Source organism: Barrientosiimonas humi (assembly GCF_006716095.1).
GTDB classification, from domain to species: domain Bacteria; phylum Actinomycetota; class Actinomycetes; order Actinomycetales; family Dermatophilaceae; genus Barrientosiimonas; species Barrientosiimonas humi.
Map to the genome: position 1 here is coordinate 2661456 of NZ_VFOK01000001.1, position 57062 is coordinate 2718517.

The window sequence follows — 57062 nt, forward strand, 5'->3', positions numbered from 1 at the left end:
GGCGTGGTGGCGGCACTGTTCGTGGTGGCCGCGCTCGGCGGTGGGGCGTTCTGGCTGATCAAGCGTGAGCGCGACGCCCAGCAGGCCGCCGCCGGCAACGTGACGGTCGGTGAGGTGAAGACGTACAACAACCTCTCGCGCGAGCACATCACCAGCGGCTACAACTACCCGCAGACCCCGCCCGTCGGCGGCAACCACAACGCGGTGTGGGCCAACTGCGGGGTGTACGACCGCGAGGTCCCCCCGCAGTACGCCGTCCACTCCCTCGAGCACGGCGCCGTCTGGATCACCTACAAGGACTCGCTGCCCGAGGGCCAGGTCAACCTGCTGCGCGGCAAGGCCGGCCAGCAGCAGGGCTACATGCTCGTGTCGCAGCAGAACGACCAGGCCACGCCGATCGTGCTCACCGCCTGGGGCAAGCAGCTGCACCTCAACAGCGCGAGCGACCCCAAGATCGACACCTTCATCCGCGACTTCCTGCAGGGTCCGCAGACGCCTGAGAAGGGCGCGTCGTGCTCGGGCGGCTACGACCCGAACACCGGCCAGATCGCGGGCGGCATGTGAGTCGGGACGACCTGACCCACGAACCGACCGACCCGACCGTCGACGACCGCAGCGCCGACGCGGACGAGCCCGCCGACGACACCGTCCGGGCCGAGCGCAGCAGCGGACCCGGCCTGCGCCGGGTGCTCCTCGGGGTCGGCGCGCTGCTCGCCGCCGCGCTGCTGTTCGTCGCCGGCTGGTTCGTCGGCCGCCCGTCGTGGCCCGACGACACCAGCGCCGACGCCGGGTTCGCCCGCGACATGCAGGTGCACCACGCGCAGGCGGTCAACATGTCCCTGACCGTGCGCTCGGCCGGCGTGGGCTCCGACGTCCAGACGCTGGCGTACGACATCGCCACCACCCAGGAGAACCAGCGCGGCCAGATGCGTGGCTGGCTGGAGACCTGGGGGCTGCCCGTGGCGCGCAGCGAGGCCCCGATGGCCTGGATGGAGCGCGCGGGTCACGGGCACAGCAACGACGAGCCGATGCTGATGCCCGACGGGCGGATGCCCGGCATGGCCAGCAAGGCCCAGCTGGACCGGCTGAGCTCGCTGCGCGGCGACCCCGCCGAGGTGCTGTTCCTGCAGCTGATGATCACCCACCACCGCTCCGGCGTCACGATGGCGCAGGCCTGCGTGAGCTCCTGCCAGCAGCCCGACGTGGTCGCGCTCGCGCGCACCATGGTCGAGGGGCAGCAGTCGGAGATCCGGCTGATGACCGGCATGCTCCGCGAGCGCGACGCGCCGGTGCCGTCGGCCTGATTCCGGGCATGAGACAACCCGTGGGTTCCGCTGGCGGGGCCAACGGGCGCACGATGGACGAGTCGTGCTCCCACGGGTTGCGGTGACCGGCTGGGATTGCCGGCGCCGTCCTAGGTCGGGCACCGGAGGTGCCGACGGATGGTCAGCGCTAGCGCGCGGCCACCTCACGCGTCCTTGAAGAATTCACTCCTGGACCACCTCCTCTCTCGTGTGCCTGCACGGTAAGTCGCGCGCCCCCGCCGACTCAAGAGGTTTAGCCGCCCCACACCGACGACCACCCGCGACACGAACTTTTTTCCACCCCTGAAGCGGTCGAAGGAACACCCCGGGTGGCGCTAGCGTTGTGCAGGTAGCGGCGGTTTCCTCCCCCCTGAGATCCGCCGCCCGCCCCAAACCCCCTGTTGGGGCGCAGCGCCTTCGGGCGCAGGCCGGTTGGCGCGTTCCCCCCTGTCCGCGCCAACCGGCCGTCTCATGTCCTCTTGTTCGGCTCCTCGCCGGTTCCACCTCGCGAGCTCGGTGGTCCCGGGTCGTCGCCGAACTTCCGTCCACGTTCCGGTGCTCCACCGTCGAGACGGGACCACCGCCGCGCTATGGCTGGAGGCGGGAGAGCTCCCAGCTGGTGGGGTCGGCGAGGTCGCCGTCGCCGACGCGGACGTAGCGGAAGCGGTCGTGCAGGCGGCTGCGGCGCCCGCCCCACAGCTCCACCTCGTCGCAGTGGATGAGGTAGCCGCCCCAGAAGTCCGGCACCGGCACGTCGTCGGGGCTGCCGTGGTCGGACCACTTCTCGGCGTACGCCGCGTAGGCCTGCTCCAGCGCCGCCCGGTCCTCGACCGGCTGGGACTGCGCCGAGGTCCACGCGCTGATCCGCGACCCCCACGGCCGGCTGCGGAAGTACGCCTCGACCGTCTCGCGCGGCAGCTGCTCGGCGCGCCCGAACACCCGGATCGCCCGGAACATCGCGGGCCAGGTGAGCGAGGCGGCCACCGCGGCGTTCTCCGCGAGGTCGCGCCCCTTGCGCGAGCTGAGGTTGGTGAAGAAACCGAACCCGTCGGGCCCCAGGTGGCGCAGCAGCACGGTGCGCACCCGCGGCCGCCCCGACGCATCGGCCGTCGCCACCGAGAGCGCGTCCGGCTCGGGCACGTCCGCGCGCTCGCGCGCGGCGTCGCGCGCCTCGGTGACCCACTCCTCGACGAACGGCCAGGGCGCGGGCGGCATCACCCCGTCCTCGAGCCCGTGTCCGTCGTAGTCGGTGCGCAGGACCTCGTTCACGAGCGCCAGCGTACGTCGGCCCCGGCCCCGCCGGGCCGGTCACCGGACCTCTTGCCCGGCTCGATCTATATTGCTAGCATTCCGGCATGGTCGAACCCGCGAGCAGCACCAAGGCGCAGTTCAACGTCTATCTGCCGAAGCCGCTGATCACCCGCATCAAGCACCTCGCGATCGACGAGGAGCACAGCCTCAGCGCGCTGGTCGAGAAGGCGCTGACCGAGTACGCCGACCGACAGGAGCAGAAGAAGTGACCTCCGCACTCACGATCGCAGGCATCCGGTTCTCCGACGACGTGCCGGCCATGCGGCGCTACCTCGAGGCGATCGGCCTGGCGACCACGACCACCCGCGGCGAGGACTGGGCGGTGCTGCGCGCCGGCGCCGGACAGGTCTGGCTGCACTCGGCCGCGTCCAGCGACATCGGCGCCCCGCCCGGGTCGACCGGGTTCAGCGGCCAGATCGACGACGTCGAGGCGCTGGCCGCCGCCGCGGTCGCAGCCGGCTTCCCCGCGAGCGTCGTCGACGAGGCATTCGGCCGGTCGGTCGAGATCACCGACCCGCTCGGGGCGCGAGTGACCGTGCACGACCACTCCGACGACTACGGCTACCAGCAGCACGACGCCCGGCCCGACCCCGGCATCACCGTCTCGCTGTGCCGGTTCACCGACCCGCGGGGGGCGTACGCCGGTTTCGCCGAGGCGCTCGGGCTGCGGCGCGAGGGCGAGCCGAACGAGTTCTACGTCCCCTACTCCGCGGGCGCCGGCATCCTCGGCCTGCACCACGACGACGGGTCGGCGCGGCTGGCCCCGACGCCGGAGGCCGAGGTGACGCTCGGGCTCACCGCGACCACCCCGCTGGAGCAGGTCCAGCAGCGGCTGCGCGACGCCGGCTTCGCGCCCGGCGAGATCGTCACCGAGGAGCACGGCACCCACCTGCCGACCACCGACCCCGACGGCGTCGAGCTGATCGTCCACGCGGCCTGACAGACTCGGTCGGGTGAGCGACCCAGGCACCCTGCGCATCCCGGCCGAGCTGCTGCCCCGCGACGGACGGTTCGGCAGCGGGCCCTCGAAGATCCGCCCCGAGCAGCTGGAGCACCTGGCCGGCCTCGGCCGCAGCGTGCTCGGCACCAGCCACCGGCAGGCGCCGGTGAAGGGCCTCGTCGGCGAGGTGCGCGAGGGGATCGCGCAGCTGTTCGGGCTGCCCGACGGCTACGAGGTCGTCCTCGGCGTCGGGGGCGCCTCGGCGTTCTGGGACATCGCGACGTTCGGCCTGATCGAGCAGCGCGCCCAGCACCTGGTCTTCGGCGAGTTCTCCGCGAAGTTCGCCGCGGCCACCCGCAAGGCGCCCTTCCTCGACGAGCCGCACCTGGTCGACGCCCAGCCCGGCTCGGTCGCGACCCTGTCGGCGCGGGTCGAGGTCGACACCTACGCCTGGCCGCACAACGAGACGTCCACGGGGGCGATGGCCCCGGTGCAGCGGGTGCAGGGGGCCGACCCCGACGCGCTGATGCTCGTCGACGCGACCTCGGGCGCGGGCGGCCTGCCGGTCGACCTGACCGAGACCGACGTCTACTACTTCGCCCCGCAGAAGGGCTTCGCCAGCGACGGCGGTCTGTGGCTGGCCACCTTCTCCCCCGCCGCCGTCGAGCGCGCGCTGCGCCTTGCCGACAAGCGCTGGGTCCCGGCGTTCTTCGACCTGCGCACCGCGATCGAGAACTCGCGCAAGGACCAGACGGTCAACACCCCCGCGGTCGCGACCCTCGCGCTGATGGCCGACCAGCTGCGCTGGCTGGAGTCGCTGGGCGGGCTCGAGGGGGCCGTACGCCGGACGACGGACAGCAGCAACCGCCTCTACTCCTGGGCCGAGAAGTCTTCGTTCGCAACGCCGTTCGTCACCGAACCGCGGCACCGCTCGCTCGTGGTCGGCACCATCGACCTCGACGACGCGATCGACTCCACCGCGGTGACCGCCGCGCTGCGGGCCAACGGGGTGGTCGACCTCGAGCCCTACCGCAGCCTCGGTCGCAACCAGCTGCGCGTCGGGATGTACCCCGCGGTCGACCCCGACGACATCGAGGCCCTTACTCGCTGCGTCGATTTCGTCGTCGAGCGCCTCGCCTGACGATCCGCGCGCGAGGCACCCGGGCCGGGTGGTTGACTGGCTCACCGTGACCTCCACCGCGAACCTGACCCGTGAGGAGTGCGCCCAGCGCGCCGCCGCCGTCGAGCCCGAGGCCTACCGGCTGCACCTCAACCTGAGCACCGCGCCCGACGCCACCGCCGAGACGTTCACCAGCACGAGCACCATCGTGTTCGCCGCCACCGGGGACCAGACCTGGGTCGACGTGATCGCCGACGAGATCGAGCGCGCCACGCTCAACGGCGAGGACCTCGACGTCAGCACCTACGACGGCGCCCGGCTCCCCGTGCCCGGCCTCCAGGAGCGCAACGAGCTCGAGGTCGTCGCGCGCTGCCGCTTCAGCCGCACCGGCGAGGGACTGCACCGGTTCACCGACGCCGAAGACGAAAACACCTATCTCTACACGCATTTCGAGCCCACCGACGCGCGGCGCATGTTCGCCTGCTTCGAGCAGCCCGACCTCAAGGCCCGCTTCACCGTCCGGGTCACCGCGCCGGCCGAGTGGGTCGTGCGCTCCGGCCAGGCCGAGGTCGAGCGCGACGAGACCTACCTCGCCTCCGGCTCGACCGCGACGGTCACCTTCGGCCCCACCCCGCCCCAGTCGACCTACCTCGTCGCGCTGGCCGCCGGGCCGTACCACGTCGCCGAGGACGAGTGGAGCGTCAGCCGTGACGACGGCACCGAGCAGATCGTGCCGCTCACCCTGCTGTGCCGGCAGGCGATGGCCAAGCACCTCGACGCCGACGACATCTTCGAGGTCACCAAGCAGGGGCTGACGTTCTTCGACGAGACGTTCGGGTTCCCCTACCCGTGGGGCAAGTACGACCAGGTCTTCGTCCCGGAGTACAACCTCGGCGCGATGGAGAACCCGGGGCTGGTCACCTTCACCGAGGACTTCCTGCACCGCGGTCGCTCGACGGCGCAGCAGCGCGAGGCGCGGGCCGAGGTGATCATGCACGAGATGTCGCACATGTGGTTCGGCGACCTCGCGACGATGCGCTGGTGGGACGGGCTGTGGCTCAAGGAGTCCTTCGCCGACCTGATGGGCTACCACGTCGCGTCCGCCGCCACCCGCTACACCGACGCCTGGACCGCGTTCGTCGCGCGCAAGTCGTGGGCCTACCGCGCCGACCAGCTCCCGAGCACGCACCCGATCGTCGCCACCATCGACGACCTCGAGGCGGCGCGGCAGAACTTCGACGGGATCACCTATGCCAAGGGGGCGTCGGTGATCAAGCAGCTGATGGCGTATGCCGGTGCGGACGCGTTCTTCGCCGGCGCCCGGGAGTACTTCGCCCGGCACGCGTTCGGCAGCACCGAGCTGGACGACCTGCTGGTCTGCCTCGAGGAGGCCTCCGGCCGCGACCTGCAGACGTGGTCGCGGCTGTGGCTGCAGACCGCGGGCATCTCGACGCTGCGACCCGACGTGACCCGCGACGGGTCCGGGGCGATCACCCGGCTGGTCGTGCGCCAGGACTCGACCGACCCCACCACGGGCGAGCAGGTGCTGCGCCCGCACCGCATCCGCATCGGGCTCTACTCCCCCGCCGGCGACGGCCTGGAGCGCACCGGCCTGCTCGAGGTCGACGTCGACGGCGCCGAGACCGCGGTGCCCGAGGCGGTCGGGTCGACCGCCCCGCTCCTCGTGCTCAACGACGACGACCTGACCTTCGCCAAGGTGCAGCTCGACGAGGGGTCGCTGGCGGTGCTGCGCGAGCGGCTGTCGGCGCTGCCGGAGACGCTCACCCGCGCGCTGGTCTGGTCGGACGTCTGGAACGCCACGCGCGACGCCGCCCTGCCCGCCGCCGACTTCCTCGACCTGGTGATCGCCCAGGCGCCGCGCGAGCCCGAGGGTGCGCTGCTGCGCACGGTGCTCGAGCGGGCGCTGGTGGCGCTGCGCGACTACCTCCCGGCCGACCGTCGCCCGGCCGCCGCCGAGCGGCTGGTCACCGCGCTCGACGCCGGGATGCGCGCGGCCGAGCCGGGCTCGGACCTGCAGCTGATCTGGGCGCGGGCCCTCGCCGGCGCCGCCGGCGACACCCCGGCGGGGTCCCCGCTCGCGCGGGCGCTGCTCGACGGGGGCGCCCCGGAGGGGCTGGAGATCGACGACGACCTGCGCTGGGCGCTGTGGACCGCGCTGACCGCGCAGGACGCGGCGACCACGGACGAGCTCGAGGAGCAGCTGCGGCGCGACCGCTCGATGAGCGGGCGGACGGCGTACGTCCGGGCCACGGCCAGCCGCCCGACCGCCGAGGCCAAGCAGTGGGCCTGGCAACGGATCACCACCGACGAGAAGCTGACCAACGACGAGCTGCGCTCGCTGATCCTGGGGTTCATCGCCCCGTCCGGCGCCGCCGAGACCACCCGGTTCGCAGGCGACTACTACGCCTCGCTGGTCGACTGGTGGCGAGCGCGCACCCAGACGATGGCGCTGATCCTGGCCGTCGGGCTGTTCCCGAAGCAGCCGCTGCAGGCCGGCCAGGCGCCGGAGGACAACCCGGCCGCCGCGGCCGCGAGCGCCTGGCTGGAGGCCAACGCCGACGCGCCGGCCGGCCTGCGGCGCAGCGTGCTGGAGAGCCGCGACGACCTGCTGCGGGCGCTGCGCGCCCAGGAAGCAGGGGCGGCGACCACCGGCACCCCCCGGCGCTGAGGCGACCCTGCGCGGATCAGGGCAGGATCGAGGTCAGCGCACCCAGGACGCTCACGCCGACCAGGGCCACCAGGGCGACGATGACGATCCACCGCCGGAAGCGCGGCGACATCACGCGACCTGCTCCGGGGTGACGGCCTCGGCGGCCTCGCCGCGGCGCATCACCTGCAGGTGCGGCCGCTCGTGCAGGCGGTAGCGGACTCGAAGGTCGTCGGTGCGCATGACGTACATCGTCGCAGCCACCACCGCGACGGCCGTCGCCACACTGCCGATGCCGATGGTCCAGCGGGCGCCGTACTCCGCGCCGATCCAGCCGATCAGCGGCGCACCGATCGGGGTGCCGCCGAGGAAGATCGCCATGTAGAGCGCCATGACGCGCCCGCGCAGGTGCGGCGCGACGCTCAGCTGCACCATCGTGTTGGCGGTCGGCAGCACGGTGAGCGCGGTCAGCCCGACCGGGATGAGCCACAGCGCGAACAGCTCGTACGTCGGCGCGGTCGCCGCGCCCGCGCTCGCCACGACGAACCCGGCCAGCGCCCCGAGCAGCACCCGCAGCCGGGGCTGGCTGCGCCGGGCCGACAGCAGCGCCGCGCTCAGCGACCCGATCGCCATGATCGAGCCGAGCAGGCCGAACTCCGTCGCGCCCTTGTGGAACACGGTCGTGGCCATCAGCGCGGTGGTGATCTGGAAGTTCATCCCGAACGTGCCGAGCATGAAGACGATGGCCATGATCAGCATCAGGTCGGGCCGGTGCCGGACGTAGGCGAGGCCCTCGCGCAGGCCGCCGCGCCCCTTGCCGCGTGGCGCCGGGTGCAGCTCGTTGCCGCGCATCATCTGCAGCGCCACGAGCACGGCGACGAACGAGAACGTGTTGACCACCAGCGTCCACCCGGTGCCGACCCAGGCGATGAGCAGGCCGGCGACGGCGGGGCCGATCAGCCGCGCCGCGTTGAAGCTGGCGCTGTTCAGGCCGACGGCGTTGCCGAGCCGCTCGGGCGGCACCATCTCCGACACGAACGCCTGCCGCGCCGGGTTGTCGGCGGCGGTGAAGAAGCCCTGCAGCGCCGCGAGCAGGTAGACCTGCCACAGCTGCACGACACCGGTCAGCGTGAGCAGCGCGAGCAGGGCCGCCGTCACCGCGAGACCGGTCTGGGTGATCGCGAGCACGCGCCGCTTGCGGAAGCGGTCGGCCAGGGTGCCGGCGACCGGGGCGAGCAGCACGACGGGCGCGAACTGCAGCGCGGTGACGATGCCGAGCGCGGTGGAGTCGTGGTCGGTGAGCTCGACCAGCACCAGCCAGTCCTGGGCGACCCGGCCCATCCAGGTGCCGACGTTGGACAGCAGCGCCCCGGTGAAGTAGATGCGGTAGTTGCGGATCGACAGCGACGCGAAGGTGGGGCTCACCGGGCCGCCACCCGGGTGAGGATCTCGCGCGCCTCGTCGAGCACGCGCAGCTCCTCGTCGGTGAGGTCCTCGATGCGGCTGATCATCCACGCGTCGCGCGAGCGGCGGACCGTGCGCAGCACCTCGCGGCCGGCGTCGGTCAGGCTGAGGATCGCGGCGCGCCCGTCCTCGGGGTCGGGCGCGCGGTCGACGTAGCCCCCGTCGACCAGCGAGCTCACCGTGCGGGTCATCGACGGGGCGCTCACGCACTCGGCCCGCGCGAGGGCGCCCGGCCGGTCGATCCCCTTCTCCAGCTGGTTGAGCACGGAGAACTGGTGCGGCGCCAGCTCCTGGGTGTTCTCGAACCGGGCGCGACGGCTGATCCGCATGCACACGTGGCGCAGATCGGTCGCGAGCCGGCGACGGGCGGCCGGGCTCATCCGGCGGGGCGGGGCGGTCATGGTCTCCTGCGAGGACGTACGATCACGAATAGTTAGCCAGAGTAATAAGCATACCTCAGGATCGGGCCGGCGCCGCTCGCTCGCGGGCGCGGCGGACGTACGAGATCAGCCAGTTCCCAGGAAACGTCCAGCGATCCGTCGCACAGTGGTTCCATGACCACCACCAGTCCCGAGGCTCGCCTGCTCGTCGTCGAGGACGAGACCAACATCCGCGAGCTGCTGGCCACGAGCCTGAAGTTCGCCGGGTTCGAGGTGCACGCGGCGGCCGACGGGCAGCAGGCGCTCAGCCTCGCCGAGCAGAACCCCCTCGACCTCGCGGTCATGGACGTGATGCTCCCCGACATGGACGGCTTCACCGTGACCCGGCGGCTGCGCGGCAACGGCCACGACATGCCCATCGTCTTCCTCACCGCGCGCGACTCGGTCGACGACAAGGTCAAGGGGCTGACGGTCGGCGGCGACGACTACGTCACGAAGCCGTTCAGCCTCGAGGAGGTCGTGGCCCGCATCCGCGCGGTGCTGCGCCGCACCCAGTCGCTGCAGGACGAGGTGGGCGCGGCCCTGGTCGTCGCCGACCTCGAGCTCGACGAGGACTCCCACGAGGTGCGCCGCGGCGGCAAGGTCATCGACGTCTCGCCGACCGAGTTCAAGCTGCTGCGCTACCTCATGCTCAACTCCGGCCGCGTGCTGTCCAAGGCGCAGATCCTCGACCACGTCTGGGACTACGACTTCCGCGGCGAGGCCGGCATCGTCGAGTCCTACATCTCCTACCTGCGGCGCAAGATCGACACCCAGGGCGAGCCGCTGATCCACACCAAGCGCGGGGTCGGCTACGTCCTGCGCGAGCCGAGGGAGTGAGCGCGGCCCATCCGTTGCGCGGCCCCGTCAGCGACGCGCTGCACGAGGTCCCGCTGCGGCTGCGACTCGTCGCGGTCACCGTCGGTCTGCTGATCACCGCCCTGTCGGTGGCCGGCCTCGCCGCGTCCTACCGGCTCGACTCGTTCGTCGTCAGCCAGAAGTCCGACGAGCTGCACGCCGCCGCCCCGCAGGTGCTCGACGAGGTCTACTCCAGCCTGCTGCAGATGCCGACCGAGCCCGCGACGGTGCCCTACAACGTCTACGTCGTGACGATCATGCCGGGCGGCAGCGCGCCCGAGGCCGGCAGCCCGAGCCAGCCGGCGATCCCCTCGATCGCCCGCGACCATCCGTACGTCGCCACGCACCAGTCGTTCATCGTCAACTCCTACGACGGCAGGTCGCGCTGGATCGCCGCCGCCTATCCGGGGCCGACCTCGAGCTCGACGGTGACCGTGGCGATCTCGCTGTCGGCCGCCGACGAGACGGTCGAGCGGATGCGCTGGTCGACCGTCGTGATCAGCATCATCGCCGCGGTCGTGTCGGCGGTGCTCGGCTGGTTCCTGATCCGGCGCGCGTTCCGGCCGCTGACCCAGATCGAGGACACCGCGCAGGCCATCGCCGAGGGCGACCTGACCCGGCGCGTGCCCGACACCACCACCCGCGACGAGATCTCCAGCCTGGCCACCTCGCTCAACGTCATGCTCAGCCGCATCGAGCAGAGCTTCGCGGTGCGCACCGCCTCGGAGGACCGGATGCGCCGGTTCGTCGCCGACGCCTCGCACGAGCTGCGCACCCCGCTCGCGACGGTGCGCGGCTATGCCGAGCTGTATCGCCAGGGCGCGGTCACCGACCCCGACGACATCGGCGCCGCGATGCGCCGCATCGAGGGCGAGGCGGTGCGCATGAGCGCCCTGGTCGACAACCTGCTGCTGCTCACCCGGCTCGACCGCAGCGACCGCGAGCCCGACGACAAGCCCGCCGTGCGCGAGCCGGTCGACCTCACCGTGCTGGCCGCCGACGCGGTGCAGGACGCCCAGGCCCGCGACCGGACCCGCCCGATGCGGCTGCAGGGCTGGGACGACCAGGCGGTCGAGCCCACGACCGTCGTCGGCGACGAGGCCCAGCTGCGCCAGGTGCTCACCAACCTGCTCGCGAACGCGCTGCGCTACACCCCCGAGGGATCGCCGGTCGAGGTGCTCGTCGGCTCCGGCCCGCAGGGGGCGCTGCTGGCCGTGCGCGACCACGGGCCGGGCATCCCGGCCGAGCAGCGGCACAAGGTGTTCGAGCGCTTCTACCGCGGCGAGTCCTCGCGCAACACCGCGCTCGGCGGCAGCGGTCTCGGGCTCGCGATCGTGCAGGCGATCGTGGGGGCCATGGGCGGCGACGTCTCGGTCGAGGAGACTGCTGGTGGAGGTGCGACGTTCGTCGTCCGGCTCCCACAGACACCGCACAGGTCCGCGCCAGAGGATCGCCAGTCCGACCCGGTCAACTGATCATCAACGGCGCGACACCGCACCGTCACGACCAAGGAGCACCGATGAGCGACCACGACGACACACCGGACCAGACCTCCCCGGTGCCTCGCGTCGACGAGACGCGTCCCATCACCCCGGCGCGCCCCGAGTCGTCGCAGGACCAGGGCTCCCCCTGGCAGCAGCCGGGTTCGGCGCAGGCGCAGGCGGGTCCGGCGCAGCCGGGCCAGGCGCCCCACCCGCAACCGGGTGCCGCTCAGCCGCAGCCGGGCCAGGCACAGCCCGGCCAGGGCGTCCCGCAGACGTACGGCCAGAGCGGACCGGGCGCGCAGGCGCAGCCGGCGTACGGGCAGAGCGGGCAGCCGGCGTACGGCCAGCCGGGCCAGGGCGGCCAGGGGCAGCCGACGTACGCGCAGCAGGGGCAGCCGGGCGCCCAGCACCGGCTCCCGCAGGCGCCGACGTGGACCACCGCGGGTGCGGCGGGCGCGCACGGCGCGACCCCGGTCGCGGCCGGTCCCCGCCCGGCGCGGGCCAACCGGTTCGCCGTGCCGCTGGCCGCGCTGCTGGCGGCGGTGCTCGCGAGCACGGGCACGTACGCCCTCACCCGAGACGACACGCAGAACGCCGCGGCGGGCGGCGCGACCACCGTGGTGCAGGCCAACCCGGCGGACTTCGCCGAGGCCGGCTCGATCAACTGGTCGGCCACCGCCTCGAAGGTCACGCCGAGCGTCGTCGCGATCACCGCCCGGTCGGGCGCCAGCGGCGGCGGCGCCGGGTCGGGTGTCGTGCTCGACAAGCAGGGCAACATCGCGACCAACAACCACGTGGTGGCCGGCTCGGACCAGCTGCAGGTCACGCTCGCGAACAACCGGACGTACACCGCCAAGGTCGTCGGCACCGACCCCTCGACCGACCTCGCGGTGATCAGGCTGGAGAACCCGCCCGCGGACCTCAAGCCCGCGACGCTCGGCGACGACAGCAAGCTCGTCGTGGGGCAGCCGGTCATGGCCATCGGCAACCCGCTCGGGCTCGCCGGCACCGTGACCACCGGCATCGTGAGCGCCCTCAACCGGCCGGTCAGCACCCAGAGCCAGGAGCAGCCGAGCCCCGACCAGGGTCAGCCCGGTCAGCCGGGGCAGCCGGGTCAGCCGGGTCAGCCGGGCGCCCAGGAGTCCACCGAGGTCGTCACCAACGCCATCCAGACCAGCGCCGCGATCAACCCCGGAAACAGCGGTGGCGCACTGGTCAACGGCAGCGGACAGCTCATCGGGATCAACAGCTCGATCGCCACCCTCAGCGGATCTTCAGGTTCTTCGCAGAGCGGAAACATCGGAATCGGTTTCGCTATCCCTGTGACCGTCGTCAAGAACATCACCGGGCAGCTCATCGCCAAGGGCAGCGCGCAGCACGCGCGCCTCGGCGTGACCGCCCGCACGGGCAACGTCGAGATCGACGGCGCCCAGGTCAGTGGTGCTCAGGTGGCCAGCGTCGAGCAGGGCAGCAGCGCTGCCTCGGCCGGCCTCCGGGAGGGCGACGTGATCATCTCGATCGACGGCGACGCCGTCGATTCCTCGACCTCGCTGGTCGGTCAGGTGCGTGAGCGCAAGGTCGGTCAGCGAGTCGCGCTCGTCGTCGTGCGGGACGGCAAGCGCGTGAACGTCACGGTGACGCTGGGAGCTGCTCCCTCGACGTCGTGACACATCCGGCGGTGCTGAACCCTCCCTTCCTCCAAAACAGCACCGCCCGGACGGGGAAAGGGAACCGGGGCTTGTGACGGGGCCCCGGGTCCAACGGGGGCTGCGCTGTGCGGGCGCAGCCCCCGTTCCGTTCCTGGTTCGTCTCCTCCTCCGGGAGGGGCTTGCTGCGCTGCGCCCCTCCCGGCATCGTCGACGAACCCGTGTTCGCTGCGGCGACCGGGGTCGCACGCCCCGATACCGGGGGACGTGACGGGCCCCTGCCACCCCGCGACGACGTACCGGCCGATGTCGGGGGACGTGACGTGCCCCCTGCCAGCCCGCGATGACGTACCGGCCGATACCGGGGGAAATAACACCCTCAGGCCCCGCGCACGACGTCACAAGCCCCGACACCGGGGGACGTGACATGCCCCTTGCCAGCCCGCGACGACGTACCGGCCGATACCGGGGGAAATAACACCTCAAGCCCCAGCCGCGACGTCACAAGCCCCGACACCGGGGGACGTGACATGCCCCTTGCCAGCCCGCGACGACGTACCGGCCGATACCGGGGGAAATAACACGTCAAGCCCCAGCCGCGACGTCACAAGCCCCGACACCGGGGGACGTGACACCTCAGGCCCCAGCCGCGACGTCACAAGCCCCGATACCGGGGGACGTGACACCTCAGGCCCCGGGCACGACGTCACAAGCCCCGACACCGGGGGACGTGACGTGCCCTCGCCAGCCCGCGACGACGTACCGGCCGATGTCGGGGGGCGTTCTGGGCGAAGCGCGGGTCGTGGGGGCGGGGATGGCGTAGCGTGGCTCCTCCCCCACCACGCCGCCCGAGAGGCACTCATCGGTCATGCCTGCGCCCGCACACCCACCGGATACCGACTCGACCGCGACCCTTGACTCCGAGCTCGGCCGGGAGCAGGGCTACCTCGACCACGCCCGCGCCGAGCTCGCGCGGATGCGCGCCTCGGTCGAGCGGCTCGACGCCGCCAAGGCCAGCGACGCCGACTCTGCTGCCGCCCTCGGCGAGGCGCTGGCCCGCCGCCTCGCCGCGCTCCAGGACGACCCGCGCAGCACGCTGTTCTTCGGCCGCATCGACCTGCGCACCGACGCCGAGCGGTGGTACGTCGGTCGTCGCCACGTCGCCGACGCCGAGGGCGAGCCCGTGGTCGTCGACTGGCGGGCGCCGGTGTCGACCGCGTTCTACCGCGCGTCGCACGCCGAGCCGATGGACGTGCTGCTGCGCCGCCGCTTCGGCGTCGACCGCGGCGTGCTCACCGCCATCGAGGACGAGCACCTCAGCGACCCCGGCGAGGCCGACGCCGGCTCGCAGATCCTCGCCGCCGAGATCGAGCGCCCGCGCACCGGGCCCATGCGCGACATCGTCTCCACCATCCAGCCCGAGCAGGACGTCATCGTCCGCTCCGACGTCGAGACCACCATCTGCGTGCAGGGGGCGCCGGGCACCGGCAAGACCGCGGTCGGGCTGCACCGCGCCGCGTGGCTGCTCTACTCCTTCCGCGAGCGGCTCGACCGCACCGGCGTGCTCGTCGTCGGACCCAACGCCGCGTTCCTCGACCACATCGGCGCGGTGCTCCCCGCCCTCGGCGAGGTGCGTGTGGGCCACGCGAGCGTCGAGACGCTGCTCGACCACGGCCGCGTCCGCACCGTCGACCCCGCGAAAGTCGCTGTGCTCAAAGGGGATCCGCGCATGGCCGAGGTGCTGCGCAGGGCGGTCTGGAGCCACGTGCGGCCCGCGACCGAGGCGTGCGTCATCCCGCGCGGCGTACGCCGGTGGCGGGTGCCGGCGTACGACGTCCAGGAGATCCTCGACGAGCTCGCCGCCCGCGGCGTGCGCTACGAGGCGGCCCGCGCGATGCTCCCGCAGCGGCTGGCGCACGCGGTGCTGCTGCAGATGGAGCGCGCCGGCGAGTCGCCCGACGACCGGGTGCAGGAGGCGGTGGCGCGCTCGGCGCCGATGAAGGCCTTCGCCGCGAGCCTGTGGCCCAAGATCGATCCGGCGCAGGTGCTCTTCGAGCTGTGGTCCTCCCCCGACGCGCTCGGCCGCGCCGCCGCCGGGCTGCTCGACAACGAGGAGCAGGCGATGCTGCTGTGGGACACCGTGCCGCGCAGCAAGGGCTCGGCCCGGTGGTCGGCCGCCGACATGCCGCTGCTCGACGAGCTGACCGACCTGCTCGCCCGCACCCCCAGCCTCGGCCACGTCGTGCTCGACGAGGCGCAGGACCTCTCGCCCATGCAGCTGCGCGCGGTCGGCCGGCGCTGCTCGACCGGGTCGGCCACCGTGCTCGGCGACATCGCGCAGGGCACTACCCCGTGGGCCACCCACTCGTGGGAGGAGTCGATGGCCCACCTGGGCAAACACGCTCACCACCTCGAGGTGCTCGACCGCGGCTTCCGGGTGCCCGCGAAGGTCATCGACTTCGCCGCGCGGCTGCTGCCCGCGATGGCCCCCGGACTCGGCGCGCCCGTCTCGGTGCGCGACAACCCGGGAGAGCTGGAGCTGGTGGAGGTGACGGCCAAGGAGGTGCCAGGCGAGGTCGTACGGCGGGTGGCGGGGTTGTCCGAGCGTCCCGGCTCGCTCGGGGTGATCGCCCCCGACGCTTCCGTCGAGCGGTTCTCGAAAGCGTTGCAGGACAACGGGATCGAGCACGGCCGCCTGGATCGTGAGCATGGTGACGAGGAGGACCACCAGGTCCAGCTGGTGCCCGCGACCGTCGCCAAGGGCCTGGAGTTCGACACCGTCCTGGTCGTCGAGCCCGCCGAGATCGCAGCCGCCGAGCCGGACGAGCGCACCGGCCTGCGTCGGCTGTACGTCGTCCTCACCCGAGCGGTCTCGTCGCTGACCGTGCTGCACAGCGCCCCCCTCCCCGCCCCCCTCTCGCCCTGATCCCCGCCCGGCACGCCCCCGCCCTCCGCATGAAACCGGGTTACGGTCGTTTGACCCTGATCAATTGGGGTCAAACGGCCGTAACCCGGTTTCATGCCCGGTAGGGGCCGGGCGGGGCGGGGCGTCGAGCCGTCACTCGGTCGCGATGGCCTTCAGCACGTCGAGGCGGGCGGCGCGGCGGGCCGGGAACCACGCAGCCAGCACCCCGACCACCGCGGCAAGCACCACGAACAGCCCCAGCCGGCCCCACGGGATCGCCAGCTGCGCGATCCCCTGGGACTCCTGCGAGCGCTGCAGCACCACCCCGAACCCGATGCCGAGCGCCACCCCGAGCAGCGCGCCGACGACCGCGATGGTCACCGACTCCAGGCGCACCATCCGCCGCAGCTGGCGCCGGCTCAGCCCCACCGCGCGCAGCAGCCCGATCTCGCGGGTGCGCTCGATGACCGACAGCGCCAGCGTGTTGACGATGCCGAGGATCGCGATGATCACCGCCAGCCCGAGCAGCGCGTAGATCAGCATGAGCAGCTGGTCGATGGGCTCGCGCTGCTCGGCCTTGAACTCGTCCTGGTCCTTCAGCGTGACGGTGGGCAGCGCCTCGACCTGCCGCTCGAGCCCGGCGCGCACGGCCGCGGGGTCGGACCCGGCGGCGCGGTCGACGAACACGTAGTTGTCCTGGTCGGGGCCGCCCGCCCGCTGGAAGCCGGCGAGCGTCGTGACCACCGGCGCCACCGCCGGGTTGTCCTTGACGACCGCCGCGACCCGCAGCGTGGTGGTGCGGCCGGCGAGCGCGACGCGTATGTCGTCGCCGGGCTGCACGCCCAGCTCCTCGGCCTTGCTCTCGTTGACGACGGCCGATGCGGCGTCCAGTCCGTCGAGCGAGCCCGACACCGGTTCGATCATCGTGATCCGTTGCAGCGCAACGAGATCCGTGCCACCGAGCGCCTGCCGCGCCTTGCCGTCGATCTGCGCGGGGGCGAACCTGACCCGCGCGACGGCGTCGACCCCGGGCACCCGCTCGAGCCCGTCGGCGACGGTGCTGGAGAACGGCATCCCGAAGTTGCCGGACACGGTGTAGTCGCCCTGGAAGTTCTCCTCGATCAGGGTGTCCACGCTCTTGGTCGCCGAGGCCCCGAAGACCGACATCATCGACACCAGGGCCAGGCCGATCATCAGCGCGGAGGCCGTGGCGGCCGTACGGCGGGGTTGGCGCAGCGCGTTCTGCTCGGCGAGGTTGCCGACCGTGCCGAACACCCGGCGGAAGGCCGAGCCGAGGCCGCGGATGATCGGTCGCCCGACCACCGGCGACGCCAGCACCGCGCCCGCCACCACCAAGAACAGCCCGGCGCCGAGAAGCGTTGTCTCCTGGGCGCGTTCGCCGGTCAGGACCCAGAGCTCGAGGCCGACCCCGAGCAGCACGAGAAGCCCTCCGAGCAGCGCCCGGCGCAGCACGATCCCCTCGGGCATCGCCACCTCGTCGCGCAGCGCCGCGACCGGCGCCACCTGTGCGGCGCGTCGCGCGGGCAGATAGGCCGCGAGCCCGGTGACGACCATGCCGACGGCGTACGCCGCGACCACCGCGGTCGGCGTGAGCTGCAACGGGGTGCCGCTCAGGTCGAGCCCGAACTGGGCGAACAGCACCTTGATGCCGGCCGCGAGCAGCAGCCCCAGCGCGAGCCCCAGGGTCGACCCGACGAGCCCCACCACCACCGCCTCGAACAGCACCGACCAGGTCACCTGCCGGCGCGAGGCGCCCAGCGCCCGCAGCAGGGCCAGCTCGCGGGCGCGCTGCGCCACGAGGATCGAGAAGGTGTTGATGATCAGGAACGACCCGACGACCAGCGCCACCCCGGCGAAGATCAGCAGGAACGTCGTGATGAACGACAGCGCCTCCTTGATATCGCTGCTCGCCTCGTCCGCGGCCCGGTCGCCGGTCTGCGCCTCGACGCCGGCGGGCAGCACCTTGGCGACGGCGTCGCGCACCTCCTGCTGCGTGCGGTCCTGGTCGATGACGACCCACAGGTCGGAGTACGTCCCCGGCTGGGTCTGGTAGAGCGACTGCCCGGTGCGCAGGTCCCACGCCACGAGGCTCGCGCCCGCGAGACCGCTGCCGTCGGCGAACGACACCAGGCCGACCAGGGTGGCCCGCACCCGCGGCTGCTTGCCGGCGGTGACTAGGTCGACCTTGTCGCCGACGCGATAGCCTGCACGCTCCGCGGTGCGCGGATCGATAGCAACCTCAGTGGAATTCGTCGGCGCCCGCCCCTCGCTCATCCGCAGCCCGGGGATGCCGTGCGCCGCCGGCGCGTCGTGATATGTCGTCGCGATGCCGGGCGCCCCCTGGCCGCCGACGAGCTTGCCGTCGCTGCCGACGACGTACGTCGAGAACGAGGTGACCTCGGGCTCGACCCGCTCGACGCCAGGGACCGCCCGCACCCGCTCGAGGGTGCTGGCCGGGATGCCGCGGCCGGGCGCCGCCCCGTCGTCACCGCTGCTGCCGACCGGCCGCACCACGACGTCGCTGACGGAACCGGTCATGATGCTCTGGAAGGCGCGATCGAGCGTCGCGGTGAAGACCAGCGAGCCCGCCACGAAGGCCACTCCGAGCACGATGGCGAAGGTGCTCAGGAGAAGCCGAATCTTGCGTGACCACAACGACTTCCACGTCGCGCGCAGCACGGCTCAGACCTCGCCCCGCGCGGCGTGGCGCGCGTCGAACTGCTTCATCCGGTCGAGGATCCGGTCGGCGCTGGGCTCGCGCATCTCGTCGACCACCCGCCCGTCGGCGAGGAAGACGATCCGGTCGGTGCCGCCGGCCGCGGCCGGGTCGTGGGTGACCATGACGATGGTCTGGCCGAGCTCGTCGACGCTGTAGCGCAGGAAGCGCAGCACCTCCTCGCCGGAGGCGGAGTCGAGGTTGCCGGTGGGCTCGTCGGCGAAGACCACGTCGGGCCGGCTGACCAGGGCGCGGGCGCACGCGACCCGCTGCTGCTGCCCGCCCGACAGCTCGCTCGGCCGGTGCGAGAGGCGGTCGCGCAGGCCGACGGTCTCGATCACCTGGTCGAACCAGTCGGGGTCGGGCCGCCGCCCGGCGATCGCGAGCGGCAGCAGGATGTTCTCCTGCGCGGTCAGGGTCGGCACCAGGTTGAACGACTGGAAGACGAAGCCGATCCGGTCGCGGCGCAGCTCGGTGAGCTTCTTGTCGTTCAGCCGCGACAGCGCCTGGTCACCGAGGAAGACCTCCCCCGAGGTCGGCGTGTCCAGTGCCGCGAGGCAGTGCATCAGGGTGCTCTTGCCGGAGCCGGACGGACCCATGATCGCGGTGAACTCACCGCGTCCGAGGTCGACGTCGACGCCGTCGAGCGCGGTGACCGCCGCGGCCCCGCTGCCGTAGGACTTGGTGAGGTTCGCCGCCCGGGCGGCCGTCTCGATCATGACCATCACGCTATGCGGGCGCCGGGCCCCTCGCCCTCGGGACCAACCCTGAGGCCACCCCGAACGGCCCCTGAGCGTCGGAGCCGCGGCGCGGCCGGCGTACGCCCCGGGCCAGCCCCTGTGGATAACTTTCGGGGCGGTCCCCCGATCCTGCGTAGCGTGCGGGAGCAACACCTCCCGACCGTCGGGAGGGTGGCACGAGAGGGGACGGACATGGCGAATCCGCAGGGCGGTGGCGGGGGCGGCAGCTTCACCGTCGACGCCGACGCGATCGGCACGCACGGCGGCACCGTCGGCGACGTCGCGCGCGACATCCAGGAGAAGATGGGGCTGATGCAGCGCAAGCTGCAGGCGCTGCAGGGTCAGTGGAAGGGGTCGGGGGCCAACCAGTTCTCGATCCTCTACGGCGACTGGGAGCGCCAGCAGCGCAACGTCAAGGACTCGCTGCGCAACATCAGCCTGGCGCTCGGCCAGTCGGCGACCGACTACCGCACGACCGAGCAGGCGGTGACCCGGCGCTTCACGACGCCGGGCTGAACCGACGCCGGGCTGAACCGGCACCGGGCCGGCCGCGGCGGAGTCGTCACAGCGCCGCGGCCAGCTCGGTCGCCTGCTTGATCGCGCGCTTCGCGTCGAGCTCGGCGGCCACGTCGGCGCCACCGATCACGGCCCTCCCGTCGGCCACCAGGTCGCGCACCGACTCCTGCCCGGCGCAGACCACGATCGTGTCGACCTCGAGCAGCCGCGGCTGCGGCTCACCGTCGCCTGCGCGCACCGTCAGGTGCAGCCCGGCGTCGTCGATGCGCTCGTAGGTGACGCCCCCGATCAGCTCGACGCGCGCGTCCTTGAGCGTCTGCCGGTGCACCCAGCCGGTGGTGCGGCCGAGGTCCTTGCCGAGCCGGGAGGTCTTGCGCTGCAGCAGGAAGACCTCGCGGCGCGGCTCCTCGGTGACCTTGTCGGTGAGCCCGCCGGGCACGTCGACGGCGTCGGTGACGCCCCAGCGCGCCTGCCAGTGCTCGAGCTTCTCGTGCGGGTCGTGCAGCAGGAACTCCGAGACGTCGAAGCCGATGCCGCCGGCGCCGATCACCGCGACGCGCCGCCCGGCCTCGACCTCGCCGCGCAGCAGCGCGTCGTAGGTGACGACGCTCGAGTGGTCGATGCCGGGGATCTGCGGGACGCGCGGCTGCACGCCCGTGGCCACGACCACCTCGTCGTACGCCGTCAGCGCCTCGGCCTCGGCGCGCTCGCCCAGGCGCACGTCGACCCCGAGCACCTCCAGCCGCCGGGTGTAGTAGCGCAACGTCTCGGCGAACTCCTCCTTGCCGGGGATCGCCATGGCGAGCCGGAACTGGCCGCCGAGGTCGCGCCGCGCCTCGAACAGGGTGACCGCGTGCCCGCGCTCGGCGAGCGACACCGCCGCCGCGAGCCCGGCCGGCCCGGCACCGACGACCGCGACCTGCTTGCGCCGCGCGGTCGGCACCGGCAGCAGCACCAGCGAGGTCTCGCGGCCGGCCCGCGGGTTGACCAGGCAGGTGGCGCGCTTGTTCGCGAACGTGTGGTCCAGGCACGCCTGGTTGCAGGCGATGCAGGTGTTGATCTCGTCGGTACGGCCGGCCGCGACCTTGGCGCCGAAGTCGGGGTCGGCGAGCAGCGGCCGCGCCATCGAGACCAGGTCGGCCGTGCCGTCGGCGATCAGGCCCTCGGCGACCTCGGGGGTGTTGATCCGGTTGGACGCCATGACGGGCACGCCGACGCTCTCGCGCAGCCGCCGGGTCCAGTCGGCGAACGCCGCGCGCGGCACGGAGGTGACGATCGTCGGCACCCGCGCCTCGTGCCAGCCGATGCCGGTGTTGAACATCGAGGCCCCGACCTGCTCGAGCCGCTGCGCGAGCTCGACGACCTCCTCCCACGTCTGCCCGTGCTCGACGAGGTCGACCAGGGAGATGCGGTAGTCGATGACGAAGTCGCCGCCGACCGCCTCGCGCACCCGGCGCACGATCTCCACCGGGAAGCGCATCCGCTTCGCGGCGGTGCCGCCCCAGGCGTCGGTGCGGTCGTTGGTGCGCGCGGCGAGGAACTGGTTGATGAGGTAGCCCTCGGACCCCATGATCTCGACGCCGTCGTACCCCGCGCGCTGCGCGAGCCGGGCCGTGCGGACGTACGCCTCCACCGTGCGCTCGACCCCGCGGGCCGACATCGCGCGCGGCCGGAACGGCGTGATCGGCGACTTGCGACCGCTCGCCGAGCGGATCATCGGGTGATAGCCGTAACGCCCGGAATGCAGGATCTGCAACAGGATTCGGCTGTCGTGCTCGTGCACGGCGTCGGTGACCAGACGGTGCTTGTCGGCCCCGCGGGCGGTGCGCAGCATAGACCCGCCCGGCAGCAGCCACCCCTCGACGTTGGGGGCATAGCCGCCGGTGATCAGCATCCCGGTGCCGCCCCGCGCGCGCTCGGCGAAGTAGGCCGCGAGCTCGGGCAGGTGCTTGCTGCGGTCCTCGAGGCCGGTGTGCATCGAGCCCATCACCAGGCGGTTGCGCAGCCTCACCCCGCCGATCGTGATGGGGGACAGCAGGTGGTCGTACGTCATCGGTCGCCTTCCGGGTCGAGCGCGGCGAGCATCTCGTCGCACCAGTCGATGAGCGCCTGCTCGGCGCGGATCCCGCCGCGCAGGACGAGGTAGACCGGGAGCTCCTCGTCGGACAGGCGCTGCGGGTCGGGGTAGTTCTTGGCGGCGTTGCGCTCGTAGTAGGCCAGCTGGGTGACGTGCTGGTCGCGCTGTCGCCGGATGTCGGCGAGCACCGCCGCGGCGTCACCGTGGGCCATGCCCCGCACCTTCACGGCGAAGGCGCTGCGCGGCCGCTCCGGCGGCGACGGCTCGCGGGTCCAGGCGGTGAGCTCGGCGCGCCCGGCGGCCGTGAGCCCGTAGACCTTGCGGTCGGGCGCTCCCTCCCCCGGCTCGACCGTGGCCGACACCAGCTCGAGCTCCTCCATGCGCGCGAGCGTGCGATAGATCTGCTGGTGGCTGGCCGACCAGAAGAACCCCAGCGACCGGTCGAACCGCCGGGTCAGCTCGTAGCCCGACGCCGACTGCTCGGCGAGGGACACACAGATCGCGTGCTGCAACGACACGCCCGTCAGTCTCTATGCACCTTGTTGCATAGTCAACCGCGCGCAGAGTGCGCGTCGCGCGCGCGGCCCGGCGAGGGCGTACCGACCGGGCGGCAGCCGCATTTCGTTCACCGGTGCACGAAATCCCGGAGGCCCCCCCGGAGATTCCAGGGGTGCCCCACCTCAGATCGTTCACCGGTGCACGAAATGCCAGAAGGCAACGGGCGCCGCCGGCAGCGCCGTCGCCAAGGCGGTGCAGGCGATGAACGCGGCGATCATGACCGCCGTCATCATTCCCGTCGTCGTCAGCGGCTCGAGCTGACCCGGCCCCGGACGCAGCACAGCGGCCCCTCCCGAGATCGGGAGGGGCCGCTGCTTCGTGCGGTGGCGCTACGTGCTGATCAGAAGCCCATACCGCCCATGTCGCCCATACCGGCGTCGGCACCGCCGCCGGCCGGAGCCTTCTCCGGCTTGTCGGCGATGACGGCCTCGGTGGTGAGGAACAGCGCGGCGATCGACGCGGCGTTCTGCAGCGCCGAACGGGTCACCTTGGTCGGGTCCGGGATGCCCATCTTGAGCATGTCGCCGTACTCGCCCGTGGCCGCGTTGAGGCCCTCGCCGACCGGCAGGTCCTTGACCTTGGCGGCGACGACGCCCGGCTCGAGGCCGGCGTTCTGCGCGATCTGCTTCAGCGGAGCCTCGGTCGCGAGCACCACCAGGTTGGCACCGGTGGCCTCGTCGCCCTCGAGCTTGACCTTGCCCGAGGCGTCCTTGCCGGCCTGCAGCAGGGCGACGCCGCCACCGGCGACGACACCCTCCTCGACCGACGCCTTGGCGGCGCGGACGGCGTCCTCGATGCGGTGCTTGCGCTCCTTGAGCTCGACCTCGGTGGCCGCGCCGACCTTGATAACCGCAACACCGCCGGCCAGCTTGGCCAGGCGCTCCTGCAGCTTCTCGCGGTCGTAGTCGGAGTCGCTGTTCTCGATCTCGGCGCGGATCTGGTTGACGCGACCGGCGATCTGGTCGGCGTCGCCCGAACCCTCGACGATGGTGGTCTCGTCCTTGGTGACGACGACCTTGCGGGCCTTGCCGAGCATGTCGAGCTCGGCGGTCTCCAGCTTGAGGCCGACCTCCTCGGAGATGACCTGGCCACCGGTGAGGATCGAGATGTCGCCCAGCATCGCCTTGCGACGGTCACCGAAGCCGGGGGCCTTGACGGCGACCGACTTGAAGGTGCCGCGGATCTTGTTGACGACCAGGGTCGACAGGGCCTCGCCCTCGACGTCCTCGGCGATGATCACCAGCGGCTTGCCCGACTGCATGACCTTCTCCAGCAGCGGCAGCAGGTCCTTGATCGAGGAGATCTTGGAGTTGACGACCAGGATGTAGGGGTCGTCGAGGACGGCCTCCATGCTCTCGGTGTCAGTGACGAAGTAGCCGGAGATGTAGCCCTTGTCGAAGCGCATGCCCTCGGTGAGCTCGAGCTCGAGCCCGAAGGTGTTGCTCTCCTCGACGGTGATGACACCTTCCTTGCCGACCTTGTCCATCGACTCGGCGATGATGTCGCCGACGTTCTCGTCGCCACCGGCCGAGATCGCCGCGACGGCAGCGATCTGGTCCTTGGTGTCGACCTCCTTGGACGCCGACTTCAGCTCGTCGGAGACGGCCACGACGGCCTTCTCGATGCCGCGCTTGATCGCCATCGGGTTGGCGCCGGCCGCGACGTTGCGCAGACCCTCGCGCACCATCGCCTGGGCCAGCACGGTCGCGGTGGTGGTGCCGTCACCCGCGACGTCGTCGGTCTTCTTCGCGACCTCCTTGACCAGCTCGGCGCCGATCTTCTCGTACGGCTCGTCGAGCTCGATGTCCTTGGCGATGCTCACACCATCGTTGGTGATGGTGGGGGCGCCCCACTTCTTCTCGAGCACGACGTTGCGGCCCTTGGGGCCCAGCGTCACCTTCACGGCGTCGGCGAGGGTGTTCATACCCTTCTCGAGACCGCGGCGCGCCTCCTCGTCGAAGGCAATGGTCTTGGCCATTTGCGGTGGTTCCTCCCACACGTCAGCGAATCGGCCGCAGGTCGCCCGCGACGGACGAGGCCGGTCTCCGGGCTCACGTCGCCCGTCGCTCGACCCCTCGACACCACGGCCAGGTCTGTCACTCTCACCAGGAGAGTGCTAAAGCCATGATTAGCACTCGGAGGGGCCGAGTGCAAATGGAGGGCGGCGGACGCACGGCCCGGAACGCGCCGTGCGGCAGCCCCTACGGCAGCAGCGAGCGCAGCGCCTCGATCTGGGCGTTCCGGCCGGAGGCGTCGCCCGCGAGCGGGTGCACCGCGAGCGTGGTCACGCCCGCGTCGGCGTACGCCTTCACCCGGCCGCGCACGAAGTCCTCGGTCCCGATGAGCGAGGTCTGGCGTACGAGCTCGTCGGGCACGGCCTTGGCGGCCTCGTCCTTGCGCCCGGCCAGGTAGTGCTCCTGGATGCGGGCGGCGTCGTCGGCGAAGCCGTAGCGCTCGGCGAGGGAGTAGTAGAAGTTCTTGCCGCGGGCGCCCATGCCGCCGATGTAGAGCGCGAGCTGCAGGCGCGGCAGCTCGAGCAGCTCGTCGGTGTCGTCGCCGATCGCGAGCGGCGGCCCGACGCACACGTCGAGGTCGCCGAGCGCGGGGTCGCGCTTGGCACGGCCCTTGGCCAGCGGCTCGCCCCAGACCGACTCGGCCTTCTCGGGGTAGAAGAAGATCGGCTGCCAGCCCTCGGCGATCTCGGCGGTCATCTCGACGTTCTTCGGGCCGAGCGCGGCGATGAGGATCGGGATGCGGTCGCGCACCGGGTGGTTGATGAGCTTCAGCGGCTTGCCGAGGCCGGTGCCCTCCTCGGCCGGCAGCGGGATGCGGTAGTGGCGCCCGTCGTGCTCGACCTTCTCGCGCCGCCACACCTGGTGGCAGATGTCGACGATCTCGCGGGTGCGGCCGAGCGGCGCGTCGTAGGGGACGCCGTGGAAACCCTCGATGACCTGCGGCCCCGAGGCGCCGATGCCGAGCACGAACCGGCCGCCGGAGACGTAGTCGAGACCCGCCGCGGTCATCGCGGTGAGGGTGGGCGTGCGGGTGAAGATCTGCAGGATGCCCGAGGCGAGCTGGATGCGCTCGGTGCGCGCGGCGAGGAAGCCGAGCTGGCTCACCGCGTCGAAGCTGTACGCCTCGGGCACGAAGACGATGTCGACGCCGACCCGCTCGAGCTCCCCGACCTCGTCGGCGACCTCGGAGAAGCCACCTGCATATCCCAACGGCATTCCGATGCGCATGGGCTCACCCTGGCAGACCGGCGTGCGGCGGTGGCCGGCTCGGTCGGGCCGTTCCGGATCGTGGAGCGGCTCAGGTGTCGAAGCCGAGGCGGCGCGCCGAGCGCTGCTTCATGCGCGAGGCGCGCAGCCGGCGCAGCCGCTTGACCAGCATCGGGTCGTGCTCGAGCGCGGCCGGGGTGTCGATCAGCGCGTTGAGCACCTGGTAGTAGCGGGTGGAGCCCATGTCGAACCGCTCGCGGATCATCTGCTCCTTGGAGCCGGGGAACTTCCACCACTGCCGCTCGAAGGCGAGGATGTCGCGGTCGCGGTCGCTCAGGGAGCCGGTCTGCGGCTGCTGCTGGGACTGCTCGGCGGCGCTCATCGGTGGTGATCTCCAAGCGTGCGGTCGGGACTGCTTGGCCCCGATCGTACGGCGGAACTACAGCGCTGTCATTCCCACCACGACCAGCCGGTACGCCTGTGGCGGCTGTGACGAGTGAGTCGCCAGGAGCAGCGCCCGGGGCCCGCGCGCTCAGGCCATCGAGTCCAGCAGCACCCGGATGTCGTCCTCGGTCGTCTTGGGGTTGACGATCGCGAACCGCGCGAGCGTCTCCCCCTCGTGCGAGGTCGGCACCACGAAGCCGACCTGGTCGGCGAGCAGCTTGTCGGACCAGGCGTAGTAGTCCTCGGTGCTCCAGCCCAGCCGGCGGAACACCAGGACGGTGAGGTCGGCGTCGCGCACGACCTCGACGTACGGCCGGCGCTCGACCTCGCGCTGGGCGAACCGCGCGACGGCCAGGGTGTGCTCGATCGCGGCGGTGTAGGCGTCGGTGCCGTTGGCGACGAGGGAGAACCAGAACGGCAGGCCGCGGGCGCGCCGCGTGAGGCCGACGGAGTAGTCGGTCGGGTTCCACTCGGGGGCGTCGTTGAGCACGTCGAGGTAGGTGGCGTGCTGGGTGTGCGCGACCCGCGCGAGCGCCGGCTCGCGATAGATCAGCGCGCAGCAGTCGAACGGCGCGAACAGCCACTTGTGCGGGTCGACGATGAAGCTGTCGGCGCGCTCGATCCCGGCGTACTTCGCCCGGATCGACGGTGCGGCCAGGCCGGCACCGCCGTACGCGCCGTCGACGTGGAACCAGATCCCGAACTCCGCGCAGACCTCGGCGACCGACGCCAGGTCGTCGACGATGCCGAAGTTGGTGCTGCCGGCGGTCGCGACGACCGCGAAGAACGTCTCGGGCCCGTGCTCGAGCAGCACCTCGCGCAGCCGCTCGCCGGTGAGCTGCATGCGGTCGTTGACCGGCACCTGCACCTGCTCGGCGTCCATCACGCGGCAGGCGGTGGCGATCGAGGAGTGCGAGCCGACGGTGGCCGCGATGCGATACGGCCGTACGCCCTCGGCGGCCTGCTCCCGCGCGGTCGCGCGGGCGGTCACGAGCGCGGAGAGGTTGCCGATCGTGCCGCCCTGCACGAACGAGCCGCCCGCCTGCTCGGGGAAGCCCGCGAGGTCGGCGATCCAGCGCAGCGCCTGGTTCTCGGCGTAGACGGCGCCGGCGCCCTCGAGCCAGGAGCCGGCGTAGATCGAGGACGCGCCGACGACCAGGTCGAACATCGCTGCCTCGCGCGTGGGCGCGCACGGGATGAAGGACAGGTATCGCGGGTGGTCGATCGACAGGCACGCGGGCGCGAGCTTCTCGGCGAACAGGTCCAGGGCCGCCACCCCGCCACGGCCCCGCGGCGTGATCGCTCCCCCGGCGATCTCGTCGAGCTGGTCCTTGGTGAGCGGCGCGTCGAGCGGCACGGGGTCCATCCGAAGCCGCTCCTCGGCGTAACGCAGGATGTCGGCGGCCAGCGCCCGGGTCTGGTCGGTGTACTCGTGCACGGATGTCGAGTCTAGGGGCGAACGGCCGCTCGTTAGATTGGCCGCCATGGTCGCTCGCCCGCTCGAGGAACTCGTCCACGAAAGCTGGGTGCCCGCGCTGTCGCCGGCGCGCGAGCACCTCACGGAGGCAGGCGAGTTCCTGCGGGCCGAGCTGCAGGAGGGCCGCGGCTACCTCCCGGCCGCCGAGAACGTCCTGCGCGCCTTCCAGCGCCCGTTCGAGGAGGTGCGGGTGCTCATCGTCGGGCAGGACCCCTACCCGACCCCGGGGCACGCGGTCGGGCTGTGCTTCTCGGTGGCCCCGGACGTACGCCCGGTGCCGCGCAGCCTGCAGAACATCTACACCGAGCTGGAGAGCGACCTCGGCCTTCCCCGTCCCGCCAACGGTGACCTCACGCCGTGGACCGAGCACGGCGTGCTGCTGCTCAACCGGGTGCTGACCGTGCGCCCGGGCACCCCCGGCAGCCACCGCGGCCGGGGCTGGGAGCACGTCACCGCGGCGGCGATCAACGCGCTCGTCGCCCGCGACGAGCCGCTCGTCGCGATCCTGTGGGGCCGCGACGCGCGCAACCTGGCCCCGCACCTGGGCTCGGTCCCCTACGTCGAGAGCGCCCACCCCTCGCCGCTCTCCGCGCGGTCCGGCTTCTTCGGGTCGCGTCCGTTCAGCCGCGCGAACGCCCTGCTCGAGCAGCAGGGCGCCGCCCCGATCGATTGGCAGCTGGCATGAACCCCACCGCCTCGCCCACCGGACGCCGGTGGGAGCGATACGTCGCCATCGGCGACTCCTTCACCGAGGGCATGAGCGACCGGTCACCCGACGACCCGGAGGTGTACGTCGGTTGGGCCGACCGCCTCGCGGCATACCTCGGTGCGCGAAACACCAGCGAGGACAAGCCTTTCGGCTATGCGAACCTCGCGATCCGCGGTCGCCTCGTCGGTGACGTCACCGGCCCGCAGACCGACGCCGCGCTGGAGCTGTCGCCCGACCTGGTGAGCGTCGTCGGCGGCGCGAACGACGCCCTGCGGCCCAAGGTCGACCTCGACGCGGTCGCCGCGCGGCTCGAGGGTGCCGTCCAGCGGCTGCGGGCGTCCGGCGCCGACGTGCTGCTCGCCACGACGGCCGACCCGGGCTGGGCGCCGGTGCTCAAGCACGTGCGTCCGCGGCTGGCGGTGCACAGCGCGAACGTCTGGGGCATCGCGCAGCGCAACGGCTGCTCCGTGCTCGACGTGTGGTCGATGCGCGTGCTGCGCCACCCCGACATGTGGTCCGAGGACCGCATCCACCTGTCGACCGTCGGGCACGAGCGGGTCGCCGCGCAGGCCGCGTGGACGCTCGGTCTGGAGCCGGGGCTGGACTGGACCTCGCCGCTGAGTCCCGCTGAGCCGCTCGGTCGCTGGGCCACCGCGCAGAGCCACGCGGCGTGGGTGCGCACGCACCTGTCGCCGTGGGTGCAGCGTCGGGTGCAGGGCCGCAGCTCCGGCGACACCGTGCAGCCCAAGCGACCCACCGTCGCCCCGCTCGACCCCGCCCTCGAGGAGACGTCATGACCCACCCCACGCCCGCGCGCCCGGAGCAGGTCTTCACCTACGGCGCGCCGCAGCTGAAGTTCGGCCCGGGGTCCAGCGACGAGATCGGTTACGACCTCAGCACGACCGGCGCCACGCGGGCGCTGGTCGTCACGGATTCGGGCATCGCGGCGTCCGGCGGGCCGCGCAAGGTCGCCGACCAGATGTCCGAGTTCGGTGTGGACTCAGTGATTTTCGACGGCAGCCACGTCGAGCCGACCGACCGGAGCATGGCCGAGGCCGTGGCGTTCGCCCGCGAGAACGGGCCGTTCGACGCGATCGTCGCGGTGGGCGGCGGCTCCAGCATCGACACCGCCAAGGCGGTCAACCTGATGCTCACCAACGACGGCGACCTGCTCGACTACGTCAACGCCCCGGTCGGTGGCGGCAAGGCCCCGACGTCGCCGCTGCTGCCGCTCATCGCCGTGCCGACCACGACCGGCACCGGCGCCGAGAGCACCACGGTGTGCGTGCTCGACGTGCTCGACCAGCACGTCAAGAGCGGCATCAGCCACGCCCGGCTGCGCCCGATGATGGCGGTGATCGACCCCGAGCTCACCGTGTCGCAGCCGCCGATGGTGACCGCCAGCGCGGGCATGGACATCCTGTGCCACGCGCTGGAGAGCTACACGGCCCGGCCCTACACGACGTACGAGCACAAGGCGCCCGAGCAGCGCGTGCCGTACTGCGGGTCCAACCCGATCGCCGACATGTGGTGCGAGAAGGCGCTGGACCTGATGTCGGGCAGCTTCCGCACCGCCGTCGCCGACGGCGCGAACACCGACGCGCGGGGCGCCATGGCGATGGCGGCGACGTTCGCCGGGATGGGCTTCGGCAACGCCGGCGTGCATCTCCCCCACGCCAACGCCTACCCGATCGCGGGTCAGGTCAAGGGTTTTCGCCCGGACGGCTACCCGGGCGACGAGGCGATGGTGCCGCACGGCATGGCGGTCGCCCTCACCGCGCCGGCCGCGTTCCGTTTCACGTTCGACGCGGCGCCCGAGCGGCACCTGGCCGCGGCCCGCCGCCTGGCCCCCGACGCCACCCACGCCGACGACCGCGAGCTGCTCCCCTCGGTGCTGGTCGCGCTCTATCAGGACATCGGGATCCCGAACGGCCTTGCCGCCGTAGGGTTCTCCGAGTCCGACCTCGACGCGCTGGTCGAGGGGACGATGAAGCAGCAGCGCCTGCTGACCACGGCTCCCCGCCCGGTCGGGGCCGCCGACGCCCGCGAGGTACTGGCCCAGGCGATGCACCTCTGGTGAGCACGCCGGTCGAGTAGTCGCGCGAGGGACGAGCGCGGCGTATCGAGACCCCCACGCGCGCATCTGGACAGGAAGAACGCGCGCGACCGCCCGAGATCCTGCGGAACCGCGTAGGCCCGGGCGCGTTCGTCCTGTCCAGATGTACGTCTCAGGGCACCCACCAGCCGGGGCGCGGCGGAGCTAGCCGAGCTCCTCGCGCACCGCGGCGACGAAGGCGTCGACGTCAGCCTCGGTGGTGTCGAAGGCGCACATCCACCGCACCTCGCCGGTCACCTCGTCCCAGAAGTAGAACGGGAACCGCTGCATGAGCCGTCGGCTCACCTCGTGCGGCAGCACCGGGAAGACCGCATTGGCCTGCACCGGGCGGGTGAGGGTGAGGCCCGGCAGGTCGCACACGCCGTCGGCGAGGCGGGTCGCCATGGCGTTGGCGTGGGCGGCGTTGCGGATCGCGAGGTCGTCGGTGAGCAGCGCCTCGAGCTGCACCGAGACGAACCGCATCTTCGAGGCGAGCTGCATCGACTGCTTGCGCAGGAACTTCGTCCCGCGCACCGCGTCGGGGTTGAGCACGACCACGGCCTCCCCGACCATCGCCCCGCTCTTGGTGCCGCCCAGCGACAGGATGTCGACGCCGGTGTCGTGCACCATCTCCCGGAAGCCGACGCCGAGGTGCGCCGCGGCGTTGGCCAGCCGTGACCCGTCGACGTGCAGCACGAGCCCGTCGCGGTGCGCGCGGTCGGCCAGCGCCCGGATCTCCTCGACGGTGTAACAGGTGCCGAGCTCGGTCGACTGGGTGATCGAGACGACCTTGGCCTGGGCCGCGTGCTCGTCGTCGTGGCGGAGCACGACCGCGTCGATCTGGTCGGGCGTGAGCTTGCCGTCGGGGGTGTCGAGGGCGAGCAGCTTCAGCCCGCCCATCCGCTCGGGCGCGGCGCACTCGTCGACGTGGATGTGCGCCGTGCTGGTGCACACGACGGCCTCCCAGCGGTCGGTAACCGCTTGCAGCGCAACGACGTTCGCGCCCGTCCCGTTGAACACGGGGAACGTCTGCGCGCGCTCGCCGAAGTGCTCGCGGCAGCGCTCCTGCAGCCGCTCGGTGTAGACGTCGGCGCCGTACGCCACCTGGTGCCCCCCGTTGGCCCGCACCAGGGCGGCCAGCACCTCGGGGTGGATCCCGGCGTAGTTGTCGCTGGCGAATCCTCGGGCGGTGGGGTCGTGCAACGGGTTCAGGCTGTCGGTCACCGGACCATGCTCACAGACGTTCTCCTTCGGCTAGAACGCGGTTGTAGCGCTACGACTTCGCTGCAGCACGGTCGTAGCGCTTTAACCGCGTTTCAGCGACGGGGGAGGTCAGCCGGGCAGGGCCGAGAAGGTGCCGCCGTTGATCTGCGCTGCCGGCTCCTCGAACTGGTCGACCACGACGTCGGCGAGCAGCGCGACAGGCGTGTAGCCGGTGAACTTCGCCTCCGGCTTGTCCTCGCGCATCTGCGGCGTCAGCAGCGCCTTGATGCGCAGCACCACCGCGGCCGCCTCGGTCTCGCGGAAGGAGTGCGCCAGCGCCTGCATCCAGGCCTCGGCACCCGCCTTGGCCGTGAGGTAGAACGCGTTCCCGGCGGTCGGGCGGTCGAGCGCCGTGGTCGACACGATGACCACCCGCCCGATCGGCGACGCCGCGATCGGGTCGTGCAGCGCGCGCGTGGCGTGCTGCAGCGTGACGACGAGGTTGTCGTGCAGCCATCGGTAGTCGGCGAGGTCGGCCTCGACGATGCCCTTGCCGCCCCGCCAGCCGCCGACCAGGTGCACCAGCCCGTCGACCCGTCCGTGCTCGGCCAGCAGCTGCCGACCGAACGCCTCGGTCGCCTCGGCGTCGAGCAGGTCGACCACAGCCGGTACGACCCGCTCACCGGCGAGGGCGTCGAGGCTCGCGCGGTCGCGCCCGACCGCGACGACCGTGGCGCCGGCGTCGACCAGCCGCTCGATCACCGGCGGACCGGCCGCGCCGGTCGCGCCGGTGACCACGACGACGGCGTCGCGCAGGCTCACGCGGCCACCCGGGTGTCCGCGCTGGTGGCGGTGATGCCCGAGGTCGAGGCGATGGTGTCGCCGAGCTTCTTGCGCAGCGCCTCGTAGAAGACGTTGAGCGGGAACTCGTCGGGCTGCACCAGGTCGGTCAGGCCCTTGGGCGGGCCGTCCAGCGGCAGCGCGGCAGCACCCTTGGCCCAGGTCGAGGCCGGGTGCGGCGCGACGTAGGTGGTGACGAACTCGTACGACGCCAGCCAGTGCCCGACGCGCGACCGGTCGATGCCGGAGCGGTATAGCTTCTCGACGTCGTCGCACAGCGCGACCACGACCTCGGGCACCCGTCGCCAGTCGAACGACAGCTGGTTGTCGGTCCAGCGCAGCGCGTCCTGGCTGTGCAGGTAGGCGAACAGCAGCTGCCCGCCGAGGCCGTCGTAGTTGCGCACCCGCTCACCGGTGATCGGGAAGCGGAACAGCCGGTCGAAGAGGATGGCGTACTGCACGAGCTTGGCGTACGGCTGCCCCTGCTTCTCCAGCTCGACGGCCTGCCGGAAGGTGTTCAGGTCGCAGCGCAGCTCCTCGAGGGCGTACATCCAGAACGGCATCCGCTGCTTGATCATGAACGGGTCGAACGGCAGGTCGCCGTGGCTGTGCGTGCGGTCGTGGATCAGGTCCCACATCGCGAAGGTCGACTGCGCGAGGTCCTGCGAGCGCACGAGCCGCTCGGCGTCGGGCGGCAGCTGCAGCCCGAGCAGCGACGAGGCCTCGGAGACGACGCGGCGGAAGCGGGCGCCCTCCCGGTCGCAGAAGATCGCGCCCCAGCTGAACTTCGGAACCTCCCGCACCGCAACGGTTTCGGGGAACAGCACGGCCGAGTTGGTGTCGTAGCCGGGGGTGAAGTCGATGAAGTTCACCGCGAGGAACATCTTGTTGTCGTACGTCTGCTCCACCTCGGCGAGCCAGTCCGGCCACTGCACGGACACCAGCAGTGCCTCGAAGACCCGGTCGGGGTTGCCGTTCTGGGTGTACATCGGGAAGACCACCAGGTGCTCGATGCCGTCCTCGCGCGAGAGGTCGGGGCGGAACGCCATGAGCGAGTCGAGGAAGTCGGGCTTGGCGAAGCCGGACCCGACCCAGCGGTCGAGGTCGCCGGGGAGGGCCGCGAGGTAGTCGGCGTCGTGCGGGAATCGCGGTGCCAGCGCAGCGATCTCGCGCTTCATGGTGTCGACGAGCTCGCGGGCACGGTCGAGGTCGTGCTGCTCGCCGTCGATCGAGCCGTCCTTGCTCTGCGTGGCGCGCAGCTCGACGACCGCGGCCTTGAGGCGCTGCCACTCGGGCAGGTCGACGGTGCCGGAACCGCTCACCGCGGTGAGGGTCGCGGCGCGGTTGCCGCCGCTCGCCCAGGTGACCACGTTGCTGACGAAGCGCGCGTTGTCGAGCTCGTCGATCGAGTCGTCGCCCGCGAGGTCGGAGTCGGCGAGCACGACCACGCGGCCGGCGTCGACCGGGAGCGCGACGGCGACCGGCTGTCGCGCGGGGTCGGCGGTGGCGCTGGTGCGCTGCAGCACGAGAGCCTGCGGAGCCTCGCTGGTGTCGATGGTGCCGGCGCGGTAGAACGCGACCTCGTCGACGCCGGCCAGCAGACCCTGACCGGCCCCCTCGCCGGCCTCGGCCAGCACCCAGGTCGCGTTGCCCTGGTGCCGGCGGCCGCCCTCGGCCGACTCGTGCACGAGGGTGCTGCGCAGCCCCAGGCCGAACCGCGCGAGGAGCTCGTTGACGTTGTTGCCGTAGGTGTCCTGGTCGCACTCGCCGAGCACCACCAGGCCGCCGCCGGACCGGACGAACTGCTCGACCGCGTCGAGCTCGGCGCCGGTCAGCACCGGAGGCAGGTCGCCGACGACGCGCTCCGAGCGCGCCTCGGCCGGGTGCGCGACGACCAGCACGTCGGCGCCCTCGAGCGCGTCGGCGGTGAGCTCCCCCTGCTCGTGGCCCACGACCTGCAGACCGGTGCCCTGCAGCACCTCGGCGGCGCGGGCCAGGCTCGCGTCGGCCGGGTTGGCGGGGTTCATCCGCGCCGCCACCTCACGGCTCAGCGACCACGCACTGCTGTGGGCCTGGTCGACCAGGATCTTCGGGAAGACGCTCATGACAACCCCTCTCACGGTGAAGAATCTTTCGCGCTGACCACGGTAGGCGACAGATTCTCCATCCGTCCACCGGGGTGGGGGCGGGTGCGTCCGGCGCTCACCCCCGGCGTGATCCAGGTCACCGTCGCCCGGTTAACCTGCGCCCATGCCCGTGCAGCGACTGTTGCCGACAACGGAGTCGGCAGACCTCATCGAGCTGACGCGTGACGTCTGTCGCCGCAGCCTGGCCCCCGTGGTCGACGAGACCGAGCGCAAGGGCGAGATGCCGCGCGAGACCTATCGCACGCTGGGGCAGGCCGGCCTGCTGTCGCTCCCCTACCCCGAGGACCTCGGCGGGGGCGGCCAGCCGCAGGAGGTCTATCTGCAGGTGATCGAGGAGATCGCCTCGACCTGGATGTCCGTCGCCGTCGGCGCGTCGGTGCACAGCCTCAGCTGCTACCCCATCGCCACCATGGGCAGCCGCGAGCAGCAGGAGACCTTCCTGCCCGACATGCTGAGCGGCGAAAAGCTCGGCGCCTACTGCCTTTCCGAGCCCCAGGCCGGGTCCGACGTCTCCGCGATCTCGACCCGCGCCCGGCGCGACGACGACGGCGGCTGGGTGCTGCGCGGGCGCAAGGCGTGGATCTCCAACGCCGGCCACGCCGACTTCTACACGGTGTTCGCGCGCACCGGCGACGACCCGACGAAGGGCCTGTCCTGCTTCCTCGTCCCGCCGGACGACCTCACGTTCGCCGAGCCCGAGAAGAAGATGGGGCTCGCGAGCGACCCGGTGCGCGAGGTGATCCTCGACAACGTGCGGGTCGGCCCCGACCGCCTCGTCGGCGAGGAGGGCATGGGCATGAAGCTGGCGCTCACCGCCCTCGACTCCGGACGCCTCGGAATCGCCGCCGCCGCAACGGGACTCGGCCAGGCAGCACTCGACCTGGCGATCGCGTACGCCCGCGAGCGCAAGCAGTTCGGTCGCAACCAGGGGCTCGCGTTCCTGCTCGCCGACATGGAGACCGCCGTCAGCTCGGGGCGCACCGCCTACCTGCACGCCGCGCGGCTGCGCGACGCCGGCATGCCGTTCACCAAGGAGGCCGCGGTCGCCAAGCTGACCGCCACCGACGCGGCGATGCGGGTCACGACCGACGCGGTGCAGGTGCTGGGCGGCGCGGGCTACACCCAGGACTTCCCGGCCGAGCGGTTCTTCCGCGACGCCAAGGTCACCCAGATCTTCGAAGGCACCAACCAGATCCAGCGGCTGGTCATCTCGCGCCAGCTGCTCACTGCCTGAAAGGGATTCACGTGCAGATCGACGACAAGACCGTTGCCCTCGTCACCGGCGGAGGCTCCGGCCTCGGCGAGGCGACCGCCCGCCGGCTCCACGCCGACGGCGCGGCCGTGGTGCTGGCCGACCTCGAGGGTTCGCGCGGCGCCGACCTGGCCGCCGAGCTCGGCGAGCGGGCCACGTTCGTCGCCACCGACGTGCGCGACGAGCAGCAGGTGCAGGCCGCGATCGACGCGGCGAAGGAGCTCGGCGAGCTGCGCGTGGTCGTCAACTGCGCGGGCGTCGGCACCCCCGGGCGGATCATCAGCAAGCGCGGGGTGCACAGCCTCGAGGACTACCGCACGGTCATCGAGATCAACCTGATCGGCACGTTCAACGTGCTGCGCCTGTCGGCCGAGGCGATGCTCGGCAACGAGCCGGTCGACGGCGACCGGGGCGTCGTCGTGATGACCGCGTCGGTCGCCGCGTTCGACGGACAGATCGGCCAGGCGGCGTACGCCTCGTCCAAGGGCGGCATCGTCGGACTCACCCTCACCAGCGCACGAGACCTGGCGGACAAGGGGATTCGCGTCATGACGATCGCGCCCGGCACGTTCGAGACGCCGATGCTCGCGGGGCTGCCGAACGACGTGAAGTCGGTGCTCGAGGCGCAGGTGCCGCACCCGTCGCGGCTGGGCCGGCCGGCGGAGTACGCCGCGCTCGTCGCCCACATCGTCGACAACCCGATGCTCAACGGCGAGGTGATCCGGCTCGACGGCGCGCTGCGCATGCCGCCGCGCTGATCGGATCCGGGCGGAACGAACCCCGGGCCGGGTGACGTCGTAGCCGCGAGACCTCGAAGGAGCGTTCGCGACCATGACGATGACTCAGCTTTCACCCCGGACCGACCTGGATCTGCAACGGCGCGGCAGCGCGCTGCGCGAGGAGATGCTCGCCGTGGCGCTCGCCCCGAGCGACCCGCGGTTGCGCCTGGTCGCGGTCGGGCGCCACGCGATCGACGAGCAGGTCGATCGGATCGAGTCGATGGCCCGCGCCAGCGTGACGCGGATGCAGACCGGCTGGCGGCTGCCCGGCCCGTGCCCCGAGACGGTGCGGCCCGTGCGGCTCAGCGTGATGGTCCCCGAGCAGGCCGTGGCCCGCTGCCCGCTGCTCGCCTGCCCCGGCACCGGCGTGCGCGTCGCGCCCGTGGCGATGGACCTCACCCTAGTCGACGACCACGTCGCGATGATCGCCGGACCGGTCACGCGGCGGCACGAACCGACGCTGTACGCCTCGACCAACCACGAGCTGCTGCTGCCGCTGCGCGAGCTGCGCGACGACCTGCTCGAGGTCAGCGAGCCCGCCGAGGACGCGCCCGACGTTCCGACCTCGCGCCAGCTCGAGGTCGCCCGGTCGCTCGCCCGCGGCGACAAGGACGTCACGACCGCGCGCCGGCTGGGGACGTCAGTGCGCACCGTCGAGCGGGAGGTCTCGGCGATCCTCGCGCTCGTCGGCGCGGGCAACCGCCGCGAGGCGACAATGATCCTCAACGGGGCCGCGAGGTAGCCTTGACCGGCCCGTCCCCCGGGCCGCGCCGGTGTAGCTCAGTTGGTAGAGCGCCTCTCTTGTAAAGAGGATGTCGCGGGTTCGACTCCTGTCACCGGCTCCATTGCAGGAACCGCGGAATCGCGAGCCTCGCGGCACTCAGCCCCGGAATACCGCGAGAGTACCCCGTCCAATGAGTGGTCACAAGCGGACATGCATAGACTCTCGTATTGCACGCAGCGCGCACGTCAGATCGCACGACTACGGGAGGACTCATGGCGGGGAAGAAGGGCAAGCGCGGCTGGGGGGCGCTGCGCAAGCTGCCCTCGGGCCGTTACCAGGCGGCCTACACCGGCCCGGACGCCCGGCGACACACCGCGCCGAGGACCTTCGAGACGAAGGGCGACGCCGAGGAGTGGCTGAACCAAGAGCGTCGCCGCTGCGCCGACCCCGACACCTGGTCGTCGCCTGCCGACCGCGAGAACAAGCGCAAGGGCGGCGTGACGCTGGCCGAGTACGCGCCCGGAGCGATCGCTCGGCGCCGCAAACGGGGTCAGCCTCTCTCTCCCAGGACGATCGAGCACTATCGACAGCTGCTCGACCGCGTGATCCTGCCCGGCCTGGGCGCGCTGCCGGTGGACAAGATCACCGAGACCGACGTGTCGGGCTGGTACGACGCGCTGGACCCGACGAAGCCGACGCAGCGAGCCCACGCGTACGCGCTGCTCAAGCAGACCATCGATCAGCACATCCGCGAGAATCGCGCAGCGGACCGCGGTGCGCCGCGCGCGAACCCTTGCACCATCGACGGCGCCGCGACGACCGGCAGAGGCAAGCGGGACGTCGACGTGCCCGACGTGCAGGAGGTCGCCGCGCTGACCGAGGCGATGCCCGATCGGCTCCGCGCACTGGTGCTGTTGTGCGCATGGGCGGGGCTCCGCTTCGGCGAGGTGACCGAGCTTCGCAGGCGAGACCTGCGCCTCAAACAAGGTGTCGTCCGAGTTGAGCGTGCGGTGACCTGGGTCGGCAACCAGCCACAGGTCAAGCCTCCGAAGTCCGACGCTGGCATACGCGACGTAGCCCTCCCCCCGCACATCGTTGATGCGGTGAAAACCCATCTGGCACAGCATGTTCCGAGCCACCCTGACGCCCTGGTCTTCCCCGCTACCGCCGGCGGGGACGACCACTGGCAGCACGGGCCCTTCTATCGGGTCTTCATGGTCGCTCGCGACGCCGCGGGCCGGCCGGACCTTCGTCTGCACGACCTTCGGCACTTCTCGGCGGTCCGAGCCGCGGGCGCTGACGCGACCGTGGCCGAGCTGATGGCTCGCCTCGGTCACAGCACCCCGGGAGCGGCGATGCGATATCAGCACCGAGCCAAGGGCCGCGACGCGCAGATCGCGGCGACCATGAGTCAGCGCGCGCTGGAAGCCACCGAGTGACGACACGCCGAGCCCGCGTGTGCTTGCTCGCTGTGACCACTCGTGCTCATACTTGTCCCGACGCACGGGCCCTGCAGGCAGACCGACACGGTCGCGGCAGCGCGCGTACAGGCTCAGGGGTGAGCCAGCAGACCGGCATGGTCGCGCCCCCGCCCGACATGGGCAGTCCCTTCCGCTTTCCGGCGGCATGGTCTGTTCCGGCCGTCGGGTTCTCCACAGGAGAGACCTTTGCGCTCCAATCGCCGGTTCGCCAGTGTCGCGACCGCAGCCCAGATATACGACCTGTCCCCCAAGACCATTCGTCGACGGATCGCTGACGGCACCCTCACCGGGTACCGCCTTGGCCCGCGCGTCCTGCGCGTCGACCTCGACGAGCTAGACCGAGCCCTGCGCCCCATCCCCACCGGCGGTGACGCCGCATGAGGCCCGCCGTCACCCCGGGCGGATCGCCCGGGGTCATGAACTCGACCCTGCCCACGCACCGCACGTACGTCGAGCACGTCCGCGGCCGGCTGCCCGGCTTGTCCGGCAAGCAGGCGCGTCGGTTGGTCGCTGACTACCTCTCGCGTGCTGAGCGGCCGAATCCTGTTGCGGCTGTTGCGTACTGCCGCGATGCGTTCGGCCCGTCGTGGCACATGCTGCATGGGTTCGACCCGACGGCGCAGACCGCGGTGCGCAACGTGATGGGCGGTGGTGCCTGATGCACCGGGCGAACGCGAGCCGCCCCGCGGAGGCGAACCACGAGGCGGCAGAGCACGTTTCAGCAGGCGACTTCAACGGCGCTTCAACTATCGCACGGACCACCGACGACCGCGACGATCGCCGCGCGGGAGTGATCCAACTCTCTCGACGTCGAGACTTCTACGTCAGGGTCTACTCGGTCCGCCGTGACGGGATCGTGGCCGTCCAGGTGTTCGCCGACCTCCGCTCGGCCGAGCGGAAGGTCGACCGCGTGCGAGCAGCCGGTCTGGCCTGCCGCATGGAGCTGATTCGCGTCGTGGCCGTGCAGCCGCTCGACCCCGAGGGCGGTGATCTGCGATGAGCGCAGCCCTGAACGTCCAGATGGACAATGACGCGCCGGTCGACCTCATCAGCAGAACTGCTGATGAGCAGCGGCTGGTTGACCTGGCCTCGCTCTCCGAGGATGCCTGGCGGCTCTGGCTCGACGGCTACGGCTCCGGCTACCGGGCCGGCCTCGAGCGTGGCCGCCAGCTGCAGGACGACGAGCTGGGCGCGCTGCAGCGGGCCGCAGCGGCGGTCGTCCACCGGGCTGCTGGGCTGCCGGACCTCGGCCACGACCTCAGTGTCGAGGGCGCCGCGCGGCGCGAGGCCGCGAGCATCGCCGCGTTCCGTGCCGACCACGCGCGTCGTCGCGGGCAGGCGGGTGATCGCGCATGAGCGCGTTGGAGTCGGTGAGCGCCGACGAGTTCGACGAGTACGGGCGCCGGGTGTCCGGCTCCGGTGAGCAGCACAGCGGCCAGGTCCGGCTCGCCTACCGGCTCGCTCGCAGCCACGTCGACCGACTGCTGTTCGTCCGCGGCATCGGCTGGCATCACTACGACGGGACTCGCTGGGCGGAGGACGACCGCGGGCATGCCGAGCGTGCCGTGCTGAACGTGCTCAGCGACGCGCTCGCGGAGTCGGTGACCGACAAGGTGCTGCGCGCCGACGTCGCCAAGTGCGAGTCCGACAGCGGCATCCAGGGCGTCCTCGGTGTCGCGTCCCGGCTGGTGGAGTTCGCGGCCACGGTCGCAGACCTGGACGCCGACCCGGCGCTGCTCAACTGTGCCAACGGCACGCTGGACCTGCGCACGATGGAGCTGCGCGCGCACGACCCGGCCGACCGGATCACGAAGGTCACCAAAGCCGCGTACGACCCGGCCGCCGACCCGCGGGTCTGGGCCGAGTTCCTGGCCAGCGTGCTGCCGGACGAGCCCGAGCGCGGCTACCTGCAGCGCGTCGTCGGGCAAGCCCTGCACGGGCGCGTCACCGAGCACCTGCTGCCGGTGCTGATCGGGTCCGGCGCCAACGGTAAGTCGACCCTCTACGGCGCCGTGCTGGCCGCGTTGGGCGACTACGGCACCGTGATCGACCCGGCCTTGCTGATGTCGCACGACCGGGGCCGCGGCAGCGGCGGGCCGGAGCTGATGCAGCTGCTCGGCGCCCGGCTGGTCGTCGGCTCCGAGACCGAGGAAGGCCGCAAGCTCGACGAGCCCACGATGAAGCGCCTCACCGGCGGCGACCGGCTCACCGCGCGACGGCTGTACCGAGACCCGGTGGTCTGGACGCCCAGCCACTCGCTGGTCTACGTCACGAACAGCCTGCCAGTGGTGCGCGGCAACGACCCGGCTGTCTGGCGGCGAGTGCGCGTGGTGCCGTTCGAGGTGGTCGTGCCGCCCGAGCAGCGTGACGTCGACCTGCCCGAGCGGCTGCTGCTGCACGCCGACGCGGTGCTGGCGTGGGCGGTCGCCGGGTACGCCGACTGGCGGGCCGGGGGGATGCAGGAGCCGCCCACGGTGCTGCGCGCGACCGATGCCTACCAGGCCGAGTCCGATGCCGTGCGCCGCTTCGTCGCCGAGGGCTGTCACGTCGCGGTCACCGCGGCCGCGACCACCCGAGAGCTGTACGCGGCCTGGCAACGCTGGGCGGTCGCGGACGGGGCCGAGGCGCTGACCGAGAAGGCCTTCGGCAAGGAGCTGGACCGGCTCGGCCACCCTGCTCGGAGGACCAAACGAGGGGCCACCAGAAGCGGTCTGATGCCGCTGTCGGACGGCCTCGACGGTGCTGGGGGTGACGCATGGTGACGGTTCCCCGCATCTTTTCCTATACCCCCTCGCGTAGAGAAGTTGAGGGAAAGGGTCACCACCCGTCACCCAAGCCTCTGACCTGCGGAAACGCCGAACCGGGGCGGCCCCGCTGCCTCGGTTGCGGACGGCAGGAGGCAGCAGCGTGAAGCACAAGCACCGGTGCATCACCCGCACCGTCGAGACCACCCCATCCCGGGCAGTCCCGGGCTGGTTCATCCACACCTGCCTCGGCTGCGGAGCCGTGGCGATCACTACCGAAAGGAACCTCTGATGTTGAGCTCTGAAGGCGTGGAGCGCACCTCGCTGGCGATGGTGCACACCTTCCTGGACGGGGCCGAGGAGCCCTGGCCGTTCGCACTACCCGACGCGACCGATGCCAACCTCGTCGCCCGCACCCTGGCCGGCATGGCCGCCAACCTGTACGGCCGCGCAGACGACTCGCCCGAGACGCTGCTGGGCTCCCAGCTCGCGGCGCTCGCCATGGTCGACGCCTACCGCCGCCGGGACGCCAAGGCCATCACCGGGCTCATGCCGCACTCGCGCACGGAGGCGCACCAGGTGCTGTCGTCCCTGGCCGGGCTGGCCTGCGACTTCCTCCTGCGCGCCTACCCCAGCGACGAGGAGCGAACCGTCGCGATCGAGCAGTGGCGCGAGCGGCTGCTCACCTACGGCGCCCGCTACGACGACACCGAAGGAGACGACCAGTGACCGACCAGACCGCCACCGAGACCGACACGACCGAGGCCGTGGAGCTGCCGACCCCGCACCCCCCTGCCGCCACGGAAGACGTCAATGGGCAAGTGCCCAATGAGACGCCTGAGGCCGAGCCCGGCGACGAGTCCGACCCGGCCGCCAAGGCGCGCGGGGAGGCCGCGAAGTACCGCACCCGACTCCGGGAGGCCGAGACCGAGCGCGACGCGCTCGCGTCCCGGGTCGCGACCCTGCAGCGGGCCGAGGTAGCCCGCCTGGCCGGCGAGAAGCTGGCGCAGGGCAGCGACGTGTTCGACGTGGGCCGCACCGAACTGGCCGACGTGCTCGACGCCGACGGCAACGTCGACCCGGCGCTGGTCGGCGAGCGCGTGACTGAGCTGCTGGCGTCCCGACCCGGCCTCGCGGCACCGGTCACGACCTGGCCCGACGTGGGCCAGGGGAAGCCACCGGCGCCGCCGGCACCCGCGCGCTCGACCTGGGCCGAAGCACTGTCGCGCTCGCCGTTGGCGGTCGAGGCCTCCTACGACCAGCAGCGCGACTGACGCGAACGGAGGGCGCCCGGTCCGGTATGCTCAAGTCAGCTTGAGGTTCCGGGCCGGGTTGCCCACCCCACCAAGCCGATTCGCTCCAGGTGAGCACCGTCGCAGGCCAGCGGCCCTGCGAGGCAACCACATTCACGCCTCTCACCAAGGAGCATCCCCATGGCATCGACCATGACCACCACCAACGCCAGCGCGATCCTGCTGCCCGAGCAGGTCGGCGACCTGCTGATCCAGCCCACCCTCGCGGGCTCGGTCGCCGCGCAGGTCTCGACCGTGATCCCCACCTCCTCCAAGGAGTTCCGCGTCCCCGTCGTCGCCCGCGACCCGAGCGCCGCCTGGGTCGCCGAGGGCGAGGAGATCCCGGTCAGTGACGCCGCGCTCGGTGAGGCCTCCGCGACCATGGCCAAGCTCGCCGGCCTGAGCATCATCAGCAACGAGCTGCGCGACGACTCCTCGCCGGAGGCGACTGCGGCCGTCGGGGCCGGCCTCGCGCGCGACCTGTCCCGCAAGCTCGACCAGGCCTTCTTCGGGGCGCTCGCCGCACCGGCACCCGCCGGACTGGCCTCGCTCGATCGGGTCGGCCGGGTCCCGGTCGCCGAGACCACCCTGGGCAACACCGACGCCTTCGTCGGCGCCATGGCCGGCGCCGAGAGCCAGGGCACCTTCATCACCCGGTTCGTGTGCTCGCCGAACACCATGCTGAACCTGGCGATGGTGAAGAAGGCCGAGGGCAGCAACGAGCCCCTGCTGCAGAACGACCCCACCAAACCAGCGCAGCGGCTCGTCGCCGGCGTACCGATCCTGACCAGCACGGCCGTGGATGACCAGACGATCTGGGGCCTCCCCTCCGATCGGGTCTACCTCGTCGTGCGGGAGGACGCCGAGGTCGAGGTCGACGGCTCGGTGTTCTTCACCTCCGACCGATCGGCGATCCGGGCCAAGATGCGCGTCGGGTTCTGCTTCCCGCACGAGGCCGCGATCATCAAGATCGAGCTCGGCGGCGACCCCGAGGCCGCGCTGCGGGCCGCAACAGTCGAGGAGGACCCGACCGCGTGACCTGCCCCAGCTGCGGAGGCAGCCAGCTCGCCGGACACCCGGCGGGCTGGCTGGCCATCCAGCACCGCGTCACCTGTCCGCTCTACACGGCCGAGGACGCGACCAGGAACAGCGACCACGAGCTGATGGTCTGGGGCCGCAGGGACAGGCCCGCCACCGACACCGAACGGCTGCTGCTCACGGCACTCGGCCACGTCCTCCCGGCGGAGCTGACCACCGTGGTCAGCGGACGCGGCGGCGGCTACCGGCGCACCTGGCCCCAGCTCGAGCCAGAGCCGGAACCGGCCGCCTGATCCTCCCCACCCGGGAACGTCGTCAAAGCCGAGCGTGCGTGACGCGGCCAAGGGCCGAGAGCCGGTTTCGATTCCTTTCCGGTGCAGACCGACCCTGCGACACCCGGGTGGGGAACCCCTCCCCCTGCCGGCGGCAGCAGACCCGGAGGTACTGCGGGTCGGGTTCTCTACGGGTCTGGGGATCCCGCACCTGGCATCACCAAATGACCACCACAGCCGCCTCCCCGAACCCGTACGCGGGAAAGTCCGCAGTACGTCCCGGTGGCGGTCAGCCGGCCGGGGGAAGGGGTTGGAGGCCCGGGGGCGAACAGAGACCGAAGGAGGTGACCAGGATGCGACGACGCACCGGACCGCGCCGCCACCGGCTCAGCCGTTGGGCGGCCAGCACCCGCATGGCGAGCCTGATCGCCTGGCGCTGAGCCTCAGTCGCGCTTGCGTCGGTGCTCGGCGATGCCGGAGGTGGTCCGGCGAGGCGACCGGGGGTTCACCCCCACCCAGGTTCCAAGCGAGGATGCGCCGCGTTGGTGCTTGCCGGGCGTAGCGTCCGGCCATGAGGCTATCGCGCCGGTCGTGCAGATGAGCCACAAGCAGGTGTCGCGAGACGTGGCAGGTGTGTCATATGACACACCTGCACATGTCTCAGATGAGACACCTGCTCCCAAGACCTCCGTGGGTCAGTCCACGGAGAACTCGGCCGCGCACCACGTGGGCGACTCTGTCGTCGCGGCCGACCCGCCCGCCCCGGAGCAGGGGTCTCTGAGGAACCCTTTGAGTCGACCCGGGGTCGCAACATTCCTGAGACCCCGGGTCGGTACTACCGGATCGATCCCGTACTAGCGGGGCTGCTGCAGCTCGTCTCGGGGGTACCAGCCGAAACGGCTCTCGGCGAGTTGGGCTGCCCGCTGACCCAGGCGCAGAAGCGCGAACTCATCGCGAAGTCGCTCAAGGCCGACCCGCACCTGTCGAACCGACAGCACGCGGAGCGCGTCGGGGTGTCCGACAAGACCGTTGCACCGATCCGCGACTCACTCGTGCAGCGTGCGGAAATTCCGCACGTCGATCAGCACACCGACTCCCTCGGGCGGCAGCAGCCCGCTCGCGTCGAGTGTCGGCCCGCGCGCCGATGAACGCCTCGTTCTCCAGGTCCAGCACGACCACGGTGCGGCCGTGATCGACACCGCGCAGCACGTCCTCGTCGTGGCGCACAGTGACCTCGGCCCGCACGTCGTCGTGCTCGGGGCGCAACACGAAGTCGGAACCGCAGTGCTCCACGGGCCGTCGTTCGCTGCTCGGGGCGCAGCTAGGTCCGAGGCGGCACCAGCCGGGGTGCTCGCCCTCGACGTGCGGGCGCGTGCTCATCGGGCCACCTCCGGCTGGGTGCGAGCTTGCAGCGCGTTCGCGGCTCGCAGCAGCGCCTTCGCGAGCGCGCGCGCCTCGTCGACGGTCAGCTCCTGGCAGCTGCCGGCCACGGTCAGGGTCGGCTGGTCGCCGGTCGGCTCGCCCGCGGGCCAGGTCGCCTCGCACAGCCAGACCTCGGTCGGCTGGTCCTTGTCGACGGCGCCGTGGTGCACGAGCTGCCCCTCCATCCCGGCCAGCTCGGACGCGTGCTGCTCGTGCGGCGTGGTGCACCAGGCCGGGCAGACGAACCTCGGCAGGCCCGGCTCCCGGCGACCGTCCGAATCCGACAGACCTGTCGAATCCGCCGGCCAGACCTCGGTGCTGGCCTCCGGACAGGTGCCCGAGTGCGCCTCGGTCAGGTCACCGGCCGCGACGTAGCGCAGCGGCTCAGTCTCCCAGCCGCACGTCGTGCAGCGGCCGACGTACAGGGTCGGGGTGCTGGTGGTGGGTAGGTTGGTCATCGCGGCAGCCTCCTGTGCTGTCGTCGGACCCCCGGACGTTCACCGCGTCGCGGGGGTCACCTCGGTCGCTCGCATGGCACGCATGTTGCACGCGAGCCCGGGAAATCCCCGGCATTCCGGGGATTGAGCCCCGACTGGCACAGGTTCGACTCCTGTCACCGGCTCCGCGCGCCGAGCCCGCCCGCCGCCGCCCACGCCGCTCCGGTGAGAGTGCGCAAAGGGCCCATCGAAGGCGTACGACATGGGCGTGTTGCGCACTCTCAGCAGCACGCCCGGGGCTCAGCCGGGCATCGTGAGCAGGGCCGCGAGGGCGCCGAGCAGCATCCAGGGGCCGTACGCGAATCGCGTGCTGCGAGAGGCGCGTCCGGTCAGGAGCAGCACGCCTGCCCACAGGCCGCCCAGCACGAATCCGAGCAGCAGGCCGACCAGGGCCACGGTGACGCCGAACCAGCCGAGCGCGCCGGCGAGCAGGACGCCGAGCTTCACGTCGCCGAGCCCCATGCCGCCGAGACCCAGGACCAGCAGCACCACGAGCGCGACGCCTGCGGCCCACGCGGCGGTGACCCAGCCCTGCCAGTCGCCCTCGCGCCAGCTCGCGAACGCGAGGAGCGCGCCGACCACCGGGACCGACCCGAGCGTGAAGATGTCGGGGAGGCGGTGGACCGCGAGGTCGATGGAGGTCAGGGCGACGCCAGCGGCGGACAGGACCGCGAGCGCGGGCCAGGCCCACGGATGGTCGACTCGACCGACGACTGCCAAGAGCCCTGGCCACAGGATCGCAAGGGCCGCCGGCTCCCAGGCCAGGCGCGGGAGGGCGCCGGTGTGGGTGGTCTCGATACGCCGCTCGGCTAGCGCCTCGCGACTACTCGACCGGCTTGAGCCCGCCTCGCGACTACTCGACCGGCTCGGTTGCTCCTCGGGGAGGCGCCAGGAGCCGCGCACCAGCCACCGACGTACGACCACGCCGGCTCCCCCGCCGGCGACGGCGGCGAGCAGCAGGGCGTAGATCGGCACGGCGCCATCCTGCCGGGCCGCCGGGCCCGGAGGGCGGCTGAGACCCGCCCTGTGGACAACGGCCGAGGTCAGGCGGAAGCCACCGCGCGTGGCGTCCGGTCGAACCATCGATCGAGCCGGTGCAGCGCGGCGACGGCGGGTCCGAAGCGTCGCCGGTGCAGCGACTCGCCCGCACCGAGCGCCTCGGCCGCGTCGAGCAGGTCCTCGATCAACGCGTCGTGCAGCACGACGACGGCCTCCGTGGCGGCGCGCGGCATGATGCTGCGACCGTCGAGCTCGTGCATCCACAGCAACCGGCCCCCGCTCAGCTGCTCCACCGAAAGCCGGTGGCTGCCGACGAGCCCGGTGCCCTTGTCGAACGTGAACTCGATCAAACCCGGCTCGCGTGCGGACACGGTGTAGCGCACCAGCCCGTGACCGCCGCGGCTGCCCACCACCGCGCCGCGGTCAAGGAGCAAAGGTTGCCAGCGATCCGACGGCCACAGCGCGTCGTCGTCACCGCCGAGCAGCTCAATGAGCCGCTCGGCATCCGCGAGGCCGCCTCGCGCAATCCGACTGTGCACGTTGCGGATCCGGACGCCGGGCCCCGACGTGACCCGGCCAAACAGACTGGTCATGATCCCCTCCATACGGTGGCGTACGGCGACCATACGCCAGCGTACGGTTACGCTGCAAGGGTGCCCACCTCAGAACGCCAGCCCCGCCTCGACCGCCAGGCGTGGGTCGACGCCGCCCTGCGCGCCTGGGGAAAGTCCGGGCTCGACGCGGTGAAGGTGGAACCCCTCGCGGCCGGCCTCGCCACGACCAAGGGCAGCTTCTACTGGCACTTCGCCAACCGGGCGGAGCTGATCGACGCCGCGCTGGAGCACTGGGCGCAGGAGACGACGTCGGCGGTCATCGACGCCGTGCGGGCCGAACCGGAGGCGCGCCGCGGCGACCGGCTGCTCGAGGAGGTCTTCGGGCCGCACGAGACCGACCGCGCCGAGTGGATGATCTTCTCCGCTGCGGCCCACCCGCAGGTGCAGCCGGTGGTCGATCGCGTCCACCGTGCGCGCACCGACTACCTGGTCGAGCTGTTCCGCGGCCAGGGCGTCCCGGATGCGCGCGCCCGCGCCCGGGCGGCCGTCGCCTATGCGACCTACCTGGGCGAGCTGCAGCTGCGGATGACCGGCGCTACCTCGGCCGCGCACAGCGGGGAGTTCCGAGCAGAGCTGCGCCGCCTGCTCAGCTGACCCTGGGCGGACCCAGCGGCGAGCGCCGGTGACGTACACGCCCGCGCCCGCATCGACGTACACCACAGGAACGCACGAGGCGCACCGGCAAGCCGGTGCGCCTCGTGGACGTCGTTCAGATCGCGGAGATCAGAGAACGTTGTTGTTCAGGTAGACCTGCAGCGCCCGGGTGGTGCGGTAGTTCATCCGGTAGGCGCCGTCGCGCGAGATGCCGATGCGGGTCTGCAGCGCGGCGATGGTCTTCGGGCCGATCGAGCCGTCCTGGGTCACGCCGAGCTTGCGCTGCAGCGCGCGCTTGGTGATCGGGCCGAACGAGCCGTCCTGGGTGGTGCCGACCCACTTCTGCACGGCCTTGGTGGTGAGCGGGCCGAACGAGCCGTCGAGCGCCAGCTTGCTGGTGGTCGGGCGGGTGGTGTCGCGGCTCACCGAGTCGCCGCTGCCGACCACGACCGCGAGGCCGTTGGTGCGGGTCAGGCCGGCGCGCACCGAGCAGACCGGCCAGGCGCCGGGGCCCTGCACGCGCAGCGTGGCCTGGGCGATGAGGATCTGCTGCTCACGGGTGGCGCGGTTGGCGGTGTAGGCGTACTTCTGGCCGCCGAACGCCTTCCAGGTGGAGTAGGAGAACTGCAGGCCGCCGTAGTAGCCGTTGCCGGTGTTGATCGACCAGTTGCCGCCCGACTCGCACTCGGCGACGCGGTCCCAGACGTTGGTGGGGGTGTGCGCCTCGGCCTTGCCGGCGGTGCCGAGCCCGGCGCCGACGGTGGCCGCGGAGAGGATGACGACACCGGCGGCACGGCGACCGGTGCGAGAGACGGTCTTGGGTGCAGCGTGCTTCGGGGTATAAGGCACGAAGGGTTCCTTCCCTGACGAACGCCTGCGAGGTGAGCTGTCGGGTTCGAGCTGTCAGGTGCCCGGCCGGGTCTCCCCGGCTTCACCCCAGGACGCTGTCGCGCCCGGTGTTGGGTCCCCCGCCCTCGTCTGCGCCCCGGACCGTCCGGGGAAACGCGCCATGGGTGACGAGGTTCGGCGTTCTGGCGCGCGCACAAAGGGTTTTCAGTTGTCGCACGCCCTGTCGGTGACGGCACAGTTGTCATCGCCAGGGCCGCCAGAATGTTACGGCACGGAAGGGGTACGACGGGGGCTAGTTGAACCAGAAACTCACCGGCGCCGGGCGCGGCGACGGCGGACCGCCGACCGGTCCAGCGGTGAGGACATCAGGTCGCCGAGCACGATCCCGGTGCTCAGCGCGAGCGCCACGCCGGCCGCGCCGACCAGGGTGACGACGCCCTCGCTGGTGGCCGCGGCGGCGGCCTCGCCGACCACCGTGCCCGACACGGACTCGTACATCCCCTGGAAGATGCGCAGCCCGGGCAGCAGCGGCGAGATCGCGGGGACCACCAGCACCATCGGCGGCGCCCCGAGCCGCAGCGCGGTCACCCGGCCGAGCAGCCCCATGGCGATGGCGCCGACGGCGACCGCCGAGGTGGCGCCGAGGTCGATGTAGCGGGTGAGGGTCTGCGACACCAGCAGCCCGACCATGCCGAGCAGCGCCGTCGGCAGCAGCATGCGCAGCCGCGAGCGCATCGTGATCGCCGAGGCGAGCGCGCCGGTGGCGCCGCACAGGACCACCAGCCACAGCAGCGGCTCCTGCCCCTCGAACCGCAGCGCCCCGGGCGTGCTGAGCTCCAGGTCGAGCGCCCGGTCCAGCCGCAGGGTGAGCGAGAGCCCGAACGCGACGCCGATGATGATGCCCGCGCCGGTGAGCACGGTGGTGAGCATCCGGCCGGCGCCGGTCACCGGATAGCCGGTGATGGCGTCCTCGACCGCCGAGGTCATCGAGCGCCCGGGCAGCTGCACCACGATGCCGCCGGCGACGGCGTAGGCGAAGTCGACGGTGGACATCGCCCACGGCCCGTCGCCGAGGCGGCTGAGCACGAACGCCAGCCACCCCAGCACGGTCGAGATGGCGCCGCCGGCGGCGCAGACGTAGAAGTAGGGCAGGCCGCGCCGGCTCAGCCCCCGGCCGACCCGGTCGATGATGATCGCCGACACCACCGCCACGGCGATCGCGACGATGCCGCCGCCGAGCAGCGCGGCCACCGAGCCGGCGAGGCCGCCGTAGCCGAGGGTCACCAGCCAGCGCGGGTAGAGCCGCGGCTCGCGCTGCAGCTGCTTCAGCTCGGCCCCGGCCTGCTCGACGTCGAGGTCGTTGGTGATGATCCGGTCGACGAGGTCGTGCACGGCGGCGAGCCGGGCGAAGTCGCGGGTGGAGGTGCGCACGACGCGCAGCGCGGTGAGCGGCTCGCCGCCGCTCGGGGCCGGCCCCTGCACCAGCAGCGACTGGTTGGTGATGTCGACCTCCAGCCGCCGCAGACCGAGCGAGGCCGCGACCGCGATGACCGCGCTCTCGACGTCGCGGGTCGAGGCGCCGCAGCGCAGCAGCAGCTCGCCGACGCGCACCGACAGCTCCATCCGGCGGCGCCGCTCGGCGATCTCGCCGGGCTCGTCGCGCACCCGCGGGTCGCGGTAGGGCGTGTGCCGCAGCGACTCGCGCAGCGGCAGCGGGTCGGTGACCGGTTCGCCGCGCATCAGGCGACGGCGCACCGGGCGCAGCCTGGCCGCGGGCCGTTCGGGCGAGGAGGAGTCGGCCACGGGCGTCAGCCGGGCAGCTGCGGGATCCAGTCGTCGAGCGACCAGGAGCCCTGGGGGTCGAACGGCCACCAGCTGACCGCCATGTCGTTCGTGAAGGCCCAGAACGCGCACCACACCGCGATCACCACGCACAGCGCCATGACCGCCTTGGTGAGCGGCTCGCTGCGCAGCAGCCCGCGCACGATGCTGCGTGAGCCGCGCCGCATCGACGGCCCGCCCGGACCCCACCACAGCACCCAGGCAGCCATCAGCGTGCCGACCACCCAGGGCAGCGAGGCCTCCAGCTCGGGCCGGTCACCGGTGGTCATCGACACCAGCAGCGCCGTGGTGACGGCGGCGACGCCGCCGACGAAGGCCGGCAGCAGCAGGGAGAAGAACGTGGCGACGACGGCGCGCAGCCCGTGCCACGGCGAGGCGACCACGGCCATCACGCCGTCGGACCGTCGCGCCCCCTGCTGGAAGCGACGCAGCACCATCGAGGTCATCGACCGGTCGGTCCAGCGAGCGGCGATCGTCCACAGCACGAGCAGGCCGAGCCCGACGGCGGGCCACAGCGCCGTGATGCCGAGCAGCGCGAGCAGCAGCCCCGCGAGGCTGCCGGTGCGCGCCGACAGACCGATGCGCGGGTCGGGCTGACGCGCGGCCCAGTCGTGCGTCGCGGTCGGGCCGGTCGGCCCGCCGCCGGACTGCCACGGCTGCGGCTGGCCGCCCTGCGCCGTGGGGTACGCCGGTGTCGCCGGCTGCGCAGGAGCGGGCTCGGCCTGGGGCCGGCGCCCCCACCCGCGGCGGGCGGGCTGCGCGGGCTCGGGCCGGGTCGCGGGGTCGGGGCGGGTGCCCGGTTGCGGCCGGGCGACCGGCTCGGTGGGCGCCGGGCCTGCGGGAGGTGCGGCAGACGTACGGGCAGAGGCGGGTTCGCGCGTCGGCGTCGCGAACGGGTCGGTCTGCGCGGCAGGTGCGGCCAGCGGCAGCACCGAGGTCGAGGAGGGCTGCGCCTGCGGCTGCACCTGGGTGTGCGGGACGGCCGGGGTCTGCTGGGTGCTCGGCCGGCCCGAACCGGCGTCGGGCGCGGTGGTCTGCACCGGAACCCCGCGCGTATGACCGCCCGCGGCATAGCGCTCGAGCTCGTCGAGGACCGTGGCCGCGTCGGGCCGCTCCGTGGGCACCGGCGACAGGGCGGCGGCCAGCAGCGGCCGGAGCCGCTCGTCGACCCCCGACAGGTCGGCCTGCCCGCGCGAGACCCGGTCGAGCACGACCGGCATCGGGCCCTTGCCGAACGGCGCCTTCCCGGACGCCGCGAAGGCCAGGGTCGCCGCCCAGCCCCACCAGTCGGTGGACTCGGAGACGGGCGCGCCCTCGACCACCTCGGGCGAGAGGTATCCGGGGGTCCCCATGACCAGCCCGGTCATGGTCAGTCGCACGTCGTCGGCCGCGTGGGCGATGCCGAAGTCGATGAGCACCGGGTCGTCGCCGACCATCAGCACGTTGCCGGGCTTGAGGTCGCGGTGCACGACGCCCGCGCGGTGGATCTCCTCCAGCGCCTCGGCGAGGCCGCGGCCCAGCACGACGAGCTGGTCGGGCGAGAGCGGGCCGCGCTCCGCGACCACGTCGTCCAGCGGCGGGCCGGGGACGTAGCGGGTGACGAGGTAGGGGTTGGGTCCGTCGATGTCGGCGTCGAGCACGGGGGCGACGCCGTCGTGGCGCACCCGCGCGAGCGTGCTGACCTCGCGGCGCAGCCGGTCGCGGGCGCCGTCGTCGTGGGCGATGTGCGGCCGCAGCACCTTGACCGCGACCTCGGTGCCGTCGCGGTCGACGGCCTTGTGCACCACGCCCATGCCGCCCTCGCCGATCTTGTCGACGAGCAGGTAGGGCCCGAGCATCTGGGCCCCGGGGCCGAGCTCGAGCGTGGGGTCATCGTCGGGGCTCGTGCCGCGTCCCCCGCCGAGCACCGCGGTGGGCAGGCGATGCCCCTTGGTCACCGGGTCGCCGGAAGCGCGCTCCTGTGGTCCCCTCGGCGGGCGCGCGTCTGCTGCCATGCCTCCACGGTAAGCCGTCTCCCTCACAGATCCTGGGAGCCGGTCGGACCCGCGCTGGGTGTCAGCCCTGGATATAGGTGGTCAGGTGGTCGCGCTCGGCCTGCAGCTCGTCCATGCGCTGCTTCACGACGTCGCCGATGCTGACGATGCCCGCGAGCCGGCCGTCGGCGAGCACCGGCAGGTGCCGGATGCGGTGCTCGGTGAGCTGGCGGGCCACGCCCTCGATCTCGTCGTCGGGCTGGCAGGTCAGCACGTCCGTGGTCATGATCCGCGCGACCGGGCTCGCGAGGTAGTCGACGCCACCGTCGCGCAGCCGGCGGACGACGTCGCGCTCGCTGACGATGCCGACCGGCGCCGGGGCCTCGGGGTCGTCCACGACCACGACCGCGCCGATGCCGTGCTCGCCGAGCAGGTCGACGAGGTCGCCCACGGTCGCGTCACTGCGGATGGTGACGACCTGGTTTCCCTTGTTGCGGAGGACGTCGTTGATGCGCATGACTGAATCTAACGCCGGTCGCCGCGCCGCGTCACGGTCTGGCGCGACCGGATCGCGACCACCCCGATGGGTCGCGACCACCCGCGACTAGTGTCGAATCAGACGACTCGTCCACCCACCACCTGGGAGGCGGATTCCGGTGCCGAGCAGGACGTACGACTTCGTGATCGCGGCCAACCGGCTGCCGGTCGACCGCGTGGTCCGCGACGACGGCACCGAGGAGTGGCAGACCAGTCCCGGCGGACTCGTCACCGCGATGGAGTCGGTGATGCGCGGCCGGTCTGCGGCCTGGGTCGGCTGGGCCGGCATCCCCGACGAGACGCCCGAGCCGTTCACCGACGACGAGCTGCTGCTCGTGCCCGTCCCGCTGAGCCTCGACGAGGTCACCAGCTACTACGAGGGCTACAGCAACGACAGCCTGTGGCCGATCTATCACGACGTGATCGTGCCGGCGACGTTCCGGCGGTCGTGGGCGGCGGCGTACGAACAGGTCAACGAGCGCTTCGCCCAGCAGTGCGCCGAGGTGGCAGCCGAAGGCGCGACCGTGTGGGTGCACGACTACCAGCTGCAGCTGGTGCCGGCGCTGCTGCGCGAGCTGCGGCCCGACGTGCGCATCGGGTGGTTCAACCACATCCCGTTCCCGCCGGTCGAGCTGTTCGGGCAGCTGCCGATGCGCCGCGAGATCCTCACCGGCCTGCTCGGCGCCGACTTCCTGGGCTTCCAGCGGCCGGCCGACGCCGAGAACTTCCTGCGCGCCTGCCGGCGGCTGCTCGGCGCGCGGACCAAGGGCGACGTCGTCGACGTGCCGCACACCGACCGTCGCGTGCGGGCCGCGTCCGTGCCCATCTCGATCGACGCCGGCGGGCTGCGCGAGCTTGCGATGTCCGAGCCGGTGCAGGAGCGCGCCCGCGAGATCCGCGAGCAGCTCGGCAACCCGCGCACCGTGCTGCTCGGGGTCGACCGGCTCGACTACACCAAGGGGATCCGGCACCGGCTCAAGGCGTTCGAGGAGCTGCTGCGCGACGGGCGGCTGTCGGCCGACGACGTGTGCCTGGTGCAGGTCGCCTCGCCGAGCCGCGAGCGGGTCGAGGCCTACCGCGAGCTGCGCGAGCAGGTCGAGCGCACCGTCGGGTCGGTCAACGGCGCCTACTCCCCCATCGGTCACACCACGGTGACCTATCTGCACCGGTCGTTCCCGCGCGAGGAGATGGCCGCGCTCTACGTCGCCGCCGACGTCATGCTCGTCACGCCGCTGCGCGACGGCATGAACCTCGTCGCCAAGGAGTACGTCACCTGCCACGACGGGCCGGGCGCGCTCGTGCTGTCGGAGTTCACCGGCGCCGCGGGGCAGCTGCGGCAGGCGTTCATGACCAACCCGCACGACATCGGGGGCCTGAAGCAGGCGATCATGGACGCCATCGAGACGCCCGAGAAGGAGCGCGCCCGCCGCATGAAGGCGCTGCGCAACCAGGTCGCCAAGAACGACGTGCAGCACTGGGCCGAGACCTACCTGGCCGCCCTGCGCGCGGCGCCCGAGAAACCGGCGCCGACCGAGTCCTGACGAGCGAGTCCTGACGAGCGAGGAGATGTCGTGCCGACCGACCTGACGCCCGAGCTGCGCTCCGCGATCGACCGGTTCACCGCGCTCGACCGGGTGCTGGTCGCCACCGACTTCGACGGGGTGCTCGCCCCGCTGGTCGACGACCCCGCCGACTCGCGCCCGATCGACGGGTCGGTGGCGCTGCTCGAGCGCCTCGCGCGGGCCGGGACCCCGGCGGCGCTGGTGTCGGGGCGCGACCTGGCGTCGCTGCGGGCGGCGGCGGGAGTCGAACCCGCGTCGCCGGTCATCCTGATCGGGTCGCACGGGGCCGAGTCCAGCGTCGAGCTCGACCTGGGCGCCACGCTCGACGACCGGGCCCGGCAGCGGCTCGCCGACACCGTCGAGGTGCTCACCCGGATCGCCGAGCAGCACCCGCCGGTGCGGCTGGAGCACAAGCCCGCCGGCATCGTGCTGCACACCCGCGGGGTCGCCCCGGAGGTGGCCGAGCCGGCGACGTCGGCGGCGCTACGGGTACCCGAGGAGGTCGCCGGCGTGCATGCCATGCGCGGCAAGGACGTCGTCGAGCTGTCGGTGCTGCCGGTCTCGAAAGGCCAAGCGCTGCAAGCACTCTCGCGCGACCTGGGTGTCGCGGCGACGCTCTACCAGGGTGACGACGTCACGGACGAGACCGCGTTCGCGGCGCTGCGCGACGACGAGCGCAACGTGACCGTCAAGGTCGGTCCGGGCGAGACCCTCGCCGGCTTCCGGGTGGCTGGGCCGCCCGACGCGGTGGCGACGCTGCGCGCGGTGGCCGACCGGCGTACGGCGGGCTGAAGGGGGCGGCGCGCCACGCTGAAACGCGGCTTGAGCGCTCTGACCGGGTTGCAGCGGAGTCAGAGCGCTCAAGCCGCGTTTCAGCGCTCGGGCGGACGCCCGGTGGAGGCGCGGACGACCAGCTCGGGGGCGAACAGCGCCTCGCCCCGGCGGTGGGGCCGGCCGCCGATCTCGTCGACGAGCGCGCGCACGGCGGCGTGGCAGATGGCGGTGGTGTCCTGCCGGACCGTGGTGAGCGCCGGGTCGCTGAAGGCGGAGATGAGCGACCCGTCGTAGCCGACCACGGACAGGTCGTCGGGCACGCACAGCCCCGCCTGCCGAGCGGCGCGGGTGACGCCGAGCGCGATGACGTCGGAGCCGCAGATGACCGCGGTGGCGCCGGCCTCGATCAGGTCGGCCCCGGCCTGCACGCCGCCCTCCAGACCGAACCAGGTCTCCTGCACCATCGCATCGAGATCGAGGTCGGGCAGCAGCTCGGCGGCGAGCCGGCGGAACGCCTCGACGCGGCGCACCACCGGGACATAACGGTGCTGCCCGGTCGCCAGGCCGATGCGCTCGTGCCCGAGCTGCACCAGGTGCGCCAGCGCGACCTCGACCGCGGCGGCGTCGTCGTTGGACAGCGACGGCGCGTCGACCTCGGGGCGGTGCCCGTTGATCAGCACCATCGGCAGGCCGCGGGCGCGCAGCCGGTGATATCGCTCGAGGTCGACGTCGAGGTTGGCGTGCTGGCCGCTGACGAAGATCACCCCGGCCGCGCCGCGGTCGAGCAGCATCTGCAGGTAGTCGTCCTCGTGCACCCCGCCGGGGGCCTGGGTGCACAGCACCGCGGTGTAGCCCTCGGCCGCGAGCCCCATCTGGATGCTCTGCGCCATCACCGGGAAGATCGGGTTGGTCAGCTCGGGCACGATCAGCCCGA

At 72.2% G+C, this 57062-nt stretch carries 52 protein-coding genes, 1 tRNA gene and 1 riboswitch (2 of these 54 cut by a window edge); of the genes, 30 read left to right on the plus strand and 23 right to left on the minus strand.

Annotated elements, in window-relative coordinates; translation table 11 throughout:
* Positions 1 to 564 carry the 3' portion of a DUF3105 domain-containing protein gene (locus tag FB554_RS12480; RefSeq protein ID WP_142006542.1) on the plus strand. The gene continues 138 nt to the left of window position 1, outside the view, so only the last 564 of its 702 coding nucleotides appear in the window; its start codon lies beyond the left edge, outside the window; the stop codon is at positions 562 to 564.
* Entirely contained in the window at positions 561 to 1304 is a 744-nt protein-coding gene (locus FB554_RS12485) for a DUF305 domain-containing protein (RefSeq protein ID WP_236022387.1), read from the plus strand. The genes FB554_RS12480 and FB554_RS12485 overlap by 4 nt, the downstream gene beginning before the upstream one ends.
* Before the next feature lie 588 nt (positions 1305 to 1892).
* On the opposite strand, the gene pdxH is transcribed toward FB554_RS12485, so the two are convergent.
* Positions 1893 to 2573 carry a pyridoxamine 5'-phosphate oxidase gene (gene pdxH, locus FB554_RS12490; protein ID WP_142006544.1) on the minus strand — a complete coding sequence of 227 codons (681 nt, stop codon included), beginning with the start codon at positions 2571 to 2573 and terminating at the stop codon, positions 1893 to 1895.
* Positions 2574 to 2659: 86 nt separating this feature from the next.
* On the opposite strand from pdxH, the gene FB554_RS12495 reads away from it, so the two are divergent.
* The 4 genes from FB554_RS12495 to pepN are packed head-to-tail and all read left to right on the plus strand — an operon-like array spanning position 2660 to position 7364.
* Positions 2660 to 2824 (plus strand): ribbon-helix-helix protein, CopG family, encoded by a 165-nt coding sequence (locus tag FB554_RS12495; RefSeq protein ID WP_142006546.1) that lies wholly within the window; start codon positions 2660 to 2662, stop codon positions 2822 to 2824.
* A complete protein-coding gene (locus FB554_RS12500; RefSeq protein WP_142006548.1) occupies positions 2821 to 3555 on the plus strand; it encodes a VOC family protein in 735 nt (244 codons plus the stop codon). Before FB554_RS12495 ends, FB554_RS12500 begins: the two co-directional genes overlap by 4 nt.
* 13 nt (positions 3556 to 3568) lie before the next feature.
* On the plus strand, positions 3569 to 4696 hold the full coding sequence (gene serC / locus FB554_RS12505; protein ID WP_142006550.1) for a phosphoserine transaminase: 1128 nt from the start codon (positions 3569 to 3571) through the stop codon (positions 4694 to 4696).
* Positions 4697 to 4742: 46 nt separating this feature from the next.
* The gene (pepN, locus tag FB554_RS12510) at positions 4743 to 7364 is read left to right on the plus strand and encodes an aminopeptidase N (protein ID WP_142006552.1); all 2622 of its coding nucleotides are present in this window, start codon (positions 4743 to 4745) and stop codon (positions 7362 to 7364) included.
* Positions 7365 to 7475: 111 nt separating this feature from the next.
* Here pepN and FB554_RS12515 read toward each other — a convergent pair whose 3' ends face one another.
* Both FB554_RS12515 and FB554_RS12520 read right to left on the minus strand, forming a co-directional pair.
* Complete coding sequence (locus tag FB554_RS12515) at positions 7476 to 8768, minus strand: MFS transporter (protein WP_142006554.1); 1293 nt, start codon at positions 8766 to 8768, stop codon at positions 7476 to 7478.
* Positions 8765 to 9208 carry a MarR family winged helix-turn-helix transcriptional regulator gene (locus FB554_RS12520; protein WP_170206873.1) on the minus strand — a complete coding sequence of 148 codons (444 nt, stop codon included), beginning with the start codon at positions 9206 to 9208 and terminating at the stop codon, positions 8765 to 8767. Before FB554_RS12520 ends, FB554_RS12515 begins: the two co-directional genes overlap by 4 nt.
* 153 nt (positions 9209 to 9361) lie before the next feature.
* Between FB554_RS12520 and FB554_RS12525 the strand changes: the two genes are divergently transcribed.
* The 4 genes from FB554_RS12525 (at position 9362) to FB554_RS12540 (ending at position 16140) form a co-directional block, all read left to right on the plus strand.
* Positions 9362 to 10066, plus strand: coding sequence for a response regulator transcription factor (locus FB554_RS12525; RefSeq protein ID WP_142006556.1), 705 nt, complete (start codon positions 9362 to 9364; stop codon positions 10064 to 10066).
* A complete protein-coding gene (locus tag FB554_RS12530; protein ID WP_236022388.1) occupies positions 10063 to 11559 on the plus strand; it encodes a sensor histidine kinase in 1497 nt (498 codons plus the stop codon). Before FB554_RS12525 ends, FB554_RS12530 begins: the two co-directional genes overlap by 4 nt.
* Before the next feature lie 44 nt (positions 11560 to 11603).
* Positions 11604 to 13235, plus strand: coding sequence for a S1C family serine protease (locus FB554_RS12535; protein WP_142006558.1), 1632 nt, complete (start codon positions 11604 to 11606; stop codon positions 13233 to 13235).
* 847 nt (positions 13236 to 14082) lie between these two features.
* Positions 14083 to 16140, plus strand: a complete 2058-nt coding sequence (locus tag FB554_RS12540) for a HelD family protein (protein ID WP_142006561.1) — start codon at positions 14083 to 14085, stop codon at positions 16138 to 16140.
* A gap of 132 nt (positions 16141 to 16272) precedes the next feature.
* On the opposite strand, the gene FB554_RS12545 is transcribed toward FB554_RS12540, so the two are convergent.
* Both FB554_RS12545 and FB554_RS12550 read right to left on the minus strand, forming a co-directional pair.
* Positions 16273 to 18819, minus strand: coding sequence for an ABC transporter permease (locus FB554_RS12545; protein WP_142006563.1), 2547 nt, complete (start codon positions 18817 to 18819; stop codon positions 16273 to 16275).
* Positions 18820 to 18822: 3 nt separating this feature from the next.
* Entirely contained in the window at positions 18823 to 19575 is a 753-nt protein-coding gene (locus tag FB554_RS12550) for an ABC transporter ATP-binding protein (protein WP_236022389.1), read from the minus strand.
* Between the two features lie 213 nt (positions 19576 to 19788).
* Between FB554_RS12550 and FB554_RS17185 the strand changes: the two genes are divergently transcribed.
* The gene (locus FB554_RS17185) at positions 19789 to 20112 is read left to right on the plus strand and encodes a WXG100 family type VII secretion target (RefSeq protein WP_170206874.1); all 324 of its coding nucleotides are present in this window, start codon (positions 19789 to 19791) and stop codon (positions 20110 to 20112) included.
* A gap of 46 nt (positions 20113 to 20158) precedes the next feature.
* Here FB554_RS17185 and FB554_RS12560 read toward each other — a convergent pair whose 3' ends face one another.
* From FB554_RS12560 to FB554_RS12585, 7 genes are all read right to left on the minus strand, one after another.
* The gene (locus FB554_RS12560) at positions 20159 to 22165 is read right to left on the minus strand and encodes an NADPH-dependent 2,4-dienoyl-CoA reductase (protein WP_142006569.1); all 2007 of its coding nucleotides are present in this window, start codon (positions 22163 to 22165) and stop codon (positions 20159 to 20161) included.
* A complete protein-coding gene (locus tag FB554_RS12565; protein ID WP_142006572.1) occupies positions 22162 to 22707 on the minus strand; it encodes a PadR family transcriptional regulator in 546 nt (181 codons plus the stop codon). Before FB554_RS12565 ends, FB554_RS12560 begins: the two co-directional genes overlap by 4 nt.
* Before the next feature lie 171 nt (positions 22708 to 22878).
* Positions 22879 to 23028, minus strand: a complete 150-nt coding sequence (locus FB554_RS17190) for a hypothetical protein (protein ID WP_170206875.1) — start codon at positions 23026 to 23028, stop codon at positions 22879 to 22881.
* 59 nt (positions 23029 to 23087) lie between these two features.
* On the minus strand, positions 23088 to 24725 hold the full coding sequence (gene groL, locus FB554_RS12570; RefSeq protein WP_142006573.1) for a chaperonin GroEL: 1638 nt from the start codon (positions 24723 to 24725) through the stop codon (positions 23088 to 23090).
* Between the two features lie 223 nt (positions 24726 to 24948).
* A complete protein-coding gene (locus FB554_RS12575) occupies positions 24949 to 25989 on the minus strand; it encodes an LLM class F420-dependent oxidoreductase (RefSeq protein ID WP_142006575.1) in 1041 nt (346 codons plus the stop codon).
* 70 nt (positions 25990 to 26059) lie between these two features.
* A complete protein-coding gene (locus tag FB554_RS12580; protein ID WP_142006577.1) occupies positions 26060 to 26350 on the minus strand; it encodes a DUF3263 domain-containing protein in 291 nt (96 codons plus the stop codon).
* A gap of 150 nt (positions 26351 to 26500) precedes the next feature.
* A complete protein-coding gene (locus FB554_RS12585; RefSeq protein WP_420809467.1) occupies positions 26501 to 27850 on the minus strand; it encodes a pyridoxal phosphate-dependent decarboxylase family protein in 1350 nt (449 codons plus the stop codon).
* Positions 27851 to 27896: 46 nt separating this feature from the next.
* Between FB554_RS12585 and FB554_RS12590 the strand changes: the two genes are divergently transcribed.
* The 3 genes from FB554_RS12590 to FB554_RS12600 are packed head-to-tail and all read left to right on the plus strand — an operon-like array spanning position 27897 to position 30678.
* Positions 27897 to 28574, plus strand: coding sequence for a uracil-DNA glycosylase (locus FB554_RS12590; protein WP_142006581.1), 678 nt, complete (start codon positions 27897 to 27899; stop codon positions 28572 to 28574).
* Complete coding sequence (locus FB554_RS12595) at positions 28571 to 29395, plus strand: SGNH/GDSL hydrolase family protein (protein WP_142006583.1); 825 nt, start codon at positions 28571 to 28573, stop codon at positions 29393 to 29395. The genes FB554_RS12590 and FB554_RS12595 overlap by 4 nt, the downstream gene beginning before the upstream one ends.
* Positions 29392 to 30678, plus strand: coding sequence for a hydroxyacid-oxoacid transhydrogenase (locus tag FB554_RS12600; protein WP_142006585.1), 1287 nt, complete (start codon positions 29392 to 29394; stop codon positions 30676 to 30678). Before FB554_RS12595 ends, FB554_RS12600 begins: the two co-directional genes overlap by 4 nt.
* 180 nt (positions 30679 to 30858) lie before the next feature.
* On the opposite strand, the gene FB554_RS12605 is transcribed toward FB554_RS12600, so the two are convergent.
* The 3 genes from FB554_RS12605 to FB554_RS12615 form a co-directional block, all read right to left on the minus strand.
* A complete protein-coding gene (locus FB554_RS12605; RefSeq protein ID WP_142006587.1) occupies positions 30859 to 31917 on the minus strand; it encodes a threonine aldolase family protein in 1059 nt (352 codons plus the stop codon).
* A gap of 108 nt (positions 31918 to 32025) precedes the next feature.
* Entirely contained in the window at positions 32026 to 32718 is a 693-nt protein-coding gene (locus FB554_RS12610) for an SDR family NAD(P)-dependent oxidoreductase (RefSeq protein WP_142006589.1), read from the minus strand.
* A complete protein-coding gene (locus FB554_RS12615) occupies positions 32715 to 34841 on the minus strand; it encodes a DUF6421 family protein (protein ID WP_142006591.1) in 2127 nt (708 codons plus the stop codon). Before FB554_RS12615 ends, FB554_RS12610 begins: the two co-directional genes overlap by 4 nt.
* Positions 34842 to 34986: 145 nt before the next feature.
* Between FB554_RS12615 and FB554_RS12620 the strand changes: the two genes are divergently transcribed.
* From FB554_RS12620 to FB554_RS12685, 13 genes are all read left to right on the plus strand, one after another.
* Entirely contained in the window at positions 34987 to 36117 is a 1131-nt protein-coding gene (locus FB554_RS12620; RefSeq protein ID WP_142006593.1) for an acyl-CoA dehydrogenase family protein, read from the plus strand.
* Between the two features lie 11 nt (positions 36118 to 36128).
* Positions 36129 to 36893, plus strand: coding sequence for a 3-hydroxyacyl-CoA dehydrogenase (locus FB554_RS12625; protein ID WP_142006595.1), 765 nt, complete (start codon positions 36129 to 36131; stop codon positions 36891 to 36893).
* A 73-nt stretch (positions 36894 to 36966) separates the two neighbouring features.
* The gene (locus tag FB554_RS12630) at positions 36967 to 37656 is read left to right on the plus strand and encodes a helix-turn-helix domain-containing protein (RefSeq protein WP_142006597.1); all 690 of its coding nucleotides are present in this window, start codon (positions 36967 to 36969) and stop codon (positions 37654 to 37656) included.
* Between the two features lie 27 nt (positions 37657 to 37683).
* Positions 37684 to 37759: transfer RNA gene (locus tag FB554_RS12635), tRNA-Thr, on the plus strand.
* A 151-nt stretch (positions 37760 to 37910) separates the two neighbouring features.
* Positions 37911 to 39077: a tyrosine-type recombinase/integrase gene (locus FB554_RS12640; RefSeq protein ID WP_142006599.1), complete on the plus strand. Its 1167-nt coding sequence runs from the start codon at positions 37911 to 37913 to the stop codon at positions 39075 to 39077.
* Between the two features lie 458 nt (positions 39078 to 39535).
* The gene (locus FB554_RS12650; protein WP_170206876.1) at positions 39536 to 39778 is read left to right on the plus strand and encodes a hypothetical protein; all 243 of its coding nucleotides are present in this window, start codon (positions 39536 to 39538) and stop codon (positions 39776 to 39778) included.
* Positions 39778 to 40119, plus strand: a complete 342-nt coding sequence (locus tag FB554_RS12655; RefSeq protein WP_142006606.1) for a hypothetical protein — start codon at positions 39778 to 39780, stop codon at positions 40117 to 40119. Before FB554_RS12650 ends, FB554_RS12655 begins: the two co-directional genes overlap by 1 nt.
* On the plus strand, positions 40116 to 40475 hold the full coding sequence (locus FB554_RS12660) for a hypothetical protein (RefSeq protein ID WP_142006608.1): 360 nt from the start codon (positions 40116 to 40118) through the stop codon (positions 40473 to 40475). Before FB554_RS12655 ends, FB554_RS12660 begins: the two co-directional genes overlap by 4 nt.
* Positions 40472 to 41881, plus strand: coding sequence for a DNA primase family protein (locus tag FB554_RS12665; protein WP_142006610.1), 1410 nt, complete (start codon positions 40472 to 40474; stop codon positions 41879 to 41881). Before FB554_RS12660 ends, FB554_RS12665 begins: the two co-directional genes overlap by 4 nt.
* A 273-nt stretch (positions 41882 to 42154) precedes the next feature.
* Positions 42155 to 42592 (plus strand): hypothetical protein, encoded by a 438-nt coding sequence (locus FB554_RS12670; RefSeq protein WP_142006612.1) that lies wholly within the window; start codon positions 42155 to 42157, stop codon positions 42590 to 42592.
* Positions 42589 to 43137: a hypothetical protein gene (locus tag FB554_RS12675; protein ID WP_142006614.1), complete on the plus strand. Its 549-nt coding sequence runs from the start codon at positions 42589 to 42591 to the stop codon at positions 43135 to 43137. The genes FB554_RS12670 and FB554_RS12675 overlap by 4 nt, the downstream gene beginning before the upstream one ends.
* 159 nt (positions 43138 to 43296) lie before the next feature.
* Complete coding sequence (locus FB554_RS12680) at positions 43297 to 44193, plus strand: phage major capsid protein (protein ID WP_211344599.1); 897 nt, start codon at positions 43297 to 43299, stop codon at positions 44191 to 44193.
* Positions 44190 to 44486, plus strand: coding sequence for a hypothetical protein (locus FB554_RS12685; RefSeq protein ID WP_142006616.1), 297 nt, complete (start codon positions 44190 to 44192; stop codon positions 44484 to 44486). The genes FB554_RS12680 and FB554_RS12685 overlap by 4 nt, the downstream gene beginning before the upstream one ends.
* A gap of 1355 nt (positions 44487 to 45841) precedes the next feature.
* Here FB554_RS12685 and FB554_RS12690 read toward each other — a convergent pair.
* From FB554_RS12690 to FB554_RS12700, 3 genes are all read right to left on the minus strand, one after another.
* Positions 45842 to 46345: a DUF6907 domain-containing protein gene (locus FB554_RS12690; protein WP_142006618.1), complete on the minus strand. Its 504-nt coding sequence runs from the start codon at positions 46343 to 46345 to the stop codon at positions 45842 to 45844.
* Between the two features lie 279 nt (positions 46346 to 46624).
* Complete coding sequence (locus tag FB554_RS12695) at positions 46625 to 47359, minus strand: prepilin peptidase (protein ID WP_170206877.1); 735 nt, start codon at positions 47357 to 47359, stop codon at positions 46625 to 46627.
* Positions 47360 to 47427: 68 nt separating this feature from the next.
* The gene (locus FB554_RS12700; RefSeq protein ID WP_142006622.1) at positions 47428 to 48009 is read right to left on the minus strand and encodes an SRPBCC family protein; all 582 of its coding nucleotides are present in this window, start codon (positions 48007 to 48009) and stop codon (positions 47428 to 47430) included.
* Positions 48010 to 48036: 27 nt separating this feature from the next.
* Between FB554_RS12700 and FB554_RS12705 the strand changes: the two genes are divergently transcribed.
* Entirely contained in the window at positions 48037 to 48591 is a 555-nt protein-coding gene (locus FB554_RS12705) for a TetR/AcrR family transcriptional regulator (RefSeq protein WP_142006624.1), read from the plus strand.
* Positions 48592 to 48720: 129 nt separating this feature from the next.
* Here FB554_RS12705 and FB554_RS17830 read toward each other — a convergent pair whose 3' ends face one another.
* The 4 genes from FB554_RS17830 to FB554_RS12725 all read right to left on the minus strand — a co-directional run bounded on the left by FB554_RS17830 (position 48721) and on the right by FB554_RS12725 (position 53772).
* The gene (locus tag FB554_RS17830) at positions 48721 to 49440 is read right to left on the minus strand and encodes a transglycosylase family protein (protein WP_142006626.1); all 720 of its coding nucleotides are present in this window, start codon (positions 49438 to 49440) and stop codon (positions 48721 to 48723) included.
* Positions 49441 to 49447: 7 nt separating this feature from the next.
* A riboswitch (cyclic di-AMP (ydaO/yuaA leader) is annotated at positions 49448 to 49594 on the minus strand.
* A gap of 155 nt (positions 49595 to 49749) precedes the next feature.
* The gene (locus FB554_RS12715) at positions 49750 to 51195 is read right to left on the minus strand and encodes a threonine/serine exporter family protein (protein WP_236022390.1); all 1446 of its coding nucleotides are present in this window, start codon (positions 51193 to 51195) and stop codon (positions 49750 to 49752) included.
* Between the two features lie 53 nt (positions 51196 to 51248).
* Positions 51249 to 53276 carry a serine/threonine-protein kinase gene (locus tag FB554_RS12720; protein WP_142006628.1) on the minus strand — a complete coding sequence of 676 codons (2028 nt, stop codon included), beginning with the start codon at positions 53274 to 53276 and terminating at the stop codon, positions 51249 to 51251.
* Between the two features lie 61 nt (positions 53277 to 53337).
* Positions 53338 to 53772, minus strand: a complete 435-nt coding sequence (locus tag FB554_RS12725) for a CBS domain-containing protein (RefSeq protein WP_142006630.1) — start codon at positions 53770 to 53772, stop codon at positions 53338 to 53340.
* 139 nt (positions 53773 to 53911) lie between these two features.
* Between FB554_RS12725 and FB554_RS12730 the strand changes: the two genes are divergently transcribed.
* Positions 53912 to 55333: an alpha,alpha-trehalose-phosphate synthase (UDP-forming) gene (locus tag FB554_RS12730; RefSeq protein WP_142006632.1), complete on the plus strand. Its 1422-nt coding sequence runs from the start codon at positions 53912 to 53914 to the stop codon at positions 55331 to 55333.
* Between the two features lie 30 nt (positions 55334 to 55363).
* The gene (gene otsB, locus FB554_RS12735; RefSeq protein ID WP_236022391.1) at positions 55364 to 56146 is read left to right on the plus strand and encodes a trehalose-phosphatase; all 783 of its coding nucleotides are present in this window, start codon (positions 55364 to 55366) and stop codon (positions 56144 to 56146) included.
* Between the two features lie 80 nt (positions 56147 to 56226).
* On the opposite strand, the gene FB554_RS12740 is transcribed toward otsB, so the two are convergent.
* Positions 56227 to 57062, minus strand: partial view of a LacI family DNA-binding transcriptional regulator gene (locus tag FB554_RS12740; protein WP_142006634.1) — the 3' portion only. Its footprint extends 178 nt past the window's final position; the window shows 836 of its 1014 coding nt (coding positions 179–1014); the start codon falls outside the window, past its right edge; it ends in the stop codon at positions 56227 to 56229.

What these genes read in the sequence shown, in the direction of transcription:
- FB554_RS12495 (WP_142006546.1), top strand. Translation starts at nt 2,660, where the DNA reads ATGGTCGAACCCGCGAGCAGCACCAAGGCGCAGTTCAACGTCTATCTG.
- FB554_RS12520 (WP_170206873.1), bottom strand. Translation starts at nt 9,208, where the DNA reads ATGACCGCCCCGCCCCGCCGGATGAGCCCGGCCGCCCGTCGCCGGCTC.
- FB554_RS12525 (WP_142006556.1), top strand. Translation starts at nt 9,362, where the DNA reads ATGACCACCACCAGTCCCGAGGCTCGCCTGCTCGTCGTCGAGGACGAG.
- FB554_RS12535 (WP_142006558.1), top strand. Translation starts at nt 11,604, where the DNA reads ATGAGCGACCACGACGACACACCGGACCAGACCTCCCCGGTGCCTCGC.
- FB554_RS12540 (WP_142006561.1), top strand. Translation starts at nt 14,083, where the DNA reads ATGCCTGCGCCCGCACACCCACCGGATACCGACTCGACCGCGACCCTT.
- FB554_RS12550 (WP_236022389.1), bottom strand. Translation starts at nt 19,575, where the DNA reads ATGATCGAGACGGCCGCCCGGGCGGCGAACCTCACCAAGTCCTACGGC.
- FB554_RS17185 (WP_170206874.1), top strand. Translation starts at nt 19,789, where the DNA reads ATGGCGAATCCGCAGGGCGGTGGCGGGGGCGGCAGCTTCACCGTCGAC.
- FB554_RS12560 (WP_142006569.1), bottom strand. Translation starts at nt 22,165, where the DNA reads ATGACGTACGACCACCTGCTGTCCCCCATCACGATCGGCGGGGTGAGG.
- groL (WP_142006573.1), bottom strand. Translation starts at nt 24,725, where the DNA reads ATGGCCAAGACCATTGCCTTCGACGAGGAGGCGCGCCGCGGTCTCGAG.
- FB554_RS12575 (WP_142006575.1), bottom strand. Translation starts at nt 25,989, where the DNA reads ATGCGCATCGGAATGCCGTTGGGATATGCAGGTGGCTTCTCCGAGGTC.
- FB554_RS12580 (WP_142006577.1), bottom strand. Translation starts at nt 26,350, where the DNA reads ATGAGCGCCGCCGAGCAGTCCCAGCAGCAGCCGCAGACCGGCTCCCTG.
- FB554_RS12590 (WP_142006581.1), top strand. Translation starts at nt 27,897, where the DNA reads ATGGTCGCTCGCCCGCTCGAGGAACTCGTCCACGAAAGCTGGGTGCCC.
- FB554_RS12595 (WP_142006583.1), top strand. Translation starts at nt 28,571, where the DNA reads ATGAACCCCACCGCCTCGCCCACCGGACGCCGGTGGGAGCGATACGTC.
- FB554_RS12600 (WP_142006585.1), top strand. Translation starts at nt 29,392, where the DNA reads ATGACCCACCCCACGCCCGCGCGCCCGGAGCAGGTCTTCACCTACGGC.
- FB554_RS12615 (WP_142006591.1), bottom strand. Translation starts at nt 34,841, where the DNA reads ATGAGCGTCTTCCCGAAGATCCTGGTCGACCAGGCCCACAGCAGTGCG.
- FB554_RS12620 (WP_142006593.1), top strand. Translation starts at nt 34,987, where the DNA reads ATGCCCGTGCAGCGACTGTTGCCGACAACGGAGTCGGCAGACCTCATC.
- FB554_RS12630 (WP_142006597.1), top strand. Translation starts at nt 36,967, where the DNA reads ATGACGATGACTCAGCTTTCACCCCGGACCGACCTGGATCTGCAACGG.
- FB554_RS12640 (WP_142006599.1), top strand. Translation starts at nt 37,911, where the DNA reads ATGGCGGGGAAGAAGGGCAAGCGCGGCTGGGGGGCGCTGCGCAAGCTG.
- FB554_RS12650 (WP_170206876.1), top strand. Translation starts at nt 39,536, where the DNA reads ATGAACTCGACCCTGCCCACGCACCGCACGTACGTCGAGCACGTCCGC.
- FB554_RS12655 (WP_142006606.1), top strand. Translation starts at nt 39,778, where the DNA reads ATGCACCGGGCGAACGCGAGCCGCCCCGCGGAGGCGAACCACGAGGCG.
- FB554_RS12660 (WP_142006608.1), top strand. Translation starts at nt 40,116, where the DNA reads ATGAGCGCAGCCCTGAACGTCCAGATGGACAATGACGCGCCGGTCGAC.
- FB554_RS12665 (WP_142006610.1), top strand. Translation starts at nt 40,472, where the DNA reads ATGAGCGCGTTGGAGTCGGTGAGCGCCGACGAGTTCGACGAGTACGGG.
- FB554_RS12670 (WP_142006612.1), top strand. Translation starts at nt 42,155, where the DNA reads ATGTTGAGCTCTGAAGGCGTGGAGCGCACCTCGCTGGCGATGGTGCAC.
- FB554_RS12680 (WP_211344599.1), top strand. Translation starts at nt 43,297, where the DNA reads ATGGCATCGACCATGACCACCACCAACGCCAGCGCGATCCTGCTGCCC.
- FB554_RS12690 (WP_142006618.1), bottom strand. Translation starts at nt 46,345, where the DNA reads ATGACCAACCTACCCACCACCAGCACCCCGACCCTGTACGTCGGCCGC.
- FB554_RS12700 (WP_142006622.1), bottom strand. Translation starts at nt 48,009, where the DNA reads ATGGTCGCCGTACGCCACCGTATGGAGGGGATCATGACCAGTCTGTTT.
- FB554_RS12720 (WP_142006628.1), bottom strand. Translation starts at nt 53,276, where the DNA reads ATGGCAGCAGACGCGCGCCCGCCGAGGGGACCACAGGAGCGCGCTTCC.
- FB554_RS12725 (WP_142006630.1), bottom strand. Translation starts at nt 53,772, where the DNA reads ATGCGCATCAACGACGTCCTCCGCAACAAGGGAAACCAGGTCGTCACC.